Source organism: Streptomyces panacea, assembly GCF_040560175.1.
Classification (GTDB): Bacteria; Actinomycetota; Actinomycetes; order Streptomycetales; family Streptomycetaceae; genus Streptomyces; species Streptomyces panacea.
Window position 1 is genome coordinate 1 of sequence record NZ_JARJHW010000011.1, and the last position, 55,369, is coordinate 55,369.

52 protein-coding genes and 11 pseudogenes (1 of these 63 cut by a window edge) are annotated in these 55,369 nt (G+C 69.3%); 23 read left to right on the forward strand and 40 right to left on the reverse strand.

The window, feature by feature from the left end:
* Nucleotides 1-45: 45 nt before the first annotated feature.
* The 3 genes from P3L51_RS04760 to P3L51_RS04770 form a co-directional block, all read right to left on the reverse strand.
* Nucleotides 46-441, reverse strand: a complete 396-nt coding sequence (locus P3L51_RS04760) for a hypothetical protein (protein ID WP_354603766.1) — start codon at nt 439-441, stop codon at nt 46-48.
* 302 nt (nt 442-743) lie between these two features.
* A complete protein-coding gene (locus tag P3L51_RS04765) occupies nt 744-3,593 on the reverse strand; it encodes a TIR domain-containing protein (protein WP_354603830.1) in 2,850 nt (949 codons plus the stop codon).
* Nucleotides 3,594-3,607: 14 nt separating this feature from the next.
* Nucleotides 3,608-4,324, reverse strand: a complete 717-nt coding sequence (locus tag P3L51_RS04770; RefSeq protein ID WP_354603767.1) for a hypothetical protein — start codon at nt 4,322-4,324, stop codon at nt 3,608-3,610.
* Nucleotides 4,325-4,648: 324 nt separating this feature from the next.
* On the opposite strand from P3L51_RS04770, the gene P3L51_RS04775 reads away from it, so the two are divergent.
* Complete coding sequence (locus tag P3L51_RS04775; RefSeq protein WP_354603768.1) at nt 4,649-4,789, forward strand: hypothetical protein; 141 nt, start codon at nt 4,649-4,651, stop codon at nt 4,787-4,789.
* Nucleotides 4,790-4,913: 124 nt separating this feature from the next.
* A complete protein-coding gene (locus P3L51_RS04780; RefSeq protein WP_354603769.1) occupies nt 4,914-5,177 on the forward strand; it encodes a LysE family transporter in 264 nt (87 codons plus the stop codon).
* Nucleotides 5,178-5,609: 432 nt separating this feature from the next.
* Here the strand turns inward: P3L51_RS04780 and P3L51_RS04785 are convergent.
* The 3 pseudogenes from P3L51_RS04785 to P3L51_RS04795 all read right to left on the reverse strand — a co-directional run.
* A pseudogene (locus tag P3L51_RS04785) lies at nt 5,610-5,885 on the reverse strand (sugar phosphate nucleotidyltransferase); the annotation flags it as partial.
* 427 nt (nt 5,886-6,312) lie between these two features.
* A pseudogene (locus P3L51_RS04790) lies at nt 6,313-6,945 on the reverse strand (transposase); the annotation flags it as partial.
* Nucleotides 6,930-7,108 (reverse strand): annotated as a pseudogene (locus tag P3L51_RS04795) (IS5/IS1182 family transposase); the annotation flags it as partial. The pseudogenes P3L51_RS04790 and P3L51_RS04795, both read right to left, overlap by 16 nt.
* A 23-nt stretch (nt 7,109-7,131) precedes the next feature.
* On the opposite strand from P3L51_RS04795, the gene P3L51_RS04800 reads away from it, so the two are divergent.
* Together P3L51_RS04800 and P3L51_RS04805 are read left to right on the forward strand one after the other, a co-directional pair.
* Entirely contained in the window at nt 7,132-7,488 is a 357-nt protein-coding gene (locus P3L51_RS04800; protein WP_354603770.1) for a DUF1990 domain-containing protein, read from the forward strand.
* Between the two features lie 271 nt (nt 7,489-7,759).
* A complete protein-coding gene (locus P3L51_RS04805; protein ID WP_354603771.1) occupies nt 7,760-7,951 on the forward strand; it encodes a DUF6381 family protein in 192 nt (63 codons plus the stop codon).
* Nucleotides 7,952-8,001: 50 nt separating this feature from the next.
* Here the strand turns inward: P3L51_RS04805 and P3L51_RS04810 are convergent.
* Nucleotides 8,002-8,798 (reverse strand): annotated as a pseudogene (locus P3L51_RS04810) (IS5 family transposase).
* A 192-nt stretch (nt 8,799-8,990) separates the two neighbouring features.
* Nucleotides 8,991-9,395 (reverse strand): type II toxin-antitoxin system PemK/MazF family toxin, encoded by a 405-nt coding sequence (locus tag P3L51_RS04815; protein WP_354603772.1) that lies wholly within the window; start codon nt 9,393-9,395, stop codon nt 8,991-8,993.
* 105 nt (nt 9,396-9,500) lie between these two features.
* On the opposite strand from P3L51_RS04815, the pseudogene P3L51_RS04820 reads away from it, so the two are divergent.
* Nucleotides 9,501-10,035: pseudogene (locus P3L51_RS04820) on the forward strand (IS701 family transposase); the annotation flags it as partial.
* A 477-nt stretch (nt 10,036-10,512) separates the two neighbouring features.
* Here the strand turns inward: P3L51_RS04820 and P3L51_RS04825 are convergent.
* The 5 genes from P3L51_RS04825 to P3L51_RS04845 are packed head-to-tail and all read right to left on the reverse strand — an operon-like array spanning nt 10,513 to nt 16,405.
* Nucleotides 10,513-11,946: an MATE family efflux transporter gene (locus P3L51_RS04825; RefSeq protein ID WP_354603773.1), complete on the reverse strand. Its 1,434-nt coding sequence runs from the start codon at nt 11,944-11,946 to the stop codon at nt 10,513-10,515.
* Between the two features lie 4 nt (nt 11,947-11,950).
* Nucleotides 11,951-12,979 (reverse strand): cysteine synthase family protein, encoded by a 1,029-nt coding sequence (locus tag P3L51_RS04830; RefSeq protein ID WP_354603774.1) that lies wholly within the window; start codon nt 12,977-12,979, stop codon nt 11,951-11,953.
* Between the two features lie 38 nt (nt 12,980-13,017).
* Nucleotides 13,018-14,388 carry an alanine racemase gene (locus P3L51_RS04835; RefSeq protein WP_354603775.1) on the reverse strand — a complete coding sequence of 457 codons (1,371 nt, stop codon included), beginning with the start codon at nt 14,386-14,388 and terminating at the stop codon, nt 13,018-13,020.
* Nucleotides 14,385-15,374: an ornithine cyclodeaminase family protein gene (locus tag P3L51_RS04840; protein WP_354603776.1), complete on the reverse strand. Its 990-nt coding sequence runs from the start codon at nt 15,372-15,374 to the stop codon at nt 14,385-14,387. Before P3L51_RS04840 ends, P3L51_RS04835 begins: the two co-directional genes overlap by 4 nt.
* Before the next feature lie 44 nt (nt 15,375-15,418).
* On the reverse strand, nt 15,419-16,405 hold the full coding sequence (locus tag P3L51_RS04845) for a TauD/TfdA family dioxygenase (RefSeq protein WP_354603777.1): 987 nt from the start codon (nt 16,403-16,405) through the stop codon (nt 15,419-15,421).
* A 377-nt stretch (nt 16,406-16,782) separates the two neighbouring features.
* Here P3L51_RS04845 and P3L51_RS04850 point away from each other — a divergent pair, with 377 nt between their 5' ends.
* The 4 genes from P3L51_RS04850 to P3L51_RS04865 are packed head-to-tail and all read left to right on the forward strand — an operon-like array spanning nt 16,783 to nt 21,657.
* Entirely contained in the window at nt 16,783-18,342 is a 1,560-nt protein-coding gene (locus P3L51_RS04850; RefSeq protein ID WP_354603778.1) for an ABC transporter substrate-binding protein, read from the forward strand.
* Nucleotides 18,339-19,340: an ABC transporter permease gene (locus P3L51_RS04855; protein WP_435594375.1), complete on the forward strand. Its 1,002-nt coding sequence runs from the start codon at nt 18,339-18,341 to the stop codon at nt 19,338-19,340. Before P3L51_RS04850 ends, P3L51_RS04855 begins: the two co-directional genes overlap by 4 nt.
* 56 nt (nt 19,341-19,396) lie before the next feature.
* Nucleotides 19,397-20,185 (forward strand): ABC transporter permease subunit, encoded by a 789-nt coding sequence (locus tag P3L51_RS04860; protein WP_435594376.1) that lies wholly within the window; start codon nt 19,397-19,399, stop codon nt 20,183-20,185.
* Complete coding sequence (locus P3L51_RS04865; RefSeq protein WP_354603780.1) at nt 20,182-21,657, forward strand: ABC transporter ATP-binding protein; 1,476 nt, start codon at nt 20,182-20,184, stop codon at nt 21,655-21,657. The genes P3L51_RS04860 and P3L51_RS04865 overlap by 4 nt, the downstream gene beginning before the upstream one ends.
* Here the strand turns inward: P3L51_RS04865 and P3L51_RS04870 are convergent.
* The 6 genes and pseudogenes from P3L51_RS04870 to P3L51_RS04895 form a co-directional block, all read right to left on the reverse strand.
* A complete protein-coding gene (locus tag P3L51_RS04870) occupies nt 21,623-22,075 on the reverse strand; it encodes a MarR family winged helix-turn-helix transcriptional regulator (protein ID WP_354603781.1) in 453 nt (150 codons plus the stop codon). The two genes, P3L51_RS04865 and P3L51_RS04870, sit on opposite strands and share 35 nt — an antisense overlap.
* Before the next feature lie 167 nt (nt 22,076-22,242).
* Nucleotides 22,243-23,217 (reverse strand): M56 family metallopeptidase, encoded by a 975-nt coding sequence (locus P3L51_RS04875; RefSeq protein ID WP_354603782.1) that lies wholly within the window; start codon nt 23,215-23,217, stop codon nt 22,243-22,245.
* A complete protein-coding gene (locus P3L51_RS04880; protein ID WP_354603783.1) occupies nt 23,214-23,594 on the reverse strand; it encodes a BlaI/MecI/CopY family transcriptional regulator in 381 nt (126 codons plus the stop codon). The genes P3L51_RS04875 and P3L51_RS04880 overlap by 4 nt, the downstream gene beginning before the upstream one ends.
* Before the next feature lie 261 nt (nt 23,595-23,855).
* Nucleotides 23,856-24,041 (reverse strand): annotated as a pseudogene (locus P3L51_RS04885) (hypothetical protein); the annotation flags it as partial.
* Between the two features lie 3 nt (nt 24,042-24,044).
* Complete coding sequence (locus tag P3L51_RS04890; protein WP_354603784.1) at nt 24,045-24,353, reverse strand: hypothetical protein; 309 nt, start codon at nt 24,351-24,353, stop codon at nt 24,045-24,047.
* 214 nt (nt 24,354-24,567) lie between these two features.
* A complete protein-coding gene (locus P3L51_RS04895) occupies nt 24,568-25,476 on the reverse strand; it encodes an NADP-dependent oxidoreductase (RefSeq protein WP_354603832.1) in 909 nt (302 codons plus the stop codon).
* Between the two features lie 161 nt (nt 25,477-25,637).
* Here P3L51_RS04895 and P3L51_RS04900 point away from each other — a divergent pair, with 161 nt between their 5' ends.
* Together P3L51_RS04900 and P3L51_RS04905 are read left to right on the forward strand one after the other, a co-directional pair.
* Nucleotides 25,638-26,918 carry a LuxR C-terminal-related transcriptional regulator gene (locus P3L51_RS04900; RefSeq protein ID WP_354603785.1) on the forward strand — a complete coding sequence of 427 codons (1,281 nt, stop codon included), beginning with the start codon at nt 25,638-25,640 and terminating at the stop codon, nt 26,916-26,918.
* Nucleotides 26,919-27,214: 296 nt separating this feature from the next.
* Nucleotides 27,215-28,789 (forward strand): amidase, encoded by a 1,575-nt coding sequence (locus P3L51_RS04905; protein ID WP_354603786.1) that lies wholly within the window; start codon nt 27,215-27,217, stop codon nt 28,787-28,789.
* A gap of 128 nt (nt 28,790-28,917) precedes the next feature.
* Here P3L51_RS04905 and P3L51_RS04910 read toward each other — a convergent pair whose 3' ends face one another.
* On the reverse strand, nt 28,918-29,091 hold the full coding sequence (locus tag P3L51_RS04910) for a hypothetical protein (protein WP_354603787.1): 174 nt from the start codon (nt 29,089-29,091) through the stop codon (nt 28,918-28,920).
* A 176-nt stretch (nt 29,092-29,267) separates the two neighbouring features.
* Here P3L51_RS04910 and P3L51_RS04915 point away from each other — a divergent pair, with 176 nt between their 5' ends.
* Together P3L51_RS04915 and P3L51_RS04920 are read left to right on the forward strand one after the other, a co-directional pair.
* Entirely contained in the window at nt 29,268-29,666 is a 399-nt protein-coding gene (locus P3L51_RS04915; RefSeq protein ID WP_354603788.1) for a hypothetical protein, read from the forward strand.
* A gap of 35 nt (nt 29,667-29,701) precedes the next feature.
* A pseudogene (locus P3L51_RS04920) lies at nt 29,702-29,821 on the forward strand (6-phosphofructokinase); the annotation flags it as partial.
* 69 nt (nt 29,822-29,890) lie between these two features.
* On the opposite strand, the gene P3L51_RS04925 reads toward P3L51_RS04920, so the two are convergent.
* The 5 genes and pseudogenes from P3L51_RS04925 to P3L51_RS04945 form a co-directional block, all read right to left on the reverse strand.
* Nucleotides 29,891-31,141 (reverse strand): Clp protease N-terminal domain-containing protein, encoded by a 1,251-nt coding sequence (locus tag P3L51_RS04925; protein WP_354603789.1) that lies wholly within the window; start codon nt 31,139-31,141, stop codon nt 29,891-29,893.
* 98 nt (nt 31,142-31,239) lie between these two features.
* Nucleotides 31,240-31,602: pseudogene (locus P3L51_RS04930) on the reverse strand (ABC transporter permease subunit); the annotation flags it as partial.
* A 207-nt stretch (nt 31,603-31,809) separates the two neighbouring features.
* Nucleotides 31,810-31,998: pseudogene (locus P3L51_RS04935) on the reverse strand (hypothetical protein); the annotation flags it as partial.
* A 511-nt stretch (nt 31,999-32,509) separates the two neighbouring features.
* Nucleotides 32,510-32,902: an ester cyclase gene (locus P3L51_RS04940; RefSeq protein WP_354603790.1), complete on the reverse strand. Its 393-nt coding sequence runs from the start codon at nt 32,900-32,902 to the stop codon at nt 32,510-32,512.
* A gap of 59 nt (nt 32,903-32,961) precedes the next feature.
* Complete coding sequence (locus P3L51_RS04945; RefSeq protein ID WP_354603791.1) at nt 32,962-33,708, reverse strand: SDR family NAD(P)-dependent oxidoreductase; 747 nt, start codon at nt 33,706-33,708, stop codon at nt 32,962-32,964.
* Nucleotides 33,709-33,802: 94 nt separating this feature from the next.
* Between P3L51_RS04945 and P3L51_RS04950 the strand changes: the two genes are divergently transcribed.
* The gene (locus P3L51_RS04950) at nt 33,803-34,435 is read left to right on the forward strand and encodes a TetR/AcrR family transcriptional regulator (RefSeq protein ID WP_354603792.1); all 633 of its coding nucleotides are present in this window, start codon (nt 33,803-33,805) and stop codon (nt 34,433-34,435) included.
* Between the two features lie 128 nt (nt 34,436-34,563).
* Here P3L51_RS04950 and P3L51_RS04955 read toward each other — a convergent pair whose 3' ends face one another.
* The 5 genes from P3L51_RS04955 to P3L51_RS04980 form a co-directional block, all read right to left on the reverse strand.
* Entirely contained in the window at nt 34,564-35,448 is an 885-nt protein-coding gene (locus P3L51_RS04955) for an RHS repeat-associated core domain-containing protein (RefSeq protein WP_354603793.1), read from the reverse strand.
* 558 nt (nt 35,449-36,006) lie between these two features.
* Complete coding sequence (locus tag P3L51_RS04965) at nt 36,007-36,363, reverse strand: hypothetical protein (RefSeq protein ID WP_354603794.1); 357 nt, start codon at nt 36,361-36,363, stop codon at nt 36,007-36,009.
* A gap of 303 nt (nt 36,364-36,666) precedes the next feature.
* Nucleotides 36,667-37,695 (reverse strand): saccharopine dehydrogenase family protein, encoded by a 1,029-nt coding sequence (locus P3L51_RS04970; protein WP_354603795.1) that lies wholly within the window; start codon nt 37,693-37,695, stop codon nt 36,667-36,669.
* 145 nt (nt 37,696-37,840) lie between these two features.
* The gene (locus P3L51_RS04975) at nt 37,841-38,821 is read right to left on the reverse strand and encodes a helix-turn-helix transcriptional regulator (protein ID WP_354603796.1); all 981 of its coding nucleotides are present in this window, start codon (nt 38,819-38,821) and stop codon (nt 37,841-37,843) included.
* A gap of 92 nt (nt 38,822-38,913) precedes the next feature.
* A complete protein-coding gene (locus P3L51_RS04980) occupies nt 38,914-39,750 on the reverse strand; it encodes a helix-turn-helix transcriptional regulator (RefSeq protein ID WP_354603797.1) in 837 nt (278 codons plus the stop codon).
* Nucleotides 39,751-39,825: 75 nt separating this feature from the next.
* Here P3L51_RS04980 and P3L51_RS04985 point away from each other — a divergent pair, with 75 nt between their 5' ends.
* From P3L51_RS04985 to P3L51_RS05005, 5 genes are all read left to right on the forward strand, one after another.
* Nucleotides 39,826-40,233, forward strand: coding sequence for an Rrf2 family transcriptional regulator (locus P3L51_RS04985; RefSeq protein ID WP_354603798.1), 408 nt, complete (start codon nt 39,826-39,828; stop codon nt 40,231-40,233).
* A 320-nt stretch (nt 40,234-40,553) separates the two neighbouring features.
* Nucleotides 40,554-41,609, forward strand: a complete 1,056-nt coding sequence (locus P3L51_RS04990) for an aldo/keto reductase (RefSeq protein WP_354603799.1) — start codon at nt 40,554-40,556, stop codon at nt 41,607-41,609.
* Between the two features lie 184 nt (nt 41,610-41,793).
* Nucleotides 41,794-42,096 carry a hypothetical protein gene (locus P3L51_RS04995; RefSeq protein ID WP_354603800.1) on the forward strand — a complete coding sequence of 101 codons (303 nt, stop codon included), beginning with the start codon at nt 41,794-41,796 and terminating at the stop codon, nt 42,094-42,096.
* 13 nt (nt 42,097-42,109) lie between these two features.
* The gene (locus P3L51_RS05000; RefSeq protein WP_354603801.1) at nt 42,110-43,225 is read left to right on the forward strand and encodes a DNA alkylation repair protein; all 1,116 of its coding nucleotides are present in this window, start codon (nt 42,110-42,112) and stop codon (nt 43,223-43,225) included.
* A gap of 253 nt (nt 43,226-43,478) precedes the next feature.
* The gene (locus P3L51_RS05005) at nt 43,479-43,847 is read left to right on the forward strand and encodes a nucleoside triphosphate pyrophosphohydrolase family protein (RefSeq protein WP_354603802.1); all 369 of its coding nucleotides are present in this window, start codon (nt 43,479-43,481) and stop codon (nt 43,845-43,847) included.
* 381 nt (nt 43,848-44,228) lie between these two features.
* Here the strand turns inward: P3L51_RS05005 and P3L51_RS05010 are convergent, their stop codons facing one another.
* From P3L51_RS05010 to P3L51_RS05025, 4 genes are all read right to left on the reverse strand, one after another.
* Nucleotides 44,229-44,603, reverse strand: a complete 375-nt coding sequence (locus tag P3L51_RS05010) for a nuclear transport factor 2 family protein (RefSeq protein WP_354603803.1) — start codon at nt 44,601-44,603, stop codon at nt 44,229-44,231.
* 339 nt (nt 44,604-44,942) lie between these two features.
* Nucleotides 44,943-45,407 carry a cupin domain-containing protein gene (locus P3L51_RS05015; RefSeq protein WP_354603804.1) on the reverse strand — a complete coding sequence of 155 codons (465 nt, stop codon included), beginning with the start codon at nt 45,405-45,407 and terminating at the stop codon, nt 44,943-44,945.
* Between the two features lie 251 nt (nt 45,408-45,658).
* A complete protein-coding gene (locus P3L51_RS05020; protein WP_354603805.1) occupies nt 45,659-46,039 on the reverse strand; it encodes a VOC family protein in 381 nt (126 codons plus the stop codon).
* Nucleotides 46,040-46,392: 353 nt separating this feature from the next.
* A complete protein-coding gene (locus tag P3L51_RS05025; protein WP_354603806.1) occupies nt 46,393-47,004 on the reverse strand; it encodes a TetR/AcrR family transcriptional regulator in 612 nt (203 codons plus the stop codon).
* A 360-nt stretch (nt 47,005-47,364) separates the two neighbouring features.
* On the opposite strand from P3L51_RS05025, the gene P3L51_RS05030 reads away from it, so the two are divergent.
* Nucleotides 47,365-47,841 (forward strand): nuclear transport factor 2 family protein, encoded by a 477-nt coding sequence (locus tag P3L51_RS05030; protein WP_354603807.1) that lies wholly within the window; start codon nt 47,365-47,367, stop codon nt 47,839-47,841.
* Between the two features lie 485 nt (nt 47,842-48,326).
* On the forward strand, nt 48,327-48,791 hold the full coding sequence (locus tag P3L51_RS05035; RefSeq protein ID WP_354603808.1) for a nuclear transport factor 2 family protein: 465 nt from the start codon (nt 48,327-48,329) through the stop codon (nt 48,789-48,791).
* 606 nt (nt 48,792-49,397) lie between these two features.
* Here the strand turns inward: P3L51_RS05035 and P3L51_RS05040 are convergent.
* Nucleotides 49,398-49,574: a hypothetical protein gene (locus tag P3L51_RS05040; protein ID WP_354603809.1), complete on the reverse strand. Its 177-nt coding sequence runs from the start codon at nt 49,572-49,574 to the stop codon at nt 49,398-49,400.
* 601 nt (nt 49,575-50,175) lie between these two features.
* On the opposite strand from P3L51_RS05040, the gene P3L51_RS05045 reads away from it, so the two are divergent.
* Complete coding sequence (locus P3L51_RS05045; protein ID WP_354603810.1) at nt 50,176-51,921, forward strand: bifunctional metallophosphatase/5'-nucleotidase; 1,746 nt, start codon at nt 50,176-50,178, stop codon at nt 51,919-51,921.
* Between the two features lie 310 nt (nt 51,922-52,231).
* Here the strand turns inward: P3L51_RS05045 and P3L51_RS35955 are convergent.
* Nucleotides 52,232-52,520 (reverse strand): annotated as a pseudogene (locus P3L51_RS35955) (DUF6415 family natural product biosynthesis protein); the annotation flags it as partial.
* A 232-nt stretch (nt 52,521-52,752) separates the two neighbouring features.
* The gene (locus P3L51_RS05050) at nt 52,753-53,313 is read right to left on the reverse strand and encodes a GNAT family N-acetyltransferase (RefSeq protein ID WP_354603811.1); all 561 of its coding nucleotides are present in this window, start codon (nt 53,311-53,313) and stop codon (nt 52,753-52,755) included.
* 90 nt (nt 53,314-53,403) lie between these two features.
* Here P3L51_RS05050 and P3L51_RS05055 point away from each other — a divergent pair.
* Nucleotides 53,404-53,729, forward strand: a pseudogene (locus P3L51_RS05055) (ATP-binding protein); the annotation flags it as partial.
* Here the strand turns inward: P3L51_RS05055 and P3L51_RS05060 are convergent.
* From P3L51_RS05060 to P3L51_RS05070, 3 genes are all read right to left on the reverse strand, one after another.
* Nucleotides 53,716-54,543 carry a M55 family metallopeptidase gene (locus tag P3L51_RS05060; protein ID WP_354603812.1) on the reverse strand — a complete coding sequence of 276 codons (828 nt, stop codon included), beginning with the start codon at nt 54,541-54,543 and terminating at the stop codon, nt 53,716-53,718. The pseudogene P3L51_RS05055 and the gene P3L51_RS05060 sit on opposite strands and share 14 nt — an antisense overlap.
* 82 nt (nt 54,544-54,625) lie before the next feature.
* Nucleotides 54,626-55,069, reverse strand: coding sequence for a DUF4259 domain-containing protein (locus tag P3L51_RS05065; protein ID WP_354603813.1), 444 nt, complete (start codon nt 55,067-55,069; stop codon nt 54,626-54,628).
* Between the two features lie 29 nt (nt 55,070-55,098).
* Nucleotides 55,099-55,369, reverse strand: partial view of an NADP-dependent oxidoreductase gene (locus tag P3L51_RS05070; RefSeq protein ID WP_354603814.1) — the 3' portion only. Its footprint extends 635 nt past the window's final position; 271 of the gene's 906 nt are visible here — the last part of the coding sequence; the start codon falls outside the window, past its right edge; the stop codon is at nt 55,099-55,101.

A 55,369-nucleotide genomic window follows, 5' to 3' on the forward strand; every position in this document is an offset into this window, starting at 1 on the left:
AGCCCGAAGCCTGCCCGCCCGCTGCTCCCATTGCGAAGTACCCCGTCACGAGGTGATGCGGGGGACACCGGGTGTCAGCCGGTTGCCCTCACGGGTCCAGACGGTGGTCGCGTCACCGCTCGGGCAGCAGTGCGGGTCGTTTGGGCGGTACCACTTCTCGTGCACGATGATCTGTCCTGGAGCGAACTCCGCTCGTGCCAGTGCCGTGTGGTAGGCGGTGGATTTCTGTCGTGGGGTGATCGAGCCGAGGACGGCGAGGTTGTTCCCTGCACGCGCGTACACCACGTATCCGACGGCGATGTCCGCGTTCTGTGTGGCTCCGTTGTCGTTGCACCCGACGAAGACGACGGCTTCGTCGCGGCGGTCGCCGTCGGTGTCGCCGTAAAGGATGTTCTCCGTCCGCATGACGCGCACCGACCCCCATGTCCGTGAGGTGGCCATGGCTTCGCCTGTGGGGCCGAGTCGCACGAGGCCCGGCACGCCGCAGAACTCGCCCGGGACAGGGACATCTGCCCAGTTCAGGTTGTGCAGGTCCGCTGGCGCGGGACCGAGGACTGAGGAAGCGTCCTCACTCTCAGGCGGGAAGTCCGAGGCGGAGGAAGTCGGCTGCTGGGACGACTGCGTGATCGGGGGAGCGGGGTTCGGGGCATCGCACGCGCCGGTCATCAGAAGGATCGTCAGGAACGCGGTGAGCGGGATGGTGTGCTGTAAGCCGTTTGCCACTGTGTCCTCCGTCTCGTGCGTCAGGAGCAGGGTGGGTCGTAGGGCCGGTCCGGGAGGTACTGAGCCCACTGGTCGGGGGTGATTGGTAGGGACTCGGCGCACAATTTCTGTAGAATGCCGGTCCGGTCCACCGTCCACAGCCGCGTGCGTGCGCTGTCGCTGACCGCTAGCAGGCGCCCGTCCGGGCTGAAGCCCACGGTCGCGTAGGGGTACAGGCTGCCGTCGCTCAGTGCGGTCACTTCGACGGGACGGGCCGGGTTCCTGACGTCCCAGAGGCGGATGCGGCCGTCTACGCCGGCAGTGGCCGCGAGTTCTCCGCCGGGATGGAAAGCGAGCCCGGTGATGGCGCCGATGTGCCGGGTGGAAACCCCCTGGCGCACCGGACGTCCGGGACGCGATACGTCCCAGGTGCTGATCCTTCCCGTCTCGTCCCCGACGAGCAGGGTGCGGCCTCGCGGGCCGAATGCCAGGGCGCGGGTGCCCTTCGCCGTAGGGAGGTCGCCCGCAGGTCTGGGCGGGGTGTGCCTGGCGACCTGCCAGAGCCGTATGCCGCCCGTCTGGGTCGGTGCAGCCAGGAGCGTACCGTCCGGGCTGAAGGCGAGGTCCTGGCGTCCATTGCCCGGACTGTCGAATGCGCCGAGCAGGGCGGGCCGCGTCGCATCACCGACGTCCCACACTTGTGCCCGCTCGCCAGGGCTGCTCCGTGCTGCGGCCAACGGCAGGACGGGGTTGACGGCCAGACTCTTCGCTCCGACCTTACGGGCTGCCCCCCGGGTCAGCAGCCGTGGGTGAGTCGGGTTGGTCGTGTCCCATGCCTTCAGGGGCATACCAGAGAACAGGGTGCGCCCGTCGGTTCCGAAGACCGCGGCCTGGCCGCCAGGGTTGACCGTCTCCACAGTCGACAGGAGCCGAGGTGCACCTGTGCCATCTACCCGCCATAGGGTCGTGGGTTCGCCGCCAGCTGCCACGATGTGGCTGTCCGGACTGAACGCAGGCGGAAAGGCCCCCTCGGCTGGCAAGGTCGCGAACGTGGAGGTTCGCTCGCTTCCTGACACTGCCCACAACCGCACGGCACGGCCGCCTGTGCCGGCGTCGAGCAGCGTCTCGTGGGCGTCTGTCGAGGCCACGGTGTGCCCTTCCGGACTGAAGGCGAGCCCGCCCACCGCCGTCGTGTGGCCGCCTAACCGGGCGCCGGAGCGAGGGCGCAAGGGGTCGGAGACATCCCAGAGAGCGACGGTTCCGTCACTGTCTCCGGTGGCCAGGGTCCTTGCGTCGGGGGAAAAGGCCACCGAATAGATGCCAAACCTGCTCTGTGTGAACAAGTCTGCTCGGGCGACTGGGCGGGCCGGGTCTGCGACGTCCCACAGACCCACCCTGCTGTCCTCGCTGGCGATAGCGAGCAGCGTGCCGTAGGGGCTGAACACCGCGCGCTGCGGAGTTTCGGAGACGTCGACGGGTGGCGAGGCGACCGTGGCGGACGGGCGCAGTCTGGCAGAGCCGGATACGGTCCACAGTCGCAGGTGTCCCAAGTACGCTCCTCGCGCGTCTCGTTCCTCCGTAACGATCAGATCGCCACTCGGGCTTGCCGCTACTGGGTAATCGGGCAAGGAGCGCAGCGACCTCGGCTGAGCGGGATCCGAGACGTCAAGGATGGCGCCGGTTTTCCATGTCATGGCGACCAACTGCCCGCCTGAGGTGAAGACGAGGACGCGGACCTCCCTGCGGTCGCGCACCCCGGGCGTCTCCGCCAAGACCCTGGGCCGTCCGCTCTCCGTCACGTCCATCAGCCACACAGCGCCGTTCGCGCCGCCGAGGGCTAACTGTCTGCCGTCGGGACTGAAGGCGACAGCGGTCGCATGACGTTTCATGGACGTCGTGACGATCGGCTGTGTTCCGCGCTTGGGGTCGAACAACCTAAGGCTGTCGTCGGCTACGGCAAGTAGGCCCCGGCTGCTGTATGCGGCCGCCGCGCGCACCAATCCGCGGCCGTGGACAACCCGAGGCATCGCGTAGCTGTCGACGAGCGCGCCGACCGCCTCTGCTGTCGGCGCGAGCCGATACGCTTGCACTAACAACTGGCGTGCCAGATCCGGCTGGCTGTCCCTGATTGACGAGGCTTCGGCGACCAGTTGCCTGGACTGCGCTACCAGGGTCTGGGCACGGGCGGCGTTGCGCTGGGTATAGGCGGTGACTCCCCCCGCAGCGGCCAAGACAAACAGGACGGTGAGCGCTGCGATGGTGCTCTTCACCAGACGGCGGGTCTGACGGTGTCGGCGTACATGGTCGCCAATCAATTCGTCCTTGGACTTGCCTGTCAGGGGTACGACGAATTCCGCAACGCATTCGATCAGCCGAGGGTCGGCCGCACTGGCCTGCTCCGGACTGCGCAGCCAACGCAGGTCCACCCAACGGGGCTCCGCGTCGAATGCCCGCTCCATCTCCTGCTTCGGCAGGGCGTCGGTACGCGACCAGTCGAACCCCGCCCGTTCGGAGTCCCAGCACAATGTGCCGTCGGTCCAGCCGATGAGCATGGTGTCCGCAGACCGGTGAGTGAGCCACCAGCGGATCTCCCGCTGCACCCACGGGGACGCGGCTGCCAACGGGCTCGCCATCACCACGAGCCACCGCGACCGGGTCAGACCTTGCTCAATCTCCGTCCACAAATGGGGACTTGCCGCGAGATTGGTCTCGTCACGGAACAACTTCAGGCTTCTCGGCCGATACCAAGGACGATCGAAACCCTGCAACGCGTTCTGGAAGGCCTTCGCTACGTCCTTGTCCCAGGCGTGACTGTATGAGACGAACGCGTCGTATTCGCCTGACTCCCCGCGAGAACTGCCATCTGCACCACGCCTACGAATCCGCCTCATGCCCGTCGCCGAGCTCACCGCGAGGTCCGCCCGTTGCCGGCAGGCGGCGTGGTGCTCCCCTCAGTTCTGGCGTCGGGGCTGCGAGGGAGGGGCACGTGCCCGATGAGGGTCTCGGCTTCACGAACACCGGCGAGGCGCGCGAAGCCGATCGCGTAGGCGTGGATGTCGCGCTGCACCCGCTGCATTTCCGCCCGGCAGGCAGTGTTCTCCGACCATTCGGACTCAGGACCGTCGGGGTGGGTTTGCTCAAACGCCCTCAGCCGTGGGTGCCAGTGGGACAGAAACGGTCTCAGCTCGCGGTTCAGCATGGTGATCGCGAGGTACTCAACCGTCTGGCCTCCAGGTACCGGAGCGGAGGGTCGCGCTTCCTTCAGCGTCTCCCGCGTCGTGGCAAACAGCCCGTACATCGATGTGAGCGCTTCCCTGACGACTCCCTCATCACTAGCCAGGGACTGTGTCGATACACGGGTCACTGTTTCGACGAACATGCGCCAGGCGACCTGACGGGAGTCGTTGTTAACAGCGAATGTGAGCTCGCTCAACTGAGGGATGGTGACCTTCACCTCGGTGAGCTGGGCGAGGCGCCGGTACCACTGCAGGGCAAGGACGGTCACGGCACCCACGGCGCCGCCCGTAACGACGAACAGAATGCGACTGGTCACCTGAGTGAGGTTGAAGACGACCAGTCCCGTGAGTGCGCCAGCAGCGGCCGCCGCGACGAATCGGGCCACTGAGCCACCCACGCTCCGCCACCGGCGGCCCTGCCGTTCGCCAGGGCGCCCTAAGTGCACGCTCATCTGCTCGTCCCCCATGGTGCGTTCGGGCGCGTGACTGTCATTCACGCGCCGCCTGCCGGATTCTCCCCCGGGTGATGTGTGAAAAACATAGCGTTACCCCGGCGATCGACATAGACGGACTCTGTCGGCTGTCGCACACCAACATCCGTGTCTCGCTGCGGGCGGACGAGGTCTGGGTGCTCGAGCGCAACGAGCTGGTGGTCCGTCATCCGAGGCTCGCGGGCCGCTACGGATTCCAGCGACCTGCTGGATCACTACGTGGAGATCCTGCGGCACAAGCCCGGCGCCCTGGAGTACTCGACCGGACTGGCCTCGGTGGCTGGCACGTCGGAACGCAGCCTCATCCCCTTCTCCGGCGGCGTCTTGGTACTGGAGCGCCTCCAGGGCAGGTCTCTTTGAATCCCTAAGGGCTGTCCCGTAATGATCTTCAAGTCGAAGTAGACGCCGCGGTCTCCGCCCAGGCTGGAAGGGCGCCGCTGGGGAAGGGGTGGTTGAGGGTGTTCCCGTTGCCTATTCTGGTTGCGTGCAGTGGCATCAGGTACTCGGCTTCGTGGCCGCAGTCGCACCTCTCACGTTGATTCCCGGCACCAGCTTCACCCTTGTCACGCAGCAGGTGATCGCGGGTTCGCGGTCCGATGGCGTGCTCGTCTCGTTCGGCTCGGCGTGTGGGCTCCTGGTGCATGCAGCGTTCGCTGCGGTTGGCTTGTCGGCCCTTGTCATGTCGTCGGCGCAGGCGTTGACGGTGGCGAAGATCCTGGGCGGGATCTTCTCATCTGGTTGGGCGTGACCACGTGGCGTTCAGCACGTCGAGGCATCGATGCAACGAGGCGGGTGCGATGGCGCTCGCCCTGGACTCGGCTTGGGGGCTTCGGACAAGGTCTGTGGTCCAACGTCCTCAACCCGAAGGCGGCGTCGGTCCATCTCACCCTCGTTCCGCAGTTCCTCACGTCCAGCCGTCCCATCGCGCCGCAGATCGCCACGCTTGCGGTCGCGCACGTGATCGTCGTCCTCGTCTGACTGCTGTTCTGGACGTCGGTGGTGGCCGCCACGCGTTCGGCAATCGACACGCCCCGGTTCCGGCGTGGAATGAGTCGTCTGGCGGGAGTTGTGCGGGTCAGCTTGGGGATTCGAACCGCAACAGTGAGGTGAGCCCCTGCACCCGTTGGTTGTCCCGGAGGCGCCGGTCACGGGTAGATGATCTTCGTGTGGCTGGTGTGGTCACGGCGTCCGCATAGGCGGTCTTACCGTCGGCGCGCAGCTGCTCGACCAAGGCGGGATTGGGCCGGAAGTGGTCCTGGATCAGGGACTTGCCACCAGAAACCACGATGGTGATGTCCGTGATGCCGGACGCCACCAGTTCACGCACCGTGTGCTCGATGACCGGCTTGTCGCCGACCGGCAGCATTTCCTTCGGAATGGCCTTGGTCAGGGGCAGGAGGCGGGAGCCGAGTCCGGCGGCGGGGATCACAGCCCTGCGGATGGTCGGGGGCGTCAGGCCTCTCTCGATCGAGAGAAACACCGCACCGGCCAGCGCGGCGTGCCTTTTGACGCTACCAACTCGCCCCGACCAATAACCGTTCCGTGCGCCACTGCCTGGCACGACACGCCGACGGGCAGAACAGAGCGTCAGGCCGTGCGTCCCTGGCGTCAGCCGTTCGCAACCAGCCCGACGGTTTCTCCCCGACCTGCCCGGGGGTCCTTGGACACCCGCCAGCGTAGGGGCTGGGCTACTCAGAAGCCGGGGATGAGAAACAGCTTCTGAGCTTGTTTTCAACCAGTTCGTCGGGGTTTGGTGCCGACCTTGTGGTGTGCCGGTCGTTGGTATGCCTCGCTGCCGGTGAGGACTCGTCCCACGTCGTGGCGGGTTGCGGGTCGCCGGTTCTTCGAGCCCGGCGTCCAGGGCCGGGTGTGGTGGGTTTCGGTGCGCCGGCCTTGCCGTAGAGGCGGGTGTCGGTGACGGTGGCGGCCTGTTCCTCGCCCCAGGTGGCTGGGTCGCCGAAGACGAACTCCCCGCCGTGCTTGGGCATCCGGCCGCCCCTCGGGTGGGCCAGGAAGAAGTCCTCCCGCGAGGGTGCCGGGCGCCGCATCACCCGGTCCGACCGGGTCCGGCCCAGGATCTCGACCGGCAGGCCGGACAGCAGGTGGGCGATGCGCGGGGCGTCATATCCGGCGTCCAGCACGATCAGGATGTCCGGATTACCCTGGGCCCACTGGCCTGCCGCGACGAGCCGTTCGATCACCTCGCGCACCTGGCGGGCGGTGACCGTCGCCAGGTCGGCGCCAGAGGTCAGACGGACCGCGTCCAGGAACGCGGTCCAGGAGGTGCGGCCGGTCTCCAGGGCGACGACGACCGAGTACGGCCAGCCAGGCATCATCTGATGCTTGGCGTTGCCGCGGCCGTAGGTGTGGCAGAACGAGCAGTCCGGCACCGTGCCGGCGTCCGGCCGCAGCCACGGAGAGACGTCCACCGCCAGGACCAGCCGGCCATCGGCCGCCCGCGGCAGCGGCACCCCGGCCAGGGCCCGCCGGAGCCGGGCCACATCTGGAATGCGGCCTGGTACACGATGGCGAACTTGTCAGTTCGCATGGCCAGGCCGCGCCACTGCTTGAGCCGATTGATACAGCGTTCGACCGCGTTTGCGCTGCTTGTACACTCCGGCATCGAACGCGGGCGGCCGGCCACCGGCACGGCCCCCGCCGCAGGCGGTGACCGAGCTGCCGAGGCGCTCTTCACATGGAAGATGCACCGGGCCACACCATTCATCCGTGTCCCTGCCGACACTCCGCGCGCCGCGCCGGGAGTACAAGTGCTACTGCGGGCAGGGCCGCTCACGGCACCATGCGAGGTTGTGTGGACCGTCAACGAGACACACCGGACCGGGTTCGCCTACGGAACACTCACCGGACACCCCGAGTGCGGCGAAGAGGCGTTCGTTCTGGAACGCCGACCGGACAACACCACCGACTTCGTCATCACCGCCATCAGCCAATCCTCGGCTTGGTACGCGGCGGCGCTAGGACCCTGCGGACGCCTGCTCCAGCGGGCCGTGGCGCTCCGATACGCCAAGAGCCTGAAGAATTTGGCCGGAACCAGGTGAAGCCGCTGCCGGGGCAGTAGGCCGCCCTTGGAGAAGGTGCGGGGCTCCCAGCCCTTCCAGCCGGAATCAGCGCCGTCGGGTTTCGGCGGCGCCTGCGGTGTGTCGGTCAGGACCGGCGGCGCGGTCGACGTAGGCAAGCGCGATGCCGGTGGCCGTTGAGCGCCAGTCGCCTATGGAGATGGGACCTGGCGGCGCTGCCCGGGTGGCGCACGGTCGGCGAGCCTGTTTCACTGGGATTGACGCCTCTAGGTGCATGGATCGAGGCTCGATCATGAATGAGACAGGCCCATTGCGACGCCGCCTCCATCAAATGCGTGAAGAAGCCGCCGCGACACAGGCGAGAGCCGAGCGAACCGGCGATCCTGAAGAGCGCGGGCGGCTCGAGCGGAAAGCCCAGCAGCTGGAGTTCGACAGCGAACAGGAGAGCATGATGGCCGCCGGGGACATCTACCCCGCAGAGTAAACGGGGTACGGCAGCAACTAGCTGGTCCGGCCAGGAGTTGTCTTCAAGTGTCACGCCCACATCAGGAGTGAGGCGAGGGTGGCGGCTGCTTGGTAGGACTCGGCGGTTTTTGTCGTATCGGGTCGCGATGCCGTGCCATTGCTTCAAGCGGTTGAAGCAGCGTTCGACCGCGTTGCGCCGTTTGTAGAGCTGTTTGTCGAAGGCCGGCGGGCGCCCGCCGAGGCTGCCCCGCCGGAGGCGGTTGCCGGTCTGATCGGCCCGTTCGGGGATGGTGTGGGCGATGCCCCGCCGCCGCAGCCAGGTCCGGATCTGGAGCTGTAGCCCTTGTCGCCCAGGACGTGACCGGGCCGGACGCGGGGCCGTCCCGGGCCGATGCGGGGCAACCATATTGCCTCCAAGACGGCGGTGAACTGGGTGCAGTCGTTGGTGTTCCCGCCGGTGAGGGTGAAGGCAAGCGGCCGGCCGGTACCGTCACAGGCCAGATGGATCTTGCTGATCAGGCCACCTCGGGAGCGTCCGGGCGCCGTGTTCCGGAGCCCTCTTTTCGGGCCCCGGCGGCGTGCTGGTGGGCGCGGACGACGGTGGAGTCGGCCGACACCAACCAGTCGATGTCCCCGGCCGCGTCCGCCCGCGCATGGGCGGCCCGGAGCATCCGCTCGAACGTGCCGTCCAGAGCCCACCGGCGGAAGCGGGTATGCAGCGTGGCCCACGGGCCGTACCGCTCGGGCACGTCCCGCCAGGCCGTCCCGGTACGGAACTTCCACACGACCCGTCGAGCACCGTGCGGTCGTCCAGCCGCTTCCGCCCCCGCAACGACTCGGGCAGCAGCAGCCGGACGAACTCTCACTCGACATCCGACAGTTCATGACGACGTATGACCCGACCATGATCCACCACACGAGATCATTTGAAGACACCGACTAGTACTGCAGTCGTAGATCGTGATCTCGATGGTGAGGGTGCCGAGGCGGCAGGTGGCCGGCGTGGATCATCTCGCCCGAGATCGCCCACGCCGTGGCGGGCATCGGCTTCTTCTCGTCTACCCGAGTTCACCGAGACTGGGGGCGTCCCTTATCTCGCTGAGCTTCGCGGTCGTTTCCGGGGTCCGATCCTGCGCTTGTTCAGCGAGTCGGAGGGCGTCGTCAATCTCGCCGAGCTTCAGGGAGGACAGGACAGCCTCCCGCTCTATCAGGTCGTCCCGGGACACAGTGGTCAGCCACGTGCACGGGGTGAAGCCTGGACGCGGGAACGCGAGCCGCAGCGCGCCTTCGAACGGCAGTCCTTCACCGGCGCCCACCATCACTTCGATGCCCAGACCGCTGATGTCGACGCCCGCCGGAGCGACGACCTGCATCACCTGGATCCCGGACGTGTTCTCTCCCGACAGCAGTACGACCAACCTGCGCTCGTCGAACTGAACCCACCAGACTTCGCCACGTTGCACAAGTCCTCCAGATACTGGACGGCAGGCAGACGCTGCGCGACCCTGACGCGCTGTGGAGACGGGTGCGACCACCTTTGATCATCGGCGTGCGAAGACAATCACGCGGTGGCCGCAGGTAACAGCGTAGACCCTGCCCGCTGGCAGGAAGAGTTCGAGGGCCTGACGAGCCGGATAGCGGGACGGTTCACACAGGTGGAATCCCGACGGCGGGACCGAAAGTTGGTACTCGGCCTGCTGTCGGACCTGCCGCGCAAGAACTGCTGGACCATCGCCGAGTGGGCCGGGGACAGGACACCCCGGCGGCATGCAGCACCTGCTCGGACGGGCCAAATGGGACGCCGACCAGGTCCGCGACGACGCGCGCGCCCACGTGGTCGAGCATTTGCACGACGCCGAGGCAGTCCTGGTTGTCGACGAGACCGGCGACGTGAAGAAGGGCACCGACACTGTCGGTGCCCAGCGGCAGTACACCGGCACCGCGGGCAGGATCGAGAACGCCCAGGTCGCCGTCCATCCGGTCGACGCCGGGCGCCGCGGGCACACCGCGGTGGACCGGGAACTGTACGTTCCGCGTTGCTGGACCTCCGACCCCGACCGCCGCCGGGCAGCCGGCCTCGGTGACAACGCGGAGTTCGCGACCTAGCCGGAGCTGGCCACTCGCATGGTCACCCCCGCGCCGACGTCCCTGACGGCCACCCACCCCTCACCGTCCATGCGGCAGACTGCCGTGATCTGCTGGGGCCGCGCCAATCACCGGGATCCGTCCCTGGCACGCATCTTCGCCAAGGGCCCCAACACCAGCGTCCGCCACAACCTGGCCCACGCCCTCGCCCAACTCTCTCCGGACGAACGCCTCGAGTACCAAGCCATCACCGAGCGGCTCCGCACCGACAACAGCGCACGCGTCCGCGTCGTCGGCACCTGGGAGTGTCACCTCGATCCATGCGTCGCGTACATGGTGCGACGTATCAGAGCAGCTCAGGAACATTCCGATCACTCCCAGACTCGGTAAAACGGACGAAGCGCACCGCACCTCCGGCCAGATCGGAAAGCCCTGGGCGTACGGGGCCGGGAGCGGATCCGGAGACAGGGGGCTGAGACTCGCGGGGTGGGGGTGTCAGGCCGTCACGGGGAGCGCGGCGGCTTCCCGCCGGTCGAGGGAGCGGGTGTAGCGGCGAAGGAGGAGGACCGCCGTGGTGGCCAGGCCGGTGAGGAGGCCGAGCCAGATGCCGAGGGTGTCGAGTCCGAGGGCGCCGGCCAGGAGCCAGGAGGCGGGCAGTCCGACGGCCCAGTAGCCGATGAGGGTGATGCGGAAGCCGCTGCCGGTGTCGTCGAGACCGCGCAGCAGTCCGACTCCGATGTTCTGCGCGCAGTCGAAGAACTGGAGGAAGGCGGCGACGACGAGGAACTGGGTGGCGATGCCCATGGCCCGGTCGGAGCCGGTGTCGAGGAACGGGGCGAGGACCAGGCGGGGGATGGCCGCGTAGAGGACACCGACGACGGTCATCACGGCGGCGGCGCAGGCCAGCGCGGTGTTCTTGATGCGGCGGGCGGCTTGGAGGTCGCCGAGGGCGAGTTCGCGGCTGACGTTGATGGACGCGGCGTGGGAGAGACCGACGGCGACCTGGAAAACGATGTAGACGAGCTGGTTCACGGCGGTGTGCGCGGCCAGGGCGTCGGGCCCGAAAGAGCCCGCCATGAGGGCGGTGATCGAGAAGAAGCCCGCCTCGGAGCCGTAGGTCGCGGCGATCGGTATGCCGAGACCGACCAGGCGCTTGATGACTTCGGGGTCGGCCTTGGTGATGTTCAGGGAGAGCAGCGGCGCGAGTTCGCTGTCCTTCTTCGCCGAGAGGTAGAGGGCTACGAAGGTCAGGAGATAGACGGTGGAGGTGGCGGCGCCGACACCGATCAGACCGAGCTGCGGCAGGCCGAAGGTGCCATGGATGAGGACCCAGTTCAGGCCGGCGTTGACGGCGACCGAGGCGATGGTGATCCGCAGGAGGGCCTGTGGGCGGCGCATGCCCACGGTGAACTGCCTCAGGGCCTGGAACCACAGGCAGGGCAGCAGTCCGGGGGCGAGGGCGTAGAGCATGGTCTGGGCGAGATCGACGACGGCCGGGGCCTGACCGAGCCAGGGCAGTGCCCGGCCGATGAGGATCATCAGGACGGCGCCGACGATGCCTGCGAGGGTGGCCACGGCGAGGCTGGCCCTGACGATCGCCCGTACGTCGTCGTGTCCCGCCGGCTCTCGGGCGGCCGTTGCCGGGCCGGCGGTGTCCTTGGCTGTCCGCTGCTGTTCGTGTCGCTGCTCGGCGCGGGCGGCCGCGGCGGCTGTCTGGTTGCCGACGGATGTCACGAGACCGACACCCATGGTGCGCAGCTGGTTGAAGATGACGATCGCCAGGCCGCCGGCGGCGAGTTCGGTGGTTCCGAGCAGGCCCATCATCACCGTGTCGGTGGTCGTCAGGGCGACCTGTGCGAGCTGGGTGAGGATCAGGGGTACGGCAAGGACGCCGAGGGCGCGGCTGTCGCGCGGCAGAGTGGACGGCATGGGCTTATCGGTTCCCGCGGAGTTTGGTGAGCAGTTCGTCGAGCTCGTGCTCGGCCTCGGGGCTGAGCAGGGCGCGTTCGCGCATCCAGTCGTCGTCGAAGACGGTGTCCAGGTACTTTTCGCCACCGTCGTTGATGAGTGCGACCATAGTGCTGCCCGGCGGCAGGGTGGACAGTCGGGTCAGGGCTTCGTGTACGACGCCGCCGGCGGAGCCGCCGATGAGCAGTCCGGTGCGGGCGACGGCGCGGCAGGTGGCGAAGGCTTCGATGTCGCCGACCTTGACTCCTTCGTCGAGGAGGCCGAAGTCGACCAGGGCGCCGAGTTCGGCGCCTTCGGGGGTGCCGGTGCCGGATTGGTAGTAGTCGTGGGCCGGGCCGCCGAAGGCGATGGAACCCTTGGGCTCGACGCCTATGACGGTGAACCCGCCGGTGAGTCTGTGCAGTTCGCGGGCGGTGCCGAACAGGGCGCCGCCGGTGCCGACGGCGGCGATGAGGACGTCGAGGTTCCCGTCGAGGGCGTCGACGAGTTCGTGGGCGACAGGGAAGTAACCGACACCGTTGGCGGGGTTGTTGTGCTGCTCGGTGAAGACGGTGTTGTCCTGGCCGCGGGCCATGCGTTCGGCGAGGTCCTCGCGGGCGGCGGTGGCGAGTTCCTCGGTGCCGTCGTCCGCGACGTGGACGAGTTCGGTGCCGAGCGCTTTCATACCGCGGAGTTTGTCGGCGCAGGCGTGGTTGTCGACAACCGCGGTGAAGGTGTAGCCGCGCTCGGCGGCGACGACGGCGAGACCGAGGCCGGTGTTGCCCGAGGTGGACTCGATGATCCGGCCGCCGGGTCGCAGTTCACCCGCTGTTTCGGCCGCGTCGATCATGGCGCGGGCCATGCGGATCTTCGCGGTGCCGGTGGGGTTGTACATCTCCAGCTTGAGCAGGAGACGGCTGCCGGTCTCGGTGACGGCCAGTTCGAGCAGCGGGGTGTGGCCGATGAGGTCGGATACGCGGGTGACCACGGCGGGCCGCTGAAGGCTTCCGGGCATCGTTGACTCCAGAGTCGGGGGGCGTGGAGGTGTGCGCATCAGCTGAAGTGACGGTCCAGGCGCCAGCGCGGCCGGTCGCTGTCCGTGCGGTCGATGACGACCTTGAGCGGGATGGCCAGGTCGTGGAAGGGGGATTCGTTGGAGTCCATCTGGTAGCCCGCGGTGTTGGGGTAGACGAGGAGGTCGCCGGTACGGGGCGGGCGGGGGAAGCCGATCTTGCGCCAGGTGAGCATGTCCGCCTCCAGGCAGGTGGCGGCGCCCACGCTCGCCGGGTACAGGCCCTCCGGGGAATGCGGGTCACGGGAGACGAGGTGCGGGTCGGGCAGGTATTCGCTGTTGAACCACTGTTCCGACAGGCTCAGGCTGGTGCCGTCCACCGTGATCAGCTGATAGCCGTCGCGGTCCTTGACTCCCTGGACGGTGAAGACGCTCGCACCGGCCCGGTCGAGCAGGGCGCGGCCGGGCTCCAGGAGCAGGGTGACGCCCGCGCCCTTGAGGATGTCGGCGAGGGCGCGGGCGCGCCCCGCGGGCCGGGCGGCGAGGAGCGCGGTCAGGGCCCGGGCACCGGGCTTGTCGCAGTGGTACGGGTAGAAGCCGGACGCCTGGAAGGACTTGCCCGCGTGGAAGTGGCTCCCGTCGTGCCGTTCCAGGTAGGTGCGCCAGCTGTCGGCGTCGGTGTAGCTGATCGGCAGGCCGCCGCCGATGCTGATCCGGCCGGCGTCCATGCCTTGGGCGCGGGCTTTGAGACACAGGTCCGTCAGGTGGGCGGCGAGGTCGGCGCGGGGCTGGATCGCGTAACCGGAGAGATGGAAGCTGAAGCCTTCCATCCGTACGGCGTCACCGGCCTCGGCGCACCGGGTGAGTGCGGTGACGAGTTCGGCGTCGTTCATGCCGAAGCGGCTGTGCGGCTGCGCCGGGGGCAGGACGCGCAGCAGGATACGGGCCGGGCGGACCGGCCCGCGCGCAACTGAGCTGATGAGGGCGTCGAGTTCGGCGGGCGAGTCGACGGCGATGAGTACGCCGTGCCGCGCGGCCAGTTCCAGCAGGCCGGGGTTCTTCGCCGGGCCCGTCAGGACGAGCTGTTCGCCGCGTACGCCGTGGCCGAGCGCTTCACGCAGCTCGGCCATGGAGGCGACATCCACACCGGCTCCGGCGGCTGCCGCGCGTTCGACGAACACAGCCGCCTTGTTGGCCTTCTTCGCGAAGTACACGAAGCCGTCGACGCCGGCTTCGGCCAGGGCGCGGCACATCTCGGCCAGGTTGGCGTCGAAGGCGTCGGGGAGCAGGAAGTGGAACGGGCCGCCGAAGGCGTAGGCGAGTTCCGGCAGCAGTCCGCTCGCCAGGACCGCGTCGGTCGCCGGGTCGGGAAGTACGGGCACGGTGGGCCAGTCGGTGGTGGCGGCGGTCATTTCCACAGGGCCACCTCGGTGCCCAGGTTCCGGGCGAGGGCGAGTTGGGCGAATCGGTGGCCGAGGGCGATGTCGGTGACGACCAGGCCGCTGTTGTAGGCGAATATCCGTTCCTGCGCGTGATTGCGGCCCGCGGTCAGGCCTGCGATGACGGGCGGGAACTCGGCGTCCACGGCGGGGAGTTCACCCTCGGCGTCGGCCATGTCGGTGCCGGTGACGTTCATCTGTGCCTCGCTGGTGGCGATGACGCGGTCGGCCCGGTGCAGGGTGGAGGGGGCGAGTCCGTGGCCGACGAGGATCGACAGCGCACCCGGTTCGAGCCAGCTCGACTCGACGGCGGCGGGGGTGTGGGGGCCGGCGGTGGCGACGATGACGTCCGCGTCGCAGGCCGCGGCCCGTACGTCGGTGACGAACTCCACCTCCCGGTCGGGGAAGTGGGCGCGCAACTGGTCGCGGACGGCCGCGATGCCCTCGGAGTGGGTGCCGAAGACCATCAGGCGTTCGAGGCCGGGCAGGGTGGTGAGCAGGAACGGCAGGGCGAGGCGGCCCTGGGTGCCGGTGCCGATCACCAGGGCGCTTCGGGCGCCGGGGCGCGCGCACTCGCGGGCGATGAGGGCGGAGACGGCGGGTGTGCGCAGGGAGCCGATGCGGGAGCAGTCCATCATCGCCACGGGCAGACCCGTGATGTCGTCGTAGATCGTCAGGGCCGTGTAGTAGTGCTGCTCGTCACGGGACTTGCCGAGGCCGTGCTTGTAGCTGGTCTTGATGGCGACGACGTCGCGGGTGCCGTCGCGGCCGAGCATGGCGTAGGAGACCGAGTGTCCGTCCTGCGGCTTGACGGTCAGTTTCCGGGGATTGTCGGACCGGCCGGCGTGCAGGGTGCGGTAGGCGCCTTCCACGGTGTCCACGACATCGGCCAGGGAGATGTCGATACCGGCGAGGTCGCTGGTGCTCAGGACGCGCAGGGTGCCGTCGTGGGAGGTCATGGGGGTGTCCCTTCGGAAAGCGGGGTCGGCGGCGGCGAGTCCGTTCAGGGCGCGAATGCTTCGAGGGCGGCCTGTCCGTAGCCGTGCTCGGCGGCCTCGGACGCGGGGCGGCTGCGGCGTCCGGGCACCCGGACGGAGGCGCGCTTGAGCCAGCGGTCGGTGCCGTCGTATCGGGCGGTGAAGGGCACGCGGCCGTGCACGACCGTGTCGTTGTCGACCACGAGTACGTCGCCGGGCTCCAGGCTCACCGCGACGGAGACGCGGGCGAGTTCGTCCTCCAGCCGTCCGTAGGCTGCCCGCCAGGACTCCGCGGCTTCCGCCAGCGGGGTGTACGCGGGGTCGAAGCGCAGGCTCAGGCCGTCCTCACCGGCGTGGAGCGTCGACACCGGCGCGGGCCTGCCGCCATACCGCTGGGCGTCCTCATAGGCGTCGTCGGGGAGGATCGGGGCGACCGGCCGGGCCAGTTCCGCGAGGTCGTCCTCGGAGAGCCGCGTGCGGCGGACGCTGGCCGCGGTGGTGGCGACGCGGTCGGGGTTGCGCATGCAGCACAGCAGCAACAAGTGGGCACGGCCCGGGTGGAAGGCGTCCTCGGTGTGGGGGGTCAGCAGCACGCTGCTGGAGGCGCCGATCTGCACCGTCTCCTGTCCGGGCGAGGGAATGATGTTGTGGACGAAGCGGCCGTCCTGCTGGCCGTCCCACGCGATGGGTGTGCCCATCAGCGTGGAGACCAGCAACAGGACGACGTCCCACAGAGCGCCGGCCGGGCCGACGGTGGACCAGTGGCCGGGGGTGGGGCCGAGTTCGGTGTCCTCGATGTGCAGTCCGCGCAGCACGAACAGGCCGTCGGCGGTCTCCACCGGGCGCAGCGCCTCGTGCAGTCCTGGGCTCAGCCGGCGACAGGCGGGCGCGAGGTCTGCGAGCAGGGCGGCGCTGGTGGCCGATGCGTGGATGTCGAGCAGTTCGGCCGCGATGGTGGTGAGTTCGGTGACGTGGTCGGCGTCGAGCCGGCGTACCGGGGCTGCGGTGGGCACGGAGGCACCTTCCGTTGCGTGGGCAGGTGGGAGTGCGGGCGCACGGTGATGGCGCGGCCCGGCGAAGGCGTGGGTTCGGGGGAAACCGAGAAGTGGTCCGGTCCGGCGCGGGTCCGGCAGCCGGACATCGAGGAAGCTAACAACGACGCGGGGGTAAGGCAAGCCTTACCGACCAGACGGTCTACAATTGTGTCGTCAGTCACTCCGTCGAGGCATACACGATGCCTCGAAATCCCAACTGCTCAGCCTGGTACGGGAATTGACGGCTCATTGGAGTCCGGTCGGCCGCGCTCCGAGTTGCGCGGACGGGTTGCGGAAGTCTCAGAACTTAGGATAGGTAAACCTAAGTAACTTCTGCTTCCTGAAACGAGGACGACGTGGGCGTCACCAGACGACAGCTGCTGTGGGCCGGTGCCGGGATCGGTGCCGCCGGTGCGCTCGCGGCCTGCAGCGGTGGATCGGACGGATCGAAAGATGCCGCGGCCTCCGGAGACGACTCCCAACGGCCCCGCAGCGGAGGCACGTTGAAGGTCGGCGCGCTGGGCAAGGCGTCCTCGGTCACCCGTGACCCGCACGGCACGCAGTCCAACGAGAGCGACTACCTGATCCTCAGCCTCGTGTACGACACCCTGGCGGTGCCGGGCGAGAAGACCAACACCGCGCCGAGGCTCGCCGCGAGCTGGAAGCCTTCCGAAGACCTCAAGACCTGGCGCTTCGTCATAGCCGACGGCGCGAAGTTCCACGACGGAACCCCCGTCACCGCCGACGACGTCGTCTGGTCCCTGAAGCGACTGCGGGCCACCCCCGCCGGTGCCTCCCGCCTGCCGGGCATCAAGCCCGAAGGAATCACCGCCGAGGACGTCAAGACCGTTGTCCTGGTATCCGACTACGCCAACGCCGAACTGCCGCTGCTCACCCGGCTGACCACCTTCGTGATGAAGAAGGACACCAAGGACGACCAACTGGCCGAGGCTCCCGGCACCGGCCCGTTCAAACTGGAATGGTTCCGCGACGGCAACGCCCGTCTCGTGCGCAACGACGACTGGTACGGCGGCAGAGTGCTGCTGGACGCCATCGAGGTACGTATCTTCGAGAGCCCGCAGGCGATGGCCAACGCCTTGCTCGCCGGCCAGATCGACGTCGCCTCCAACGTGGGCGCCGTCGCGGCCCGTACCGCCGAGACCCGCAAGGACGTCCAGATCCTGCGCAGGCCCAACGACATGGCGATGCCCATCGTCATGCGCACCGCCGACGGCCCGTTCGCGGACGCGCGGGTACGTGAGGCGCTGCGACTGGCGGTGGACCGTGACGCCATGGTCAAGCAGGTCCTGTCCGGTTACGGCACCGTCGCCAACGACATTCTGGGCACCGGCGATCCGCAGTTCGCCAAGGACATCCCGCGGCGTAGGCGCGACCTGGCGAAGGCCAAGGCACTGCTCGCGGAGGCCGGGTTCGACACCTCCAAGACCTACGACCTGCTCACCAGCGAGGACATCTCCGGTCTCGCGGAGTCCGCGACGCTGTTCGCCACCCAGGCCCGCGAAGCCGGGGTGAAGATCAATGTGGTGAAGCAGGACTCGAAGATCTTCTGGGACGACACCTGGCTCAAGGCCCCGCTGTACACGTCGTACTGGGGCACCAACGACTCCGTGGTGTTCTTCGCCTCCAAGACCATGGTCTCCGAGGCCGGACAGAACGAGGCCGGCTGGCAGGAGCCCACCTTCGACGCGGCGTACCGCAAAGCGATCGGGGACGCGGACGCGACCGAGCGGAGCAAGGCGCTGCACCGCCTGCAGGAGATCGAGTTCGCCGAGTCCGGGTATCTCCTGTGGGGCATGGCGGACGGCATCGATCTCGCCGGGTCGGCCGTACGCGATCTGCCCGAGCTCCCCGGATACGGACGCGTCCAGCTCGAGAAGACCTGGCTGGCCCGTTGATCCCGGCAGCCGCCGACGGCGCCACCGCGCCCAAGAACCGGTCCCACCCGGCCCGCCACCTTCCCGGAGCGGGCCGGGCAGCCCGGCTCGCGGTCCGCCGACTGGGCATGCTCGCGCTCCTGCCGGCCACGGTCTTCGCCGCGATCGAACTCCTGCCCGGCGACGCGGCCGACGCCACCTCCGAACGCGGCGAGAGCGCGGCCGACACAGCCCTCCGGCGGGCGGCCCTCGGTCTCGACCGACCGGTGACCGAACGGTTCTGGGACTGGATCAGCGGCCTGCCCACCGGCGATCTCGGCACCACCGCGCACGGACAGCCCGTCACCTCGGTCCTGTCCGGGCCGTTCCCGAACACCCTGCTCCTCGGCTCGCTCGCCCTGGCGCTGAGCGTCACCGGAGCGCTCGCCCTCGGCAGCTGGGCCGCCCTGCGCCCCGGCGGCCGGGTGGACCGGGCCGTCGCCGCCGCATCCACGGCCGCGTTCGCCCTGCCGGAATTCGTCGTCTCCGTCGGCCTGTTGCTGGTGTTCTCCCAGTGGGCCGGCTGGCTCCCGGCCGTCACCCTCACGGGCCCGGACGGCGCGCCCGCCTCATGGGACATGCTGGTGCTGCCCCTGCTGGCACTCGCGATCCCCCAGATCGGCTGGAACACCCGGATCGTACGAGGCGCACTCGCCGACCAGGCCGACCTCCCGCACGTCCAGGCCGCGATCATCGACGGCCTGCCCCGCCACCGCATCCTCGTCCATCACATGCTGCCCGGCGCCCTGCCCGCCGTCGCGGTCTCCACCGCCACCTCCGCCGGCATGCTGGTGGGCGGGGCCGTCGTCGTGGAGACCCTGTTCAACTATCCCGGCGTCGGGGCCGTCCTGGCCGGTGCCATCACCGACCGGGACACCCCGCTGGTCGCGGGAGTCGTCGTCGCCACCGGTGCGGCCATCAGCGTACTTCTGCTCCTGGCCGACCTCCTTCGCGACCGAATTCTGGGAACGACCCGATGACCGCCTCCGCCGCTTCTTCCCTGACGGCACGTCAACAACCCTCTCGTGCACGGATTTTGGTCCGAGCACTGCCGGCCCTACTGCTCCTGGTCCTCGCGCTGACCGGCCCGCTGCTGGCACCGCACGCCATCGACCGCCCCCTCACCGCGCCTTACGGCCCGGCGGACGACACCGCCGCACTCGGCGGGGACCTGCTCGGCCGCGACGTCCTCAGCCGGCTGCTGTCCGGCGGAGCCCCCCTGATCGCCACGGCCCTGGCCATCGCCCTGGCCGTCACCGCCGCCGCCACCGCACTCGGCATCCTCGCCGCCCTGCGCCCGCGCCTCGGCCGGTGGGTCGAACGCGCCGCGGACCTCGCCATCCTGCTGCCGGCCGTCCTGGGCATCATGCTCATCGCCCTGGCCTGGCCCTCCGGCGGACGCCTGGCCGTCGGCGTGGCCGCCACCGTCCTCGGCATCCCCTACGCCGTGCGGGTCGTCGCAGCCGCCGCCGCACCCGTCGCCGCCACCGGCTACGTCGAAACCGCCTCCGCCGGAGGCGAACGACTCTGGTACCTCATGGCCCGCGAAGTGCTGCCCAACCTCCGCTCCACCCTCCTCGCCCTGTTCGGACTGCGTTTCGTCGAAGGCGTCTACATCGTCTCCATCGCCGCGTTCCTCCAACTCGGACCCCAACCCCCCGAAGCGGACTGGGCTCTGATGATCCGTGAGAACGCCCCCGGCATCCTGCTCAACCCCTTGGCCGTGGCCGCGCCCTGTCTGGCCATCGGACTGCTCGCCATCAGCGTCAACCTCGCCGCCGACGCCCTGGCGCCCGCCCGGCCCAGCCCGGAGACACCCCTATGAGCCATACCGCCCCGGCCGCCGCCCGGGTCACCGCACTGTCCATCGCCCTGCCCGACGGCACCGCCCTGCTCGACAACGCCGGCCTCACCCTGGAGCGGGGCCGTATCCACGCCGTCACCGGCCCCTCCGGCGCGGGCAAGACCACCCTGCTCCGCGCCCTCGTCGGCGCCGTGCCGCCGGACGCGGCCGTCACCGCCGGAACGGTCACCGTCCTCGGGCACGACATCCTCACCCTGGCACCCGAACGGCTGCGCCATCTTCGCCGCGAGCGTCTGGCCTTCCTCGGCCAGGACCCCGCATCCGGCCTCAACCCCCGGATGAAGGTGGGCCGGCTCATCACCGAGACGGCCGCGGACAAGTCCCGTACCGCACTGCTCGACCTGCTCGAACAGGTCCGGCTGCCCACCGGTGAGCAGTTGGAGCGCCGCCGCCCCCAGGCCCTGTCCGGCGGCCAGCAACGCCGCGTCGCCCTCGCCCGCGCCCTCGCGCGCCGCCCCGAGATCCTCCTCCTCGACGAACCCACCGCCGGACTCGACGCCGCGCTGCGCGACGAGATCGCCGGCCTCCTGCGCGACCTCGCGCACCATCACGGCCTCGCGATCGCCCTCGCCAGCCACGACCCCGGGTTCGTCGCCGACTGCGCAGACGACACCCTCGTCCTCGGCCCGGCCGCCACCCGAACGCCCGACCGGGAGGACTCCGTCACCCACCTGACGCGGGCGACCGCGCGACACCAAGTCCGAGCAGATGGAGCTGTTCTGACGGTGCGTTCGCTCAGTGCCCATGTCGGGACCGGGGCCGGCCGCCGCCAGGTGCTCACGGGCCTCGACCTCGACGTGCGTCCCGGCGCCCTGACCGCGGTCGTCGGTCCCTCGGGCTCCGGCAAGACCACGCTGGTGCGCACTCTCGTGGGGCTGCACCCGGCCACGGGCGGAACCCTCACCTTCCACGGCCGCCCGCTCACCGGAACCCACCGGCGGCGCGGCCGCGACCAGCGCCGCCGCATTCAACTGGTCCCGCAGAACCCGCTCGGTGCCCTCAACCCCGCCCGCACCGTGGGCTCCACGCTCGCCCGGCCGCTGAAACTGCACCTCGCGCTGCCCGCCGACCGGCGGGCGGCCCGGGTCCCGGAACTCCTCAACGCCGTCGGCCTCCCGGAGAACTTCGCCGCCCGCTACCCCCACGAACTCTCCGGCGGCCAGCGCCAACGGGTCTCCATCGCCCGCGCCCTGGCCGCCGAGCCCGACGTCCTGCTGTGCGACGAGGTCACCTCCGCACTCGACGCGGACACCGCCGTCGGCGTCATGGCGCTGTTGCGGGACCTGCGGACGACCCGGGGGCTGGCCGTCGTGCTGGTCAGCCACGACCTTGCCCTCGTGTCGCGGCATGCCGACGACATCCTCACGCTCGGCGGACCGGACACCGTTTCAGGACGAGCTACGAAGATCCACCCGGCGGGGCCGGGGACGTAGCCGATTCCCCCGCACCGGCACGGGCGGCCGTCGCGCACACCCGCCGCAGGATGTAGTGCAGTTGGGCGCGCTCACCGCGCGTGATGGATGCCAGCAACAGGTCCTGCACCGACTTCATGTCGTCCTGGAGCGCCCTGAGTTCCGCCGTACCGGCCGGCGTGAGCGTCACCACCTCGTGCCTGCCGCCGATATTGACGACCATCACCTGCACCAGGCCCCGCGCCGCGAGGTCTCCGATCGCCCGCGAGAGTTCGGCCGCCGGCATCTCGATCCGCGCCGCGAGATCGCGCCGGGCGTGCGGGCCCAGATCGGCCAGCGTTTCCAGGACCAGCTGGTGGTGGGAGCTCAGCCCGCGCGCACGCAACCGCTCGGCCATCAGCGTGTCCACGGCCCGGCCGGCCGCGGCCAGGAGACGCACGGTCTGTTCGGATGGACTCGACGATCCGCTCCCCCTGTCGTACACGTCGCATCCAATCGCTGGGGAGGGGGATGTCACCTCTGACCCCGGGCTCGCGCGGTGCTCCACGCCTGGAGAGGCGTGTGAAGCAACTCGGAGCCAACGATACTTGCGCGCCAGGTTTTGGTCTACATTGATGTCGTCGCTCGACCGTCCCGTCGGGCGCGTACGTCCTCGGCGGCGAGCTCCACGTACTCGTGCAGCCCGTACGCCAGGATCAGCCCCAGCAGCGCCGAAACCGTGACGGCCGTCACGAGTCCTGCCAGGGCCGCCCGCGCACCGCGTGCCCGTGGCCGGACCGGTGCCGGCCGGAGCAGGGCTTCAACACGTCGCGGGACCGGCCCCGTCCCCACCGACAGCAGCGGGCCGCGGCGCCCGTCCGCCTCCTCGGCGGACGCACCGGCCAGCGCCGCCCGCGCGATCGCGGAAGCGGCCAGGCGCCGGTTGCCCACCGACGCCGCCGCCGTCTCGTCCGCCCACCGCTCCAGATGGAAGTCCAGTGCCCGGTGCAGCGGCCGCAACGCGGGATGCACCGCGGCCGACAGATAGGCGGTGAGAGACAACAGATGGTGACGGCCCGCCAGATGGGCCCGCTCATGACCGAGCAACACCTCGCGCTCCGCGGGACCAAGGACCCCGAGCATGCCCGTCGTCACCACGATCCGCCCGCCCTTCTTCCGCAGCCCAGGCAGCGCGAAAGCCTGCGGGGCACTGCCCGGCACCACCAGCAGGTCGCCGTCGGGCACCGCGTCACCGGTGGACGCCCAGCCCCGCGCGAGCAGCGAGCGGTGCTCGTACCAGCGGCGGAACAACAGCACCGCCTGAACCGCCAACAGGGCACCGGCGACAGCGGCGACCGGCACGGTGGCCGGCCACTCGGCCGCCGACCGCGACAGCGGTATCCGTTCGAGGGAGGCGAGGAAGGGCACATGGAACAGACCGATCAGCGCCGACACGGTGCCACCGGCCAGCAGCGCCGCCGCACCCGTCAGCGCCACGCACGCCTCCCGCGGCGGCAGGAGCGCGGCCAGCCGGAGAGTGGCCGCCGCCGCGCCCCACGGAAGTACCAACGTCAGGACGACCACGGCCAGGACCAGCGTCATTCGCTGTCCCCGGTCTCCAGGAGCAGACGCCGCAGCTCCTCCTCGTCGCCCTCGGACAGCGAGGACACGAACCGCTTCAGCACCAGGTCGCGTTGCGGCTCACGCTCCAGCTCCCGTCGCATGCGCCCGGCCGCCAGGCCGGCCGCGTCGTCCACCGCGGCGTAGGCGAAACCCCGCCCCTCGCGGGTCCGCGTGAGCGTCCCCTTCTCGTAGAGACGGGCGAGGATGGTCGTCACCGTCGTCCTCGCCAGATCCCGTCCAAGGGCGTCACCGATCTGCTGCGGCGTCAACGGCGTCTCGGCCCGCCAGAGAATCGCCAGCACGTCCGCGACGAGCTCACCGTGCGGACGCCTCGCGGCCCGGCCGTCCTCAGCCATTTCCCTACCGCCCTGCTGCCGACCGGGACGGAAGCGCCCGGACACCAATTGAAGACTCACCTCGTCCAACCGTACGCGGTGCGGGTCGCGGCCGATCGCTCCGGGCAAGCTCGCCTGCCCCCGGCCCCTACCCCGCGCTCAATGCCGCCGTCGCGCGGTTGTGCCGCGCCGCGACACTCAGGGGGCGAAGGTGCGCACTCGCGGTGGCCGGGGTCGCTGGCGCGGTCGGCGTCGCCAGGAGGTACGGGAGTTTCCTCATGTTCAGTGTCCTCCGGTCGCCGGGACGGTGCGGCGTAGGCCGGTGACCTTCGAAGCCGGAGGGCGTCCGGTCTTGGACATGCCGGTCAGGGTCTCGCCGTTGACCGTGACCGCGAAAGCCAGGTTCAGTCGCAGGGGCTTGGTGACGGACTGCTTCCAGGTGAGCCGGTCGCCGTAGAGGGCGATGTCGCTCTACCCATGCCCCTCGTCGGCCCCTGCCCCAGCGACCCGAACATTAGAAGCAGTGAGGATGTCCCGGAGGTTGTCCGTGCGGGTCTGGCCCTGGGGACAGTGGTTTCTCAAGTGGTTGTACGCCGTACGCGCCTGCTCTTCGTGAACGCCGAAGAACCAGCCCTCCCTGATTCCCATGTCCAGGTAGTTCTGGAGGGCGTGGTGGTCACGGGTGTCCCACCCGAGCAGCGACTGGGCGAAGTCGATCGCCTCGTCGCAGGTACTCGCGGACGCGACCGGTGCCTGGGCCGATGCCGATGACGCGCCCACCGAGGGAAATCGTTCCCAGTGCCAAACCACCCATGATTCCGACGGTGGCCCTCTTGATCGCCTTCATCTCGACTCCTCTGATTTCAACGGAAGTGGCCAGTCGTCACGAAGGTGCTTCGCACCGACTGCCAGATGACGGAAGGAGAATTCGCCATCGCCATCGCCATCGCCATCGCCGACGCCCGGCCGCGAGCGTCGGCCCGCCGCCCGGCCGTCACGGGAGGAGGATCAACTTGCCGCGCGGGTGGCCGGCTTCGCTCAGTTCCTCGGCCTCGGCGGCGTCGGCGAGCGGAAAGCTCCGGTCGATACGGATGCGCAGCTGGCCGTCGGCGGCGAGTCGGGCGTAGTCCGCGAGCTCCGCCGCGAACGGACCGGGCGTGCCCATGAAGAACTCGACGCCCAGTTCGGCGGCCCGCTGGTCCGCGATGGTGACAACGCGGTCGGTGGTGCCGCCGCGCAGGAGGACGGAGGCTGCCAGGGCGTCGTACCCCGCAGCGTCGTACACAGCGTCGATGCCCTGGGGGGCGACGGCATGAACCCGTTCGACGAGGCCGTCGCCGTACACCACAGGTACGGCCCCCAGGGACCGCAGGTAGTCGTGGTTGGCCTCGGACGCGGTACCGATGACGGTGACGCCAAGGCCGACGGCGAGCTGGACACCGGCGGAGCCGACGACGCCGGCGGCCCCGTGTATCAGCAGCGTCTCACCGCGAGTCACCTTGAGGACGTCCAGTACGCCGTGGGAGGTCTGGACGGCGGCGGGCAGTGCGGCGGCCGACTCCCAGTCGAGCGCGGCCGGTTTGAGCGCCACGTCTGCGGCCAGGGCGTACTGGGCGTAGCAGCCGGTCGTGGTCATACCCATCACCTCGTCCCCCACCGAGATGCCGGTGACGCCCTCGCCGACCTCGTCGACGACGCCGGCCGCTTCCATGCCCGGGATGACGGGGAAGGTCACGGGGAACACCTGCTGCAACCAGCCGTGTCGGATCTTGTAGTCCAGGCCGTTGACACCGACAGCCATGACCTTCAGCCGGACCTGGCCCGGGCCGGCGTGCGGCTCCTCGACCTCAGCGAGCCGCAGGACCTCGGAGCCGCCGTAGTCCTTGTAGACGATCGCCTTCACGTCTGTCACTTCCTGTCACGTGCGTAGCCGCCCTGACGGCGGATCATTGACAACGCCTCCATCCTCAGCAGGGACGGCTCCGCTCCCGCTGTCCTTTCGTACGGTCGTGGCTGCCTGAAAGAACAGCGGGAGCACGGGGCGGGCTGATTACGCTGTGTCCCATGGACCCGATGGCACCACTCGACGTGATCCGGGCGCCCCTGATCGAGACTCTGCCGCGCCTGTCCGCCGCCCTGGACGAAGCGATTCCGCACCGTGGGCTCGCGGATCTCTCCGCCAACTGCCCGTACGCCCCGTTCAAGGTCTACGGGGAGTCTCCGGGTGCCCCCGGCACGGCCATCACCACCGCCGAGGTACATGCGCTGCGGCCCCTGGTGCCGGCCGGGGGGAGCTGGCAAGGGCCGGCGCGGCTGGCGGGCGCCGAGATTCCGGTTGTGGCCCTGGCCAGCGGAATCAACGAACCCGGCGCCCTGCTGGTCCTCGTACGGACCGGGAACACCCCGCTGCCCGAGGAGCGTCTGGCGCCCGCCCAGGCGTTGTGGGACTTGCTGACCGCGCACCGGGAAGGCATGCGGACCGAGATCGTCCCCGGAACGCTGGCCGTCTCACGCGCCGCGTCGGCCGCCCGCGCCCGCACCATCTCCGAGCTCGGCGACGCGCACGGAGCCGCGCTCGGCGCGTTGTTGGGTGTCCTGCGCGACCGCGGCCTGGACGACACCACTGCCCGGACCCGGGCCGTCGACCTCGCCGTCACCGCCCTGGCGGAACTGCGCTCGCGTGCGGAGCTCGACCGGGCATTGGTGGAGGAGCGGGCCGCGGATGCCCTTGAGCGGCTCGCCAACTCGCTGCGCCGGATACTGCGTGCCCGCAACGTACGGCTGGACCTCGGCACACCCGGTGTGGAGGAGGGCGCCGACCGGCTGCTGCCCAGCGATGTCGTCGACACGGCGTCGGCGGCGGTCCGGGCCACCGTGCACGCCTCGTTGGAGGACCAGGCACTCGGGCCGGACAGCGGTCGGGTGAGCCGGATCCACATCGGCTGGAAGGTGAGCCCTGCCCAGTTGCGCGCCACCGTGCGGGACGACGGGCCCGGGGCGCTGTCCCGGGATTCCTTCGACGCACGCCGGGTCGCGGAACGGCTGACGCCGCTCGGCGGGCGGATCGAGGTCGACGCGGTACCGGGGTGGGGCACGACGGTGACCATCGACATTCCCCTCGCACCGCCCGACGCTCCGCGCCAGGACCCGCTGACCGGGCTGGGTGCACGGGAGCTGGAGGTGCTCCAGCAGCTGGCCCTCGGGCGGCGCAACCGGCACATCGCCCAGGAACTGCACATCAGCGAGTCGACGGTGAAGTTCCACATCGCGAACATCTTCGACAAGCTGGGGGTCAACTCGCGCGGCGAGGCAGCCGCGCTGGCACATAAGTGGCGTGCCGCCTAGGCCGTGCTGACACATGGTGCCGCCCGCCCGCTCGACAGAGCGTGCGGCGTCAAGTGCGTGCGATCGCAGGGCGGAAGGAGCCGACGCGGAGCGTCGGCAGCCGACAACAACGCGGCGGGCCGTGTGCCATGGACCGGGCCCGGCAAGATCCGAAAGACACGCCCCGGGACGTGTCCGGCGGAGCACTCCCCTCGGGGATGTCCTGTCCATCGCGCCGCAGCGTGACCCGCGCGGCACAAATCCGGTGCCGTTCCCTATCTCCCGGCGTGCGTCGTGGTCCTTTCCCAGGAGTGGTAGTGAGAGTTGCCGAGTACGTGAACTTCGACGCCGTCGGGCTCGCGGAGCTGGTCGCCAAGGGCGAGGTGACCTCCGCAGAGTTGGAGGCAGCCGCGCGGGAGGCCGCGGAGGCGGTGAATCCGCAGATCAACGCCGTCGTGGAGACATGGCCGGCCGACGACGATCCGCGCCCCCGCCGGGCACCGCTGGGCGGAGTCCCGTTCCTGATCAAGGACATCGGGGTCGCCATGGCCGGCAGGCGGACGGAGCTGGGCAGCCGTCTCGCGGCCGGCAATGTCGCGAGCGTCGACTCCTCTCTGATGCGGCGCTTCCGCCGGGCCGGTCTCGTGACCATCGGCCGTACCGCGACACCAGAGATGGCCTACAGCGTCACCACGGAACCGGTGCTCTACGGCGCGACCCGCAACCCGTGGAACCTGGAGCGGAGCGCGGGGGGATCCAGCGGGGGCTCGGCCGCGGCCGTCGCCGCCGGGGTGGTGCCGATCGCACACGCGACGGACGCGGCCGGCTCGCTGCGCATCCCGGCCTCCTGTAACGGTCTCTTCGGGCTGAAGCCCACCCGTGGCCGGGTCTCGATGGGACCCGACTTCGACGAGCTGTTCAGCGGTCTGGCCGTGCAGGGCAGCGTCAGCCGCACGGTGCGCGACAGTGCGGTGCTGCTCGACCGCATACGCCGCCCGGAGCCGGGTGACCCCTACGTCGCCCCGGAGCCGTCCCGGCCGTACGCGGTGGAAGTCACCCGCCCTCCGGGCTCGCTGCGGATCGGGGTCCTGGCCCAGGCATGGGGCGGACGCCGCACGACCGCGCCGGTGGCGCACGCCCTGAGCCGCACCATGTGTCTGCTCGAAGCCCTCGGCCACCAGGTGGTGGAGGTCGAGGTAGACCTCGGGGCCAGCTGGGAGGAATTCGTCCAGGCCAACGCTGTGCTGTGGACCGCCAACCTCGCGGCATCGGTCGACCAGCTGGCCGCCGCCTTCGGCCGGCCCGTCGACTCCTCAACCCTTGAGCCCGTGACCCTGGCCGGCTACCACTACGGGCAGCGGGTCAGCGGCGCCCAGTTCGTCACCGCGCTCGGGATCCGCAACCGGGTCGCCCGAAGCCTCGCACGGTACTTCGCCGCGTACGACATGCTGCTCACGCCGATCCTGCCGGAGCTTCCCGCGGCCCTGGGCGCCCATACCGAGGGCGCCGAGACGCTGGACGGCGCGGGCTGGATCGGCCGTGTCCTCGAACACTCGCCGTTCACCATGCCATTCAACGTGGCGGGCACGCCCGCCATGTCCGTACCCATGACGGCCGACGCCGAGACGGGGCTCCCGATCGGTATGCAGTTCGCCGCCGGCTACGGGCTCGAGTCCCGCCTCTTCCGCCTGGCCGGCCAACTCGAACAGGCAAGCCCGTGGTCGGACCGAACCCCCACCGTGTGGGCGGGGAACCCACAACCCGCTGAGGAGCACTCCTCGCGGCACCTCCGCCCTCCCGGCCCCCGGGGCACCGCCGAATGCATCCAAGTGTCCGGGGGGATCACGGGTACAGGTGCAGTCACCACCCAGGAAGGTGGAACTCGGTCATGATCGTCGCCTCGGACGGGTCCGGGCCCTCGGACACACCGGCCGGTGAGCTGTCCCCTCGACCGGTGGAGCGGGAGCACGAACTGGCCCTGTTCGGCGCGATGGTCCGGCGTACGGCCGCGGGGCTCCCCTCACTGGTCGTCCTGGACGGCCCCGACGGCATCGGCAGGACCACGCTGATCCGCGCACTCGCCGCCGACGCGCGGCGTCTGGGACTGCGGGTCCTGGAGTCCCGGGCTGGCCAGGTCCGACAGGACGGGGCGCTGGGCGCCGTACTCGTCCTGCTGGAAGTGGCGGTCTCGCACGAAACCCTCACCTCGGTGCCGCTCCGTCCGGCCGCGCCAGCGGCATCCAGGCCGCGGCGGACCCGGGCTCCACTACGGCGCCACCGAGGTCTCCCACGACGCTCTGGCCGAACTGCACGGCTCGGTGCGGTCCCTGGCCGCTCGGGGTCCGCCACACGGCCGTCGCTGACGCCCAGGTGGCGGACCGGTCGTCGCTGCGGTCGCTCGCTCACACGGCCCGCCGACTGGCCGGGCTGCCGATCCTCGTTGCGCTGGCCTCGCGCGGCGACGGCGAGTCGGCGCAGCTCGACGGAATACGGCGCAGCCGCTGTGTGGAGCTGCTGCGGCCGTGCGTACCGCCGGGTGACGAGCAGCACTGCGATCCGGACCTGCTCGTCGAACTCGCCCTGGCCGAGAGCCGGGTGGACACCGAGGCCGGCATCAGACATCTCACGCCGGTGCTGGAGCGGGTCTCCTCGGCCGGCCCCCGGCTCACCGCCCTCGGCACGCTCGCCTACGCGCTGGCGCGCACCGACCGGGTGGGCCGCGCGCGGACCTGCTGGAGCGGTACGGCTCCTCACAGGGAGCGTGCGTAGTCCTGAGGTCCAGGAGCGCACCCGGCCGAGGGCTCGATTTCGGCAGGATGACGGCGCTGAACGGCACATCGGTGTCGATGGTGCCGCTCGCGGAGGCGGTCACGCGCCTCAAGACGGTCCCGGAGAACCGGATGTTCGAGGCGGAGTCGGTCTTCTGGAGCGGTCCGTCCTTCGGGGCGCCGGGCGGGCGGGCTCGCGGCACGCCCGGCATCCGAGGACAGGTGTCAGGCCGCGGGGGTGGCTCCGAGCGATGCTTCGAGGCGGGTACGGAGCGCGGCCGGGTCCGCGCCGCACTCGCGGAGCAGTTGGGCGGCCGGGCCCTCGGGGTCGTCGAGCAGGGCGATCAGCACATGCGCGGTGCCGGCCGTCTCGTCCTTCCGCTCCGCCGCCAGCAGCCGGGCCGAGGCCACCACCTTGTCCGTCTCCGCGGACCGGTCCACATCACCCGCAACGGCGTACCGCGCCGGCGGCTCCGCCGCCGCCGTCGCCGCGCGGACCAGATCCGCCTGCCGTATCCCGGCCGAACGCAGCGTGTCCGCCGCGGAGTTGACCACGAGCAGTTTCTCGGGCAGCGACACCCCGGCGACGGTGAGCGCCCGGTCCACCGCCATGACGGCGAGCAGCAGATCCACCGGCTCCGTCTCCGTCCTGCCATACCGTACGGCCTGACGCTGGGCCTGATTGCTGATCACCAGCACGAGCGGCGAACCGTCACCCGCCGTGCGCGCCATCCACGACATCATGCCGCGCGTCCACCACACCCCTCGCTCGCCGAGCAGCCCGGCCCCCCGCAGCAGCTTTACGCTGCCGAGTACGGCCTCGGCCTCGGCGGGCCAGGGCTCGGCGCCCGCGCGTACCGCTTCGGCCTGGGCGTCCAGTGCGGAGGCCGCCGCGGCCACATCCACCCGGCGCAGCGACAGGGCCTCCAGCGCCCTGCTCCCGGGTGTCTCCAGCAGGGCCCGCGCCAGATGCCGCTCGTGCACGTCTTGCGCGCCCTCCTCGCGGGCCAGCCGCAGGGCGCCGAGCAGGGTCCGCCGCAGCGCCCCGGACGCCTCGGGGGCACGCGCGCCCCTCCCCCGCAGGCTCCGTTCGGACTGGCTCGCGAACCACAGCGCTTCCCGCCAGACGGCGTCCACCTCGCCGGCGTCGTCGAGGGCGTCATGCCCGCGTGTGCTGTCGGTGCCGTCCATGCCGGAGTCCGGTTCGGTGCGCCCGCTGTCGTCACGTGCCCAGTCCCGCACGTCGCGGGCCCGGATCTGCCCGCAGATCGTGATGGACTCCGGGCGACTGGGAACCAAGGCGGCCCCAGGCTCTTCGGTATCGCTGAGAAGCGCGTGGAGGAGGTGTTCGGTGCCCACGGCGGCGCTCTCGCGGCCGGCCGCCCGAGCCACCGCCCGGGACAGCGACTTGACGGCGTCCGAACCGAACTCGGTGGTCGTGACGGCAACCGGCTCGGTCGTCTGGTAGTGCTCCATGGTGGGGCTCCCGTGTTGGCTACAGCGAACTACAACGATGTAGACGCTCTTTCAGGGCCCACCGGTTCAGCCCCGGCCGAATCCGGTCCGGCCGGAACTCAGCCCTTCACCGCGCTGCCCAGCGCGAAGCCCCCGCCCAGCCGGCGCGAGATCAGGATGTACAGCAGCAGCACCGGCGTGGAGTAGAGGATCGAGAACGCCGCCAACTGGCCGTAGACCACCGAGCCGTAGTTGCCGAAGAAGGTGAAGATCGATACGGACGCGGGCAGTTGGTCGGGGGTGAGCAGCAGCATGAAGGGGACGAGGAAGTTCCCCCAGAGCTGGATGAACGTGTAGATCATCACGACCGTCATGCCCGGCCCCATCAGCGGCAGCACGATCCGGGTCAGCGTCTGGATCATCGAGGCCCCGTCGGTCCACGCCGCCTCCTCCAGGACGGTCGGCACCCCGTCCATGAAGTCGGCTCGACCGTCGAACTCACGGCAGGGCTTCCACAGTTCCTACAAGTCGCCCAGGGCAAACCCAGCAACCGCTATAGCGGTCTGCACGAGAACGACATGCCCCTTCGTCAGTCATGTCAGTAGCAGATGAGCACCACGCGTCAGCGCCAAGCACCAAGTCACCGGGCCTGCGCCACCGACACCTGGATGACGACGTCCAACTGACACTCCCCTGCGGACCAGCACATACAGACCGCCGTGTCCGCGACGGTGTTCGGGCGCCAACGCGAGGTCGGCCAGTGACCGGACAGGTCCGTCCGTGCACAGCCCGGCGTCGGTCGACTCGAACAGCGCGTCCGCGCGGGCGGGCAGGCAGTCGTCGCCGCTCGACACAGCCCACGGAACTGACGCATCCATGATCAGCCGCGCACAGCCCTTTCTGATCTCAGCTCGGTGATGTGCTCGCTGGGCGAGCTGCGAGTTCGTTCACGAGGACGGGCAAGGAAGGTTCAGCTTCCTCAAGCCAAGGAGCGGCCTGGACTGATCGGCTTGCTCGCGGCGTTGAGGGTTCCGGTGGGCGCCGTCGTGCAGATGATCGTGCTGCCACCCCGGCCACATCCCACATGGACCCGGCAATTGTTCTCGCCGAAGTCATCGTCTGGACGACCGCTGTGTTCGGCGCCGGCTGGGCTGTCCACCGTTTCTGGGTGGAAGAGCGAACGGGGCTGTCTGGACAGCGTGTTCAGTCCGGCTGATGAAAGGTGCAGTCCGGCGCGGCGGTCATGGCCGTGGCCCGGGCCACGGCCATGACCGCCGCGCAGGCGCATCTCGCGCAGTGGCCGGCGCCCCCGGGAACCTGCGGGCCCGACCGACTGTGCGCGGCGCGCGAACGGTTCTCAGAGATGCTGACGTATGGCCGACCTGGACGTCAGCCGACCAGCTGTCGCTGAACTGCCTGGGCGTCGATCAGATAGTTCATCTCGTAGAAGCGCCCGTCACGGACCTTGTGGAAGGCGTATTCGGCGTACTCGACTGTGGCACCGGTGGGGGTCAGACCGAACCACTCCTTCGCGGGCGTCCCCTTGTTGAACAGACGGGCCGCCACGCGATCACCCTCGACGGCGAGGTCCTGGACCCGCCAGGTGAAGTCCGGCACCGCGTCGCCGTGCCCCTCCAACTCGGCGATTACGTCGTCCCGCGTGATCGGGCGGCCGTTCATGACGAGCTCGTCGTGAATGAATTCGGTCATGCGCTGAAACTCGTGAGCGTTGAGTGCGTCGATGTAGCGCTGGAAAAACTCGCGCAGGTCGGTGTCGGACATGATGACCTTTCTGGTCCTCTGGATTTCGGGGTGTGTCATTCGGGTCGCGTACGCCGGGGTCAGATCTGGTTCTCGCCGCCGTCGACGTACAGGTTGGCTCCGAGGATGAAGCTGCTCTGCTCGGAGGCGAGGAAAATCACCGCGTCGGCGACCTCGGCGGCGCGCCCGATCCGGCCCAGGGGGACCTCCGCGGCGAACTGGGACTTGGTGAGGGGTGCGTCTCCCGCGACCACGGCGTCGAGTCCGGGGGTGTCGATGGTGCCCGGGGAGATCGCGTTCACCCGGACGCCACGGTCCTTGAGTTCGTTGGCCCAGGTCCGCGTGAAGGACCGGATCGCCGCCTTGGAGGCCGCGTACGCGCCGAACGCCGCGACACCGTCGTCGGCGCGCACGGAGGAGTTCAGGATCACCGACGCGCCGTCGTTGAGCAGCGGCAGGGCCTTCTGGACCGTGAACACCGTCCCCCGGACGTTGACGTCGAAGGTCTCGTCGAAGTGCTCCTCGGTGACCTCCTCCAGCGTCGCGAACGACGCGGCCGCGGCATTGGCGAACAGCACGTCCAGGCCCCGGCCCCGCGCGCGGACCGTCTCGTAGAGCCGGTCCAGGTCGGCCAGGTCGGCTATGTCGCCCACCACCGCCGTGGCCCCCGCCGGGCCGATGGTCTCGACGGCCGCGTCCAGCACGGCCTTACGCCGGCCGGTGATGAACACGTGCGCGCCCTCGGCCGCCAGTCGGACGGCGGTGGCCAGACCTATCCCGGTGCCGCCGCCGGTGACGACGGCGGTCTTACCTTCAAGCTGTCCCATACGAATGACCTCGACAAAGTTCGGTACCGATCGATACAGAAAGGGACCGTAGCACATCTGTATCGATCGGTACGGAAGAGGTATGATCGCTCGTATGGAGACGCGGCGGAAGACATCGATCGGCAGGCCGAGGGGGTTCGACGCCGAGGAGGCCCTCGAACAGGCCATGCGGGTCTTCTGGAAACAGGGCTACGAAGGCGCCAGCCTCGCCGACCTCACCGACGCCATGGGCATCACCCGCACCAGCATGTACGCGGCTTTCGGCAACAAGGAGGACTTGTTCCGCAAGTCCCTGGAGCGCTACACCGAAGGCCCCGCCTCGTACGGAGCCCGCGCCCTGCGGGAACCGACCGCCCGGCAGGTGGCCGCCGCGTTCCTGGCCGGCTCCGTCCTGGCCACCACCCGCCCCGGCTGCCCCGCCGGGTGCCTCGGCGTCCAGGGATCGCTCGCCGCCGGTGAGCCGGGAAGCCAGGCCCGCGACATGCTCGTCGCGTGGCGCGACGAGCACGTCTCGCTCCTCCGCGACCGCTTGCAGCAGGCCGTCGACGAAGACGACCTGCGTCCCGACGCCGATCCCGAACTCCTCGCCCGTCACCTCATGACCGTGGCGAACGGCATCGCCGTCCAGGCCGCCGGCGGCATCACTCGCGACGTCCTCCAGCAGGTGGCCGACATGACCTTGCGAAGCTGGCCACCCGCCACGGGCCCGGCTCAGCCGGACGCCTGAGCCGGCGCTGTCTGCCTTGTCCGGAGGGGCAGACGGTCTCGGCCGGGCCCTCGGCTCCTACTCGAATGTCGGCGAGTCGACAGGAGTCGGTGCGCGGCGGATCCAGATCGCCCCGCAGAATCTCGTCATCACCCGCTTGTACGGACCCAGCATGGTCGCTCGGGGCGCCCGGAAGCCGGCATAGCCGGCTGACACTCGATCGCATCTTGATCCAGGACGCCACGACGCACGTCAGAGAGCCGCCGTACGTCACGATGATCTGGTACTCGCAGGGGTTCCGCAGGATTTCTTCCATGGCCGCGTAGATGCGCTGCGCTCACACCGCCGTGGTCTCCGCACCCTGCACGCCCTCGTCGTGGTCCATCCGTTCCCCGACAGCTGGCGGTGGGATGAAGCGCCGGTCGAGCCACTTCTGCGGCCTTCCCTCCGCCTCGCCGTAGGATTTCTCCCGAGTCTGCAGTTGACCTTGTGTCCGGAGAGCGCTGGCCGAGCCAGTCCAGGCCCGCCTCGCCGAGGCCCCCGATGACGCAGGCGGCCAGCATCGGGGAGTTGCCCGTGGGGTCGGTGTAGGTCGTCGGGGAGCTGAGCGCGCGCTGGTAGAGGTTCGTGCCGCCCGCGTAGCCGGTCGGGTCCTGGGAGATGAAACGGCCCGACTCCGGGTCGTAGTAGCGGTTGCGGTAGTAGAGCAGGCCCGTGCCGTCGAACTCGCGGCCCGTGAACGTGTACGGGTTCGTCGAGGCCGCACCCGAACTGGTCGGCTTGCCGTAGGGGTCGTAGGTGAACAGGCCCGCGGATCCGCCCCCGGTGGGGGTGACGCCCGACAACTGGCCCCGCGCGTTCCAGTCGTACGTCCTCTTGCCGTCGGACTTGAGCTGTCCGTCGGCGTCGTACGTGAACGAGCGGCCGCCCAGGGACGTGACCCGGTTGTCCTTGCCGAACACCGCGCCCGTCTCGGCCGCCGGCAGAGCGAGGCCAGGCTGTCGGTGAAGCCCGTCTGGAGGCCCCGGGTGCACACGTGTACATCAAATCGCCGACATCCGTGGTGCCCCGCGCGTAGTCGATCGCTGAGACCACACCGGTCTTGTCGAGCGTCGTGGTGCGTGTGATGCCGCCCGGCAGCGTCGCCGTCTTCTCCCGGCCCACCGCGCCCAGACCGAACCGCACCTCCTGCCCACCCGCAGTGACGGAGGTCAGGATGCTGGAGGTGTCGTAGCCGTAGAGCGTGGTGGTCCCGGCCGCCGTCATCTCCTTGCGGCGGTCCACGGCGTCGTAGTCGTAGCCCACCCTGCCCGTCGGGCCGGTCACCGTCTTCAGCCGGTCGTAGGCGTCGTAGCCGAAGCTCTCCGTGCCGGCCTGGGTGTCCGTGATTGTCTTCGGGAGGTCCACCGCGTCGTACACGTACGTGGCCGTCGACTCGGCAACCCCGGCCGCGTTCACCCCGTACTTGGCGTTCTTCGCCCGCCCCAGCAGGTCGTACTCGACCGTCGTAACCAGACCCGCACGGCTCGTCGCCTTCGTCAGCCGACCCGCCGAGTCGTATCCGAACAGCGCCTGCGCACCCAGCGGAGCCGTCACCGACTCCGTACGGTCCGCGTCGTCATACCGGTGCCGTGGTGTCGACGACGAACTGGGTCCAGGGTGACCGGTTGAGGTTGAGGTGAGTGCCGTCGTAGGCGTTGGTTGCGATGGACGGCCTTGCCCGAGTACGGCAACCGGAACGCCAACAAGTAGCAGGTCACCAGGTCGCCTGCCAGCTTCACCGTAACGTCCCCGAAGTCGACCTCGGCCTCCGCACCGGGTGTGTGGGTCTGGGGGACGAAGGCGTCCACGACTCCCTTGCCGGCCTGCAGGGGGATCTCCTCACGGCGGACAGCGACGTATCCGCGGACCATCCGGTAGGAGATGTCGGCGGCATCGTGCTCGTCCAAACGCCGACACCGTGGCCCTTCTGTACGGTCTCGAAGCCGACGCCGTACTTCCGCATGAGCGCCCGCGGCGACATGCCCGTCCTGGCGTCGCGGCGGATCGCCGCGTACAGATCGATCTTGGGCTTCGGCAGCACCCGGGCCTCCTCGTCGTGCAGAGCACAACCAGGATTCCGAATCAAGCACCGGGGTGTTCTCGAAACTCAGCGACATCACTCTTCAGTGGAAGGGGGCGTTCCCGTCGTTGAGCTACAGGCGTTCTCGTAACTCGCCGACAAAGCGAACCCGTGCGGTCAGCCGTCCGTCCTAGAGGTCCTTGATCTGGGTGTCGGCGATGGCGAGGGCCAGTTCGGGGCCGTATGCGGAGGAGGGCGACTGGAAGCCCGGTGTGAACGAGCCGACCAGTACGCGGCGGGCGATCTCCACGGACGAGAGTTGAGTGAACCGGTAGCCGGTCGGTGTGTCGATCAGGGCGTGGGCCACGCTGCCGTCCCGGCCGGTGACCTCGGCGACGATCTTGCTGCGTCCCACCTCCCGCTCCTGGGAGGTCGGCCCATCGGGCAGCGTCGAGAGGTCCAGGTCGATGGGAAGCGGCCGGCCGATCTGCACGTACACCTCGATCGAGGGGATGCCCGTGGCGTAGTGACTGGTGATCAGGTCGCCCATGGACACGGACACGCACTCCTCCGGGCCGTCGTCACCGAAGTCGAACGAGGCGGTCCTGGGCTCCGGCAGCGCGACGATGTCCCCGTCGGTACGGACCAGTACGCCGAGGTCGCCGATGCCTTCGGTGGCGCTGATGATGGACCCGCGGGAGAAGAGATTGAGGCCTTCCGCCTCCTCGGCGGTGGCGCTGAGGAGCTTGAGCGCGAGGCGCAGGCTGACGGGTTCGGCGACGCGCGCCGCGGCGTGGGCGGCGACGCAGTCGCTGGGTACGACGTCCCAGCCGACACCGGACATGATCATCACGCCGGCGGCTGCGGCCTCGGTGTGCCGGGAGCGCGCGGTGGCGAAGACGTCGTATTCGGCGGTGGTGTCGAGATAGTGCACGCCGTTGTCGATGCAGGCGTCCATCAGCGGGCGTGCGGTGCGGTGGAAGGGGCCGGCGACGTTCAGGACCACCGTGATGTCGTCGAGTGCGGCGGTCAGGAGTGCGGGGTCGTCGACCGGGAAGGCGCGGCTGTCGACGCCGAGTTCCTCGCCGAGTGCCGTGACGCGCTCCTGGTTCCGGCCAGCCACGACGACGTCGAGGCCCGACTGCTTGGCGTGTTCCGCGACGAGCTTTCCGGTGTAGCCGGTGGCTCCGTAGACCAGTAGGCGGGGGGTGGCTGCCATGAGGTGCTCCTGTGTGAAGAATTGCTGAGGGGGAAGGCCCGGCCCGAGCGGCCAGGCGCTCGGCGGTTTGTGCCTCTCATTCAGGCTAGGAGCAGATCCGGACAGGTGTGGTCCTGGTTTTCCACCGACCTTTCCCGCGGCGACCTCACTTCTGTCCGTCGGGGTGCGATCGGGGTGATCTGTTGCCGCGGTAGAGGGCGTCGAGGCGGTCGAGGAGTGCTGCGCGGACGGACTTCGGTGACAGGATCTCCAGCGGTGTGCGCAGGCTCAGGAGATAGCCGGCGAGCTGGCCGGGGTCGGATCCGCCGATGGTGATGATCGTGGCGTTCGGGCCGTCGGCTTCGTGAGTGGCGACGATGGGGGCGACCAGTCGGCGGGCGTCGTCGTAGGGCAGCGGGAGCCGGACGCGGGCGAAGAGGGGGTATCCGGTGCGGGTGATGGTGTCGGAGACGAGCTGCGCGGCGTCCGGGGCATCGGAAAGGTCGACCACTTCTCCGGTGGACCGGGCGTCGACCACTCGGTCGACACGGAACGTTCGCCAGGCCCCGCGGTCGACGTCACGGGCCACGAAGTACCAGTGGACGCCGGTGTAGACCAGACGGTGCGGATCGACGTTTCGGACCGTGGTCCTGCCGTGCGTGTCGCGGTAGGTGAGCGTGGTGCGCTCGGATGCCCGGCAGACGGAGGCCAGCAGCAACAGCACGTCCGCGGATTCCCGGGGCGGCTCGCAGCGCGGGGTGTGTTCGACGGTGGCGTCCAGGCCCGCCAGGCGCTTCGCCATCCGGGTGGGCAGGATCTGCCGGAGCTTCAGCAGGGCCGACAGTGCTGCCGGGTCGGCGCCGGGGGCCGCACCGTGTGCGGCTTCCCTGAGTGCCAAGGCCACGGCGAAGACCTCGTCGTCGTCCAGGTTCAAGGGGGGCATGCGGTTGCCCGCGCCGAAGCGGTAGCCGCCGCCTGGTCCCGGGATCGACTCCACGCCGTATCCGACCTCACGCAGCCGGTCGATGTCCCTGCGCACGGTGCGCTCGGTGACGTCCAGCTGCCGCGCCAAATCCGCGTTGGACCAGGTGGGCCTGCTGGACAGCAGTGACACCAGCCGCAGCAGCCGGGCGGAGGTAGCGATCATGGGCCGAATCTATCCGGGTGCCTCGAGCGGTGCGGTCCTGCATGCGTCGCGGTCGGCGCGGAACCCTGGCACCGCATCGTGTCGGCGGCACATCATGCGGTGACCGTGCCCGGCCTGACCTGCGCGGTGAGGGACTGGATCGCTTCGGCGCTCGGACTGCCCGGCTGGGGAACCCCGACCAGGAGCTGTTGTCCGGGCGCGTCATGGACATCGAAGGTCTGATAGGTCAGCTCGATGCGACCGATCCCGGGAAGCACGAAGACCTTGAACGCGCGGGCCATGTTCTCCACCTCGTTCTCCTGCCACAGTCGCCGGAACTCCGGCGACGCCCGCAACTCGGAGACGAGGTCGATGATGCCGGGGTCGTCGGGGAACCGGCCCGCGTGCAGCCGCAGCGCGTGCACCGTGGCGCGCGCCACCACGGGCCACTCGGCGAAGACCTCGCGCGCACGGGAGTGCTGGAACAGCACACGGAGCATGTTCGAGGTGCCCTCGAAGGGCGCCAGGAGTGCGGTGGCGACGGTGTTCTTCGCCAGTACGTCGAAGGCGGGACTCAGCACGTAGGCGGCGGCCGCCGGGAAGGCGTCCAGCAGGTGGAGCAGTGAAGGGTGGACCAGGTCGCGGCCTGCGGCCGATGTGAGCGCGGGATGCAGACCGGCCAGCCGGAAGAGGTGTGTCCGCGCATCCGGCGTCAGTCGCATCGCCCGGCCGACCGCGTCGACGACCTGGGGTGAGGGGTGGCGCTCGCGCCCCTGTTCAAGCCGCGCGTAGTAGTCGACGCTCACGCCGGCCAGGACCGCTACCTCTTCCCGCCGCAGGCCCTGCACTCTGCGGCTGCCGCCACCGGCGGGCAGGCCCACGTCGGCCGGCTCGGTGCGGGCGCGGTTCGCACGCAGGAAGGCGCCGAGTTCGTTCTGTGACTGCTGCAATTTCCGACCTGTCGACTGGGGCAAGCGGCCAATTGTAGCGAGTGTCGGCGGCGTACGGCGGCCGCCTACCAGGGGTTGCGCCCCGACGGTCGGGGGTCCGACAACGCGGTCGTACCGTCACAGCGCATCGCGACCAGCGTCAATGCCAATCCAGTGGTCATCCGGCGCTGCCTCGGACAGCTGAAGGACGGCGGACTGGTGACGGTCACCCACGGCAGACACGGCGGATGGAGCCTCGCTCGCGCCGCAACGGACATCACTCTCCTGGACATCTACCAATCGCTCCCTGACGAACGGGTATTCGGAATGCCCGCCTCGACTCCCGACGCGGAGTGTGACGTCGGCGCCGGTATCCAGTCCGCGCTTTCGGACGTCTACCAGGAGGCGACCGACGCCCTGTGCCGGTCACTGCGAGACACGTCCCTCGCCGGCATGCCGCGCAAGACGATGGCCTCACACACCGCGACCGCTCGAGCCAACTGACCGGGTTGCGGAGTTCCTTTCGCAGGACCGCAGAGCGCACCGGGCGGCCGGCTCGACCGCGCAGACGGGGCTGACGGGGCTGACGGGGCTGACGGCCAGGAGGCGGGTCGCGGCCGGGAGGTGGGTAACGGCCGGGTTGTCGGCGACAGGCCCCGGACGTCCTGCCGTGCTTCTGCGTTCGGATTTTGTACGGCGCGCTCTCCGCGTACATCGGCGATCGTCCCTGGGTGTGGCACCCCCACCCTCACACAGCCTTCTTCGTATGCTCGCAAGCGGCGAATGTTGTCGGTGGAACAACCACCCGCTCGCAAAGGAACGCCATGTCCCTCACTTCGTACCGCACCCTCGGCCGTTCCGGTCTGCGTGTGAGCCCTCTGGCTTTCGGCGCGATGAACTTCGACGACGGCAGCTGGGGCTCTGCCCCCGAGACGTCGTTCGCACTGCTGGACCACTATCTGGAGGCCGGCGGCAACTTCGTCGACACCGCCAACATGTACAACAAGGGCGCCTCCGAGGAGACCCTGGGCCACTACTTCGACAAGCGCTCCGGAGCCCGTGACCGCATGGTGCTGGCAACGAAGTTCGGCGGCAGCACGGCCGCCGACGACCCCAACTCCGGCGGAGCCGGCCGCAAGGCGATCCGTGCCCAGCTGGACGGCTCCCTGCGCCGGCTCAACACCGACTACGTCGACCTGTACTGGATGCACCAGTGGGATCGGCACACACCCCTCGAAGAGACCCTGTCCACCCTCACCGACCTGGTGCGCGCCGGAAAGATCCATGCGATCGGCCTGTCCAACGTGCCGGCCTGGTGGGTCGCAGAGGCCGCCACCACCGCCCGGCTGCGCGACTGGGAGCCCATCGCCGCCCTCCAGGTCGAGTACAACCTCCTCGCCCGCAGCGTCGAGGGTGAGACCTTCGGCGCCGCCCGCCGCTTCGGCCTCGGCATCACTCCCTGGAGCCCCCTGGCCAGCGGCGTCCTGTCCGGCAAGTACTCGCGCACCACTACGGAGGTGGCCGGCTCCGGCCGTTCCGCCTACGCCGCCCCGCACCTGACGGAGTCCACGTTCGTCCTCCTCGACGCTCTGCGACGCATCGCCGACGAACTCGGCAGCACCGTGGCCGCGACCGCGCTGGCCTGGGTCCGCCAGCGCTCCGAGATCACGTCCACGCTCGTCGGCGCCCGCACCCGCGAGCAGCTCGTCACCAACCTCGCCTCCCTCGACGTCACCCTCTCCGACGGCCAGATCACCGAACTCGACGGCCTCACGACGCCCGCCCTCGACTACCCGCACAACATGATCGAGGCCATGATCGGATTTCAGCAGGGCGACACCACCATCAACGGCCTGACCGCCAAGGCCTTCGTCCGCTGACACGCGCAGAGCCGCCCCATTCCGGCCGCACAGCCCATGCCGAGAAGCGGGCACCCGCCGCAGCCGTCCTGCCGCTCGCCGGACCCGTACGGGCCGTTTCCCGTCGAGCGGAGCCGGACCCGTACGGGTCGGTTCACGTCGAGTGGACACCACTGGACACCACGCTACGAGATCGGAGCACACCATGGCCGAGACACTTGAGGTGACCACCCTCCGCCCGGCACCGGGCCGCACCGCCAAAGACTTCGTCGAGGCAAACGCCGATGTCAACGCCTACCTCCAACGGCAGCCCGGATTCCTGTGGCGACGTATCGTCGAGACCGACGACGGACGCATCATCGACATCGTCGCCTACGACAGCCTGCCTCACGCGCGCGCCGGCGCCGCCGGCATCACCGGTGAGATGGCGGGCTCTCCCGTTCACGCCACGATCGACCACAACAGCGTGGACTGGCAGCTCACCACCACACTGCAGTACCTCGCGTGAAGGACACAGGCCCATGCCGTTCGCCGACGAACTCATCGGCCGCCACACCGTCCGGAGCCTTACACGCGCCATCCGGGCCGCCGCACCGGAGGCCGACCTCACGGCACTGCGCGCGGCGCCCGGACAGATCGACTCGCTGTCCCTGCGGGAGCGCGCCGACCTGCTGCGCGATGCGCTGCTCGCGGATCTTCCGGGCGACTACGCCGCACTGGCGCGGACCGTCCGCATCGCCAGCGAGGGCACACCGCAGTTCACCGGCTGGCTGATCTGGCCGGTCACCGGTGCTCTCGCCACCCGGGCCGTTCAGGAGGGCGGGGCGGCGGCCTTCGACGACGCGATGGCGTTGCTCGCGGGTCTCACCGGGCGCCTGTCCTCGGAGTTCGCCATCAGGACGCTGCTGCGGCACGATCTCGATCGGGCCCTCGGCACCATCGTCGGCGATTGGACCGGGTCGGCCGATGTCGACGTGCGCAGGCTCGCCTCCGAAGGCACCCGCCCCTACCTTCCCTGGGCGGTACGGGTGTCGGACATCATGGCCCGTCCCGGAGCGACCGTGCCCATCCTGAACGCTCTCTACCGGGACGAGAGCGAGTACGTACGCCGCTCGGTCGCCAACCATCTCAACGACCTCAGCCGTGACCATCCCGAGGTCGTCCTCGGCGCAGCCCGCCGTTGGCTCGACAGCCCCGACGCCACCACCGAGCGGCTGGTGCGCCACGGGCTGCGCACCCTCGTCAAGCGCGGCCACCCCGGTGCTCTGGAACTGCTCGGATTCGCTCCTGCGGTCCTGGAAGTCGACGGACCTCATCTGGACCGGGACATCGTCCCGTTCGGCGGAAGTGTCCGTTTCACCGCTTCGATCCGCAACACCGGTGATGCCCAGGCGCGGCTCGCGATCGACTACATCGTGCACCACCGCAAGGCCAACGGGGGACAGACCGGCAAGACCTTCAAACTCACCACCCTCACCCTTGCGCCGGGCGACCGGATCCAAGTCGCCCGGGAGCATTCCTTCCGGCCGATCACGACACGCCGCTACCACCCCGGACAGCATGCGATCTCCCTCCAGATCAACGGGGTTGAATCATCCCGTGCCGATTTCGAGCTGTCAGCCGCGGACACACCATGACGTCCAGCGCGGGGAGCGTGCCGCTCCACCACACCGCCGACCGGGATGTGGGCCGCAGCGTACGCAGGAGGCGGCAGCGAAGACGTGGCGTCGAGTCGTCCGATGAGAACCACGCTCGTCGGACACGTCCACGACGGAGGTCATCTGTCCGCCAACAGATCCGATCACCGTGCGAGCAAACCAGGACCGATTCCGTCCGCATCTGCTTCTAGCGTCGTGGATGACACGGAGAACCATCCGAAAGGAAACCCAGATGAGCGAGACGCCGGCGCACGACGACACGGCCGGACTTGGCGAGGCCGACGACAGGGCCCTGAAGGTCCGAGCCCAGTACGAGCAGCTCGAACAGCGTCTACTGGGCAGGACATGGACTCTGCCGGAGCTCGCGGTCGGCTTCACCAACGATGCCGCCTACGTCGGGCGTCTGGTGCTCGCCGCCGAGCGGACGTGGGGCATCGACGGTGATGTGGACGCTGAACTGCGGCACAAGCTGGCCGAATGCCTGTGGTGGGTCTTCGTACTCGCCGACCGACTCGATGTCGACATGCCCGAGGCCTACGCGGCCACGATGGACCGCATCGACGCCGGTCTGGAGCGGACCTTGCGCGGCATGGGTGCATGAGAGCAGGCGTGTGCGGTCCTGATTGCACCGGTGGCCGCTCCGGGCCCAGTAGGTACGGCTCGGTCCGCGTTCACCGCAGCATCGGAGGGGGCAAGCCCCAGCTCCCAAACCAGCCGTGTGGATGCTCAGTTGCTCCGTCACTGTGCTGGAAGGGCGTGGCGGGGAAGAGGCGCCGGACTTCGGGGACGATAGTGGCGCGGACACACTGACCGGGAGGGGCCGCGAACGTCAGGTCGGCAGGCAAGAGCCCAGCCCGGGCTCCCGCCGGGGCTGACGGCCGTGCCGTGTGGCCGCCGGGACCGACGGCCACAACGACTTGCAAACGCGGTCGGTCGCGAGCGTCGGAGTCGGTGTCTTGCGCTTCCTCGCCCGGTGGCCGCCTCAGCCCTCCTGGCCGTCGGGGATGTAGTTCGCGTACGCCTCGATGCGGGTGATCAGTTCGGCATCGTCGAAGCCGAAGTAGACCGCGGCGTACACCCCACCGCGCTCACCGTCATTCGCGGTTACGCGCACCACGTGCTGCTGGAGAACTCCGCCCGGCTGGGACAGCTGGCGGATGATTTCGTAGCGAATCGATTCGTAGGAACCGATCTGTCTCTTCAGCCCCTCGAAGTACTCATCGAGCGTCTCATCGCCTTTGCCGTCGTTGTGCCAGACGGTGGCTGTCTCGGCGCACAGGGCACGCGCGGCCTCCCAGTCGGGCTTCTCCAGTGCGCGGAGGTAGGTGATGACCTTGTCCTTGAGATCCTGGCTCATGGTGTTTCTCTTTCGGATGGGAGCTGTGTGTTGCCGGTAGGGGCAGGGGGTCGGTTCCGGTCGGTGGTGCCACAAGGCAGGGCGCGCTCGCGGATCTGGACGCGCAGCGGCAGATGGCCGCCGGGCGGTGAGCGGGTGCGCAGAAACAGCCGGGGCGAGGTGGCGTTGCGGAGGCCGGTGGCCGGTGCGCCGGTGGCCGGTGCGCCGGTGCGCCGGTGGCCGGAAGGCAGCGGCCGGTGCGCCGGGCTTCAACCGGGGTGATACGAGCCGGCGGCCCGTCTCGGGGTCCTGGGTGGCCGTTGATCTCATCGGTGGCGATCACCAGGCGCTCTCCGGGATCTATGCGGGGGGCGGGTTGTCGTGGTTCACGATGCCGTAGTCCGACGCGAGGTCGGTGTGGTCGGCGTCGGCACGCGCGTCGGCGGGTCCAACCGTGTGGAAGAGTCCCTCGATGGCTCCGGGGTTGTTGATGACGAGGACCTCTGCGGTCGGCGTGATGGTCTGGAATGTGTGGGGGACGAGTCGGGATACGTAGACGTAGGCACCGGGCTCGGTGTCGTGCACCTCGCACTCGTCGAGCGAGGTCGATCCGACCCAGAACCGGACGCGCCCGGACAGGACTACCCAGCTCTCGTCCTCCCGGCTGTGGGTGTGCAGCGGGGGCGCATCCTCGCGGCTCACGGTGAGACGCATGACACTGGCTGCTCCGCTTGTCTCGGCGTTTGTCGCCACCTGCTCGATGACGTTGTTGTAGTAGCGAAAGTCCTGGCCGTCGCCTGGGTTTCGCACGAGGGCGATGCTCATGGTGCGGTCTCCTCCTGACGCGCGGCCCCAAAGGGGGTCCGGCTCGTCGAAGTCGAAGTCGATGTGGGTGATAGTGCGGCTATGGACGCATGTGTGCGAGCGGGGATGGCCGGCGGCACCGGGCGCCGATCCCGCGCGTTGCCCGATTGACCCGCGCCGGCAGATCTCCGAGTGGCCTGTCGCGGAAAGGGGTGCTCCCGCCAAGGGAGTTGTTCGTCGGCGGCACCGCTGTGGTGCTTGGAGGACCGTTCTCAGAGGGTGATGCAGAACGGGTGACCGGCAGGGTCCATCAGGACCCGCCGCCGGTTGGGGAGCGGTTGCACGTCGGCTTCGACGGCTCCCAGAGCGATGAGTCGGGCTTGGGCCGAGTCCAGGTCGTCCACGCCCAGTTCGAGATGGGCTTGCTTCTGTACCGAGGAGTCCGGCCAGGTGGGGGGCTGGTAGTCGTCCACACGGTAGAAGCCCAGTCCGGGTGCACCCTCGCGGCCCAGGAGTACGAAGCCGTCGGTGGAAAGAGTGATGGGCAGGTTGAGGGCCTCACTGTAGAAGTGCGCCAGCTCGGCGGGATCGGGACAGTCGAAGGTGACGGCCAGGTAGCGAATCGCGGGACGGGGCGGGACGTGAGAAGCCATCAGGAACTCCAAGTGACGAGGCCGGGTTGGACCGCACTGACCGGGGAAGGTCAACGAGTCCTCCCTGGGAGGAGCGGCGGCAGCGTGGCTGCGGGGAGGCAACCCCCAGGGCGATGATGACGAGCGCGTCGAACGCGCCAAGGACGGGGTTTCACCGATGCGGACAACAGTTGCCCGTGTTGCGCTGCCGGTTCAGCGCGCTGTCCCAGGCTGTTGCCGCGCAGTGGGGTGAGGTGCCGGGTTCAGGGCCGGAATGGTCGGCGGCGCCCTGTCAGGAGGGGGCGGCGCACCGGTGGATACGGCGGTTGATGTTGTTGAAGCTGTCCGGTGTCATGACCAGCTGCGTTGCCGAATCAGTTCTTCGACGACTCTGGTGGCTGGCGAATCCACTCGGGCAGAAGAGCGTACAGACGGACAGCGATCTCCTCCGGATCACAGTCGGTGTTCCCCCCGACCGCGGCTGAGAAGACTCCGTGCACGCCGGAGGCCGTGTAGACGTCCTCGACCGAGTTGTCCGGGCCGGACTCCTGCTCGTCAACACCGAGGTCGCGCCGAAGAGCGCGGAGTCGGTCCAGGAGAAGGTCGCCGATACCCATCAGCCCGCTCGACGATCGCCAGGTCGAAGCCAGCAGGAAGAGGCTCTTGCGCTGCCGAAGAGAGTCAAGCATGGCGTTCAGCGTCGCCACTGCTACGGCAGCCGGGTCCGCACCCATCTGCCGGTCGCTGATATTCAGGTCGTGAAGGGCGCGGAAATCGTCCGCGATCACGTACACCGCGGCCGCTTCGACCGAGTCGAAGTGGTTGTAGAAGGTGGCACGGTGAATGCCCGCGGCTTCCGCCAGTGCGGAGACCGAAGGACACGACTGCGTCCGTTGCATGAGGTCGGCCAGGGTGTCCGCGATCGCCCGTCGCGAGCGGGCGAAGCGCGGGTCCGCTTCAGCTGCCGGGGACTGTTCATTCACCATGGAACGCACCCTATTCCGAGGGCGATCAGCGGGCTTCGTCCGCCTGGGCTCGGCGTCATCCCGTGTGCTCCGACCATCGGCAGGGACGGCGTCGCTCCCTCCCCGTCACCGGTGGCGTCTCTCTCCACGGCCTTCGAGTAACGAGCGGCCAACAGCTCGGCATGAGGGCGATCCGATCCCCTGCCGGCGCCGGCGACGGTCGCCACTCGGGTAATGAGATCCACTTCGGACATGACACTCCTTCGACGATTCCACTCTCGACGGTACCACTGTTCGACACCCGTCGATTAGATATTCGACAACTGTCGATTAGGAGTCTACGGTGGGTGCAACGACGGACCCACGAGTTAAGGACGCACCATGTCGGACATCGACAGCAGCACCTCTCCCACGGCGATCGAGGACAAGTTCGCCGTGGTGGAGACCCTCTACCGCTACGCCGCAGGCCTGGATCTGCGGGACAAGGCCCTGCTGGCCTCCGCTTTCGCGGATGACGCGGTGGCCGATTTCGGCCCGGCCACGAAGAAGGCCGGCCAGGAGTACCCGCCGATCGAGGGCCGGGAGACGATCGCCGCGGCCCTGTCGGGCTCGCTCGGCCACCTGGACACCACGCACTCGCTGAGCAATCCGCGGGTGACGCTCGACGGCGACAAGGCGCACCTCGAAGGGATCATGGCGTGCCAGCACCTGCCCCGCGAGGACCACTCCCGGCACGTTCTGATGACCAACCGATACGACGTCGAACTGATCAGGAGCGGCGAAGTCTGGGTCATCCAGCGCGTCACCGTCGACAACGCCTGGACCGAAGGCGACCCCACCGTCCTCGCCGGTATCTAAGAACATCGGCTGGGCGGGTGCTCTCCGCATCGCACCCAGTGGCTTGCGGGCCGGGACCTGCACACTCCGGCCGACACTGCGCAGCGGCAGGTTCGGCCGGGTGAATTCCGCGCCGGAAACGCACGGCCTTGGCAGCTCTCGGCCGGCAGTCGGCAATGGCCGGGATTGCCGAGGGGGCCGTGCTCGCCTGCTGTGCGGCCTCGTTCGCATACCGGCGATGCGTTCCGAGCCTCGCTGAACGGCGCAGATGGAACGGGCCTACGTCTCCGGGCGGGGCCGCCGCATCATCGGCGTCGTACACCCCGAAGGCCCGAGATGCGGATCTGAGCGCGAGGGTGGCGCTCGGTGTGGGCATGCGCTCAGCCCTCGCTCGCCATCCGCGTGCGTGACGTGCCGAACAATATGTAACTGAACTTGTTACATATGAGGGTTTTCGCAATCCGCCCTTCCAGCCTCCGACTCCTCCCCATCACGATCGGAATCTCATGAGCGACACCTCCATTCCCGACCACTCGGACCGCAGCGAGATCCTCGGCCTGCTCACGACCTATGTCTTTGGCTTGGACCGCCGCGACTTTGCCCGCGTTGCTTCCGTCTTCACCAATGATGCCGACGTGCAGATCGTCTTCGACGCCTACCTGCCGGAGGGAGAGAAGTTCAGCGGTGTCACGACCGGAGGCAGCGCTGTCGCGGACGGGGCCCGGCAAATGTTCCGCAGCCTCGACGCGACGCAGCACCTGCTGGGTGTTCAGGCCGTCGAGATAACGGACACGGGAGCACACGCGTCCACCCAGATCGTCGCCCATCACCACCGGGGCAGCGAGTACTACCACACCGGCGGCACCTACGAGGACGACCTCGTGCGCACCCCCGACGGCTGGCGCATCTCGCGTCGCACGCTGCGCATCTACTGGACGACCGGCAGCCCCGACGTGTTCCTCGCACCGTGAACCGCGGAGCGGACAACCCCAGCTTCCGACGACCGGTGAGCCCGGCAACACCCTCACGCACCGGTCTGGCCCCAGAATGTTCCAGCCGCCCCGTGGGAGTCGCTGCCGCAGAGATGTTCCTGGACCTGCGTCTTCAGTACAGGTACCGAACTCCTCACCGGCTACGGCATCGGACGGATGTGGCAGCGCACCGCCGACCACCGGCCACGTGACCGGGCGGGCCGCCACGAGCAGCCCGCCCGGAAAGAAGGTGGGGACATGGCGCACAACCCTTCGCGCCTGACTCCTCACCGGCACCACAGCGGGCCTGGGACGGGCGCTCGCCGAAACGCTGCTCCACGAAGGCCACCGCGTCGCGGCGACAGCACGCGACACCTCGGGCCTTGCCCCGCCGTTCGGCGAGATCGGTAAGCATCTCCATGACTACGGGCCAGGGGTAAGCGCGCTCCATTGAGGTAGCGGGGAGAACGCGCCGGGGTCACGCCGGCGTCTGGCCGCGCACCGGCGCACCGATACCTCCAGTCCCTCGAACAGCTTTCCCAAGACCTCGGCGAAGCGTCGGACGGGCGGGGCTGGTGAGGAGCGGCAGTGACCCCCGAAGTGGCTTCATGACAGCGGGTCGTTCACGGCGTGCCGGGTTGCGTCGGCGAACATGGAGTAGGCCGTCGTCACCTCCAGCTTCTTCTCTCGCCGCAGGCGGTTCATTGAGGAGTCGGGGTCCGTGACAGCGTCAGGGGCCAAGCGCAGGGCACGCACGGCATCGGCCTCCTGTTTCAGCGACATGCACGCGGAATCGGCGAGTTCCGCGACCGCGACGGGACCGCGACGGGACCGAAGGACCGAACGCGGAACGTGCCCATGAGCGCAGCGTTGAGCGCCTGGGAAACCGGGGCGGCCCCTGCCAGGACGTAGTAGGTGTGGAGGTCGTTGACGGTGAGGTTGTAGACCGTCGTTGACTTGGTGTGGTGGGGACGGCTGTCATCTGCGTTCAGGTGCCGGTGCTGGTCTGGAGCCGTTGGCCGGTGGTGAGTTCGTCGGCTTCGATCCAGCGGCCGAGGACGGGGCCCAGAAGGGATGGCCGTCGGTGGCGGTCCCGCCACCTGAACGAAAGCGCGATCCGGGGTGCTTCCCGCCAGGCGGGAGACCGTCACCATTCTTCAACGGAGCGCCCGCCGGGCGGGCCGTCCCGGCAGCCCGAGACGGTAAGTCCCCAGCAGTGGGCGGAGGTGATGCGCGCCCTCCTACGAGAGCCGACCCGGCCGTGCGAATGCTGCGCCACAACCTCCATACGGGCGAGCCGCACGATCGTTTCTGTGGTGATGTTCCGCGCGGCACCGGTGTGGCAGGTCACCCGTGCCTCTCCCCTACCCGTACAACCACCCTCATGATCAACCGCTTCGTGCGGCGCGGAGTACCCGCGCTCGCCCTCGTCCCCCTGCTCCTGGCCGGGCCCGCAGCCGCCCAATCCGACCCCGCGGAGGTGAACTCCGCCCCGGGCGCCCGCACCCCCGTCCAACTGCTCGCCCTCAACGACCTGCACGGCAATCTCCTCCCCGTGGACGGCGCGGCGGGCCGGATCACCCACCGCGGGCCGACAATTCAGGCCGGCGGCCTCGCTCAAATGGCCACGCTCCTCGACGAAGCCCGCGCAGACCTGCCCAACACCCTCACCGTCGGCGCCGGCGACATGATCGGCGGCAGCCCGCTGCTTTCGGCCCTCTTCCACGACGAGCCGACGGTCGACGCCCTCGAAGAGCTCGGCCTCGGCGTCTCCTCGGTCGGCAACCACGAGTTCGACGAAGGCCCGGCCGAACTCCGGCGCATGGTCAACGGCGGCTGCCATCCGGACGACGGCTGCGCCCCCGAGGCCCCGTACAAGGGCGCGGACTTCGCCTTTCTCGCCGCCAACGTGACCGAACGCGGCAGTAGAACCCCGCTGTTGAAGCCCTACACCGTCAAGACCCTGCCCAGCGGGCAGCGGATCGGCTTCATCGGCCTGGTCACCAAGGACGCCCCCACCGCCATCAACGCCGCCATGATCCGAGACGTCGAGTTCCACGACGAGCTCCCGGTCATCGAGCGGTACTCGCGGGAGCTGACCCGACAGGGCGTGCGCGCCCAGGTCGTCCTCATCCACGAGGGCGAGGCGGTCCCCGGCCAGTCCGGCGCGAGTTGCGACGACGGGGGCCCCGGCGCGAAGCTCGGCGGCCGGATCAAAGAGATCGCCGAGCGGGCGGTGCCGGCGGTCGACCTGATCGTCAGCGGTCACTCCCACGCCTCCTACGAGTGCACGGTGAACGACCCCAACGGCCATCGGCGCCTGATCACCCAGGCCGACTCCTTCGGCCGCTCCTTCACCGACCTGCGCTTCGACCTCAACCGGGCCGGGGACATGGTGCGCAGCACCGTACGGGCGCAACACCGCCCCGTGCCCGTCGACACCGCTCAGCAGCCCGCCATGGCAAAGCTGATCGAGACCTGGCGGACCCGCTCCGAGAGCGTGGCGAACCGGGTCGTCGGCTACATCACGGCCGACATGCAGGGCCGCGGCTCGCCCCTGTCCGAAACACCGCTGGGCAGCTTCATCACCGACGCGCAGGTCGCCGCCGGCAAGGTCCACGGGGCCGACCTGGCGCTCATGAACCCCGGCAGCATGCGCGCCGACCTCGTGTTCCATGACAGCGGCGCCGTCACGTACGCGGACGCCTACCGAGTCCAGCCGTTCGAGAGCCCGCTATGGGTCCTGCCGGTGACCGGCGCACAGCTCATCACCGCGCTGCAGCAGCAGTTCACCGGCGTGAACGCGGACAGCCCGCGCTTCCTCCAGCTCTCCAAGGAACTCAGCTACTCCGTCGACATGGGCCGGACCGGCGCCGACCGCCTCCTCGCGGACACCGTACGGATCAACGGGCAGCCCGTGGCCCCGGACACCACCTACAAGGTGGTCCTGAACGAGTTCCTCGCGAACGGCGGCAACGGCTTCACCGTCTTCGCCGAGATCACCAGCCGGGAAGGAGGCGAGGGCACAGACCTGGAGGCCCTGGTCGACCACCTCAAGGCCACCACCTCTACGAGCACCCCGGCCGCGCCCCCCGCGCCGGGCCGTATCACCTTCGTCGCCGCCCGCTGAATCCCGGGAACCGTGCCGGGGGAACTGCTCGGCGTGACGGCGGGGGTCGCAGCGTCGTTCGACGTCGCGACCCCCGAGCCGGGCCCCACGGCTGACCCCGGGAACCGTGGTGCGGGAAGGGCTACTGCACCAGCGCGGCGATGGCCTGGTCGGCTACCTGCACCACCATCGCGGCCCGGGAGGCGGTCCGTCCGGAGACGGACATCCGGGTGGCGTTCGCTGCCTTCGACGCGGCGGGTCACCGTTTCGCTGCCTAACAGCCGCTTCACGGGCCCGGCTGCCTCTTCACCGAGCAGGTCCATCCGACTGATCATCCGGAAAGGCAGCATGGGGGCCAACTGCGGGCGCGGTTCCGGGCGCAGCGGGCGGTGCCTCCAGCGGTGTGGAGAGGCGGCCGGCGGCTTCGCGGAGGACGACTTCGGCGAGGGCGCCGCGGCCGTCGCTCCTGGGTAGTGCGGCGGCGTGGCGCCGGACGTCTGCGGCTGCCGCGCGGGAGTGGCCGGTCAACTGGAGGGCGATCTGCCGTAGTCGCGGGGTTCGAGGTGGGCGTCCTTCCACGCAAGTACGGCGGTGACGAGCGCTTCGTACGGGGTGCGATCCGATGCCGGGTCAGGCCGCCGACGATGCCGTTGTCGAGTAGGCGCCGCACACCGGGGTCGTTCGCCGGTGGGTAATGGCCGCCGTACTCGACGTACGAGACCCGCCGGTACACGGCTTCGTCCGAATGGCCCGGGCCGGCACGAAGTCGGAGAGGCTGATCCGCCCTCCTGACCGCTTCTGCTCCCGCCGCCTCCGTACGTGCGCACTCCGTCCCCGCCGTCTACGCGCTCGTCACTTGCGTCCTCGAGTCCATTCGTGCCGCAGCAGTCCGAAGATCAGCTCGTCGATGCGTCGCCCGTCGCGGTGGATGCTCTCGCGCATGACGCCCTCGTGCACGAAGCCTGCGCCTTTGAGTAGCCGCGCGGACCGCGTGTTGTCGGCGAAGACCTCCGCCGTGATCCGCTCGAGGTCGAGCACATCGAAGGCGTGGTCGACCGCTTTCACCACCGCCGAGTGCCCGTAGCCGTGCCCCCATAGGTCCTTCTCACCGATGACGATGCCCAGCCGACACCGTCGGTGGTCCCGTTCGATGAGCGCCAGGTGGAGGAAACCGATGGGTTCCGCACGGCCGGCGAGCCCGATCGCGAGGTGAACGGTGTCTTCGCCGGGCTGCATCCACCGCTCCAGCGTCGCGGCCACCTGTTCGCGGTTGTACGTGTGTGTCTCGTCGTCGCTGAGCTGCTGGATCTCGGTGTCGTTCTTCCAGCGCAGCAAGGGTTCGAGGCTCGCCGGTGTGTGGGGCCGCAGCTCGACGATCTCGTCGCCTGCTGGGGGCGTCGGTCTGTCGTTCATCAGGTCTTTCGCTCCTTGACGAGTTCGTGGGCGCATCGCTTCGCGATCTCGGCGCCCGTGCGGTGGCGGTGGGCGGGATCGGGCAGGACTCGCGTCAATCTCCTCTGCATCGATGAACTCGGCTACATGGAACTGGACCGTCGCGACGCCGAACTTCCCTTCCAGGTCCTGACCGAACGCGCGGAGAAGAACAGCGTCGCCATCGCCTCCAACAGGTCTTTCGGCGGCTGGACCATGACCTTCACCGACCCCGGCTCCGCGCGCCCATCGTCGACCGCCTCACCTTCAACGGCACGGTCATCGAGATCGGAACCGACTCCTACCGCCTCGCCGGCACCCGAGCGCGAGCTGAGGAGCCGTCCAAGGCCGGACGAGCCGTACACGATCCAACCCCATGGCGGGTTAGCCGGGCTTGACGCTCGCGAGCTGGACGAGCAGCAGGACCAGCCGGTAGGCAACGGCGAAGTCCACGGCGGTGAAGGTGACCGTCCGGCCGCCCTCACCGCGTGAGACACCTGGCACGAGTACTGCCAGGTCAACCATGTAGGGGCCGTAAAGGTCGACCTCGACCTCAAGCGGGCCGGTAAGGGCAAGTGGTGAGACCTCCGCACGCCGCGTCACGGCTTCGGCGGCCGCCCGGTGCAGACGTTCTCGGGCTTCCTCAGGGTGCAGTGCCACGGCGGCGGCCTGGCCGAGGGCTTGTTTGACCGCGACGGTGACAGCCGAGGGCACCAGATCACTCAGTTCGGCACAGGCGGAGTCATCGCCACTGAGTAGTACGACCGGCACACCCAAGTGCCCGGCCATGGCAGCGTTGAGACCGATCTCGCCCAAGGAACAGCCGGCTACGCGAACGTCCAGGATGGCGTCGCTCATGGTGTGTGCCAGCACGGCTGGGCCACCGCCGGCACGGGCGTGGTAACCGACGAACAACACCGCGTCAGTGTGCTCGTCAAGCCCACCAAGCATGCCCAGGAGACGTGGCCTTCCGCGAACCAGCCGGGCCCGTCGGTCGAGTTCCTCTGGCAGCAAGTTACGGAAAGTCCCGTGGGCGTCGGCAACCCACACCTCAGCCGTGGGCTCGGCATCCAGGACTCCCGCGATCACGGCGTTCGCCTCGGCCGTCATCAACGCACGGCCTCGCTCGTAGTCGTAGAGATCCGGATTCGTCTCGGCAGGATGCACGATCCCCGAGATGCCCTCCATGTCAACAGAGATCAGCACCTTCATACGCAGGGAGCCTATGCACTCTGCGCGTCGACCGACAGTGCACAGCAAGACTCCCGGCCGGCCGGACAGTCCCGCGCTGATGCTATTCCTCGCGATCATTTGCGGGTCGCAAGACCACCGACTGCCGGCCACAACCAGGGGTCTGGCTCTGATCCTGTGTTGCGTGGCTGTGGGTCACGGGGTCGATGTCGAAGAGGGTTTCCTCTTGTGGCGGGATCGGAGGGTCAAGGACATCGCGAAGGCGGGCGATGCCCTGGCGCCACTTCGAGCCGTTCGCGGCTTCGGCCCACAGCTCGGCGAGGTCGGACAGCTCGGAGACGACTTGGTCCAAGGCGTCGACGGCGAGCGTTCGAAGGTCTGCGGGTAGTTCCGCCAGCGGCTTTGACGGGCCGTAGTTCGAACACGTCGGCTCGCCGTCAGGGCACTGTGCGACAACCAGGGCGGCCGCGGCCACTGCTCGCTCGCCGTCGGAGGCATCGAGGTGGTCAGCAGGGTCGGCGGCGCGTTCGAGCACGCCGCGGATCATGGATTCGCGTTCTCCCACATACCCCCGCTTCAGATGGAGACGACGATCTTTCCGCGTGTGCGTCCGCGCTCGGCGTGCGCGTGGGCGTCGGCGATTTCCTCCAGGGGGTAGGTCCGTTCGATACGGGGTGTGTAGCGGCCCTGCCGGCCCAGTTCCGCGGCTGCGGACAGGAGGGTGGAGTCGTTCTCCGCGTTGACCACATGTGTGCCCAGGCGCTGCCCGCCGGCGTGGTCGGCGACCGTCGCGATGCGCGTCGGGTCGCCTGTGATCGCGACGAGGTCGTCCAGCGAGCCCGAGGCC

Excerpts from the sequence above, each read along its gene's own strand:
- P3L51_RS04760 (WP_354603766.1), bottom strand. The coding sequence starts at position 441 with ATGGCCACCTCACGGACATGGGGGTCGGTGCGCGTCATGCGGACGGAG.
- P3L51_RS04765 (WP_354603830.1), bottom strand. The coding sequence starts at position 3,593 with ATGAGGCGGATTCGTAGGCGTGGTGCAGATGGCAGTTCTCGCGGGGAG.
- P3L51_RS04800 (WP_354603770.1), top strand. The coding sequence starts at position 7,132 with ATGCACCGGGCCACACCATTCATCCGTGTCCCTGCCGACACTCCGCGC.
- P3L51_RS04805 (WP_354603771.1), top strand. The coding sequence starts at position 7,760 with ATGAATGAGACAGGCCCATTGCGACGCCGCCTCCATCAAATGCGTGAA.
- P3L51_RS04825 (WP_354603773.1), bottom strand. The coding sequence starts at position 11,946 with ATGCCGTCCACTCTGCCGCGCGACAGCCGCGCCCTCGGCGTCCTTGCC.
- P3L51_RS04830 (WP_354603774.1), bottom strand. The coding sequence starts at position 12,979 with ATGCCCGGAAGCCTTCAGCGGCCCGCCGTGGTCACCCGCGTATCCGAC.
- P3L51_RS04835 (WP_354603775.1), bottom strand. The coding sequence starts at position 14,388 with ATGACCGCCGCCACCACCGACTGGCCCACCGTGCCCGTACTTCCCGAC.
- P3L51_RS04840 (WP_354603776.1), bottom strand. The coding sequence starts at position 15,374 with ATGACCTCCCACGACGGCACCCTGCGCGTCCTGAGCACCAGCGACCTC.
- P3L51_RS04865 (WP_354603780.1), top strand. The coding sequence starts at position 20,182 with ATGAGCCATACCGCCCCGGCCGCCGCCCGGGTCACCGCACTGTCCATC.
- P3L51_RS04875 (WP_354603782.1), bottom strand. The coding sequence starts at position 23,217 with ATGACGCTGGTCCTGGCCGTGGTCGTCCTGACGTTGGTACTTCCGTGG.
- P3L51_RS04880 (WP_354603783.1), bottom strand. The coding sequence starts at position 23,594 with ATGGCTGAGGACGGCCGGGCCGCGAGGCGTCCGCACGGTGAGCTCGTC.
- P3L51_RS04900 (WP_354603785.1), top strand. The coding sequence starts at position 25,638 with ATGGACCCGATGGCACCACTCGACGTGATCCGGGCGCCCCTGATCGAG.
- P3L51_RS04925 (WP_354603789.1), bottom strand. The coding sequence starts at position 31,141 with ATGGAGCACTACCAGACGACCGAGCCGGTTGCCGTCACGACCACCGAG.
- P3L51_RS04940 (WP_354603790.1), bottom strand. The coding sequence starts at position 32,902 with ATGTCCGACACCGACCTGCGCGAGTTTTTCCAGCGCTACATCGACGCA.
- P3L51_RS04945 (WP_354603791.1), bottom strand. The coding sequence starts at position 33,708 with ATGGGACAGCTTGAAGGTAAGACCGCCGTCGTCACCGGCGGCGGCACC.
- P3L51_RS04950 (WP_354603792.1), top strand. The coding sequence starts at position 33,803 with ATGGAGACGCGGCGGAAGACATCGATCGGCAGGCCGAGGGGGTTCGAC.
- P3L51_RS04970 (WP_354603795.1), bottom strand. The coding sequence starts at position 37,695 with ATGGCAGCCACCCCCCGCCTACTGGTCTACGGAGCCACCGGCTACACC.
- P3L51_RS04975 (WP_354603796.1), bottom strand. The coding sequence starts at position 38,821 with ATGATCGCTACCTCCGCCCGGCTGCTGCGGCTGGTGTCACTGCTGTCC.
- P3L51_RS04990 (WP_354603799.1), top strand. The coding sequence starts at position 40,554 with ATGTCCCTCACTTCGTACCGCACCCTCGGCCGTTCCGGTCTGCGTGTG.
- P3L51_RS04995 (WP_354603800.1), top strand. The coding sequence starts at position 41,794 with ATGGCCGAGACACTTGAGGTGACCACCCTCCGCCCGGCACCGGGCCGC.
- P3L51_RS05000 (WP_354603801.1), top strand. The coding sequence starts at position 42,110 with ATGCCGTTCGCCGACGAACTCATCGGCCGCCACACCGTCCGGAGCCTT.
- P3L51_RS05005 (WP_354603802.1), top strand. The coding sequence starts at position 43,479 with ATGAGCGAGACGCCGGCGCACGACGACACGGCCGGACTTGGCGAGGCC.
- P3L51_RS05010 (WP_354603803.1), bottom strand. The coding sequence starts at position 44,603 with ATGAGCCAGGATCTCAAGGACAAGGTCATCACCTACCTCCGCGCACTG.
- P3L51_RS05015 (WP_354603804.1), bottom strand. The coding sequence starts at position 45,407 with ATGAGCATCGCCCTCGTGCGAAACCCAGGCGACGGCCAGGACTTTCGC.
- P3L51_RS05020 (WP_354603805.1), bottom strand. The coding sequence starts at position 46,039 with ATGGCTTCTCACGTCCCGCCCCGTCCCGCGATTCGCTACCTGGCCGTC.
- P3L51_RS05025 (WP_354603806.1), bottom strand. The coding sequence starts at position 47,004 with ATGGTGAATGAACAGTCCCCGGCAGCTGAAGCGGACCCGCGCTTCGCC.
- P3L51_RS05030 (WP_354603807.1), top strand. The coding sequence starts at position 47,365 with ATGTCGGACATCGACAGCAGCACCTCTCCCACGGCGATCGAGGACAAG.
- P3L51_RS05035 (WP_354603808.1), top strand. The coding sequence starts at position 48,327 with ATGAGCGACACCTCCATTCCCGACCACTCGGACCGCAGCGAGATCCTC.
- P3L51_RS05040 (WP_354603809.1), bottom strand. The coding sequence starts at position 49,574 with ATGTCGCTGAAACAGGAGGCCGATGCCGTGCGTGCCCTGCGCTTGGCC.
- P3L51_RS05045 (WP_354603810.1), top strand. The coding sequence starts at position 50,176 with ATGATCAACCGCTTCGTGCGGCGCGGAGTACCCGCGCTCGCCCTCGTC.
- P3L51_RS05050 (WP_354603811.1), bottom strand. The coding sequence starts at position 53,313 with ATGAACGACAGACCGACGCCCCCAGCAGGCGACGAGATCGTCGAGCTG.
- P3L51_RS05060 (WP_354603812.1), bottom strand. The coding sequence starts at position 54,543 with ATGAAGGTGCTGATCTCTGTTGACATGGAGGGCATCTCGGGGATCGTG.
- P3L51_RS05065 (WP_354603813.1), bottom strand. The coding sequence starts at position 55,069 with ATGATCCGCGGCGTGCTCGAACGCGCCGCCGACCCTGCTGACCACCTC.